The sequence below is a fragment of the Nonomuraea longispora genome (assembly GCF_004348345.1).
Taxonomy (GTDB): domain Bacteria; phylum Actinomycetota; class Actinomycetes; order Streptosporangiales; family Streptosporangiaceae; genus Nonomuraea; species Nonomuraea longispora.
The window spans coordinates 1-43,329 of the sequence record NZ_SMJZ01000060.1; the positions used below are offsets into that span (position 1 = coordinate 1).

Genomic DNA, 43,329 nt, shown 5'->3' on the forward strand with positions numbered 1-43,329 from the left:
GGGTGCGCGTCGGGCGCGGGTCCGGACGGCCGCGGCGCGACTGCACCGTGGCGCTCTCCTCGGGCTCGGGGGCGCGGGCCGTGTCGTCCGGGTCGGCCGGAGCGGCCACCGCGACGCCGCCGCCCTGGGGTGCCTGCTGGTCGGCGTCCTGCTGGCCCTGGTCCCGGCCCTGACCCTGGTCCTGGTTGGGGTCCTGGTTGGGGTCCTGGTTCGGGTTCTGCCGGTCCTGGCCCTGGTTCTGGTCGGGGTCCTGGCGTCTCTGGTTCTGGTTCGGATCCTGCCGGCCGCGATCCTGGCCTTGGTCGCGCCCGTTCCTGTTCCGCTGGTCGGAGTCTCGCCGCTGATTTCGATCCCGCTGTTCCTGGTTCTGCGACGAGGACTCGCCGGGGTCGCAGATTTCGGCGCGTGCCGGGCCTACCCCGATGACAGCCGCGGACACCAGCCCGCTCGCCGTCACGGCCAGGGCGGACACGGCCGCGGCCATGCGTCTGGATCTCCTCATGTGTGTCTCCTCGAATCGACCGCCATCGCGACGGGTGGAGCTGGCGCGGGCGTGGGAGGTTCCGGCAGGGCGTTGTGGTTGACCAGGCCGGTGGACTCCAGCAGCGCCATGTGCCTCATGACGAACCTCATGCAGTCCTCGGAGAACTTCCTGATCTCGGAGTTGCGTGTTCCGGACCGCACCGCCGCGATGACGGTGAAGACCTTGCCGTGTGCGTCACGCAGCAGGTTGGCGTAGTCCTTGTCGAAGGCGGGCCCGCTCTCCGCGGCGAGCTGGGCCATCCAGCTCTGCTGCTGCGGGCTGGGCTCGTCCGGCAGGGCCACGCCCAGTCTCTTCGCGACCTGACGGGTCAGCAGGTCGAGCTTCATGTGATCTTCCATGATCAGCCTGCCGACTTCCTTGACACGTTGGGACTCGGCGCGGGTCTTGGCGTACTCGCCTGCGGGCATCTCCCAGAGACCGGCCTGCCGTACCTTGACCAGCAGGTCGCGGTCGGCAGCCGTGAGTGGCCCGGTGGACGTCTGCGCCCACTGGGCGGCAGCGGGATCGATCACTGGTGGCATGACCAGCAGAATCGTCACCGCGGCCGCCACGACGAAGCCGCCGAGCATGAACACCTCGCCGCGCAAAAGCCTGTGCATGGTCGGAGGTACGCGGGGTTCACGGCACTGGTTCACCTATGGCCGGAGATAGTTAGAAATGACTGGAGTTATCGGAGTGGCTACCGCTTGGATAACGAAGGTGTAAAGATGTGCCCCGTGCTAGGTCACCTCGACGGCAGGTTCGAGAGTGCGGATGCCGAGGCTGAGCACCGCATCGCGGTGCTTTACCAGGAGTTCGGCGGCCCTCTGCTGCGACACGTCCGCAAATCCACAGGTAATGACCTTCAGTGGGCCGAAGACGTGGTGCAGGAGACGCTCGTCCGGGCCTGGCGGAACTCGGCAAGACTGCAATGGGAACCAAGCCTTATATGGGCGTGGCTGCTAACCGTGGCCCGTCGCATAGTCATTGATGGTCGTCGGCGGAAGAGTGTTCGGCCGCAGGAGGTCGAACCACCCGAAGTCGACATGATGGCGGTGCCGGACGGTTCGGATCGGGCTCTGTCGGCGATGGTCGTCGCGGACGCCCTCCGGTCCCTGTCCGCGGAACACCGCGAAGTCATTGAGCAGACCTACCTTCGAGACCGTACGATAAGTGAGGCGGCGGAGATTCTGGGGATCCCGCCGGGCACGGTGAAGTCCCGGCTCTACTACGGGATCCGGGCTCTCCGCGAACTGCTGCGGGACAAGGGGGTAGCCGGCTGATGCATGACGGGGTGGCCGCCTACGTCCTCGGCGTCCTCGATGAAGAGGAGCACGAGGCCTTCGAACGCCACCTCGACACATGTGAGCGATGCCAGGCGGAGCTGCTGGAGCTCGCCGAGCTGCCGGACCAGCTCGACGAGCTCAAGAACGCCTCCTCGACCTCCGACGACGACCCCCCGATGTCGATGTCACGTTGACGTCTATCCCCTTTTCAGGTGGTATCGGGTACGGCAATACGTGCGCCCGGCGGCAACGCCGGGCGATCGGGGGGAGGTGTTCGGTGGCCATCGACGACGATGCGCCCCGTCCCCCGCATCGGCGGTTCGGCGAGGAAGGCGGCCGGCTGTCCTACGGTGGTTACCTCCGCCTGCCCGCGTTGCTCGCGCAGCAGCAGCCGCGGTCGCAGGCCCCTGACGAGCTGCTGTTCATCACCGTCCACCAGGTCTACGAGCTGTGGTTCAAGCTGCTGCTCCACGAGCTGGAGTCGGTCCGCGAGGCCATGTCCTCGGGCGAGCTGTGGCAGGCCAGACACCTGTTCCGGCGGGTGCACGCGGTCGAGCGGGTGCTGGTCGAGCAGGTCGAGGTGCTGGAGACGATGACGCCCCAGGACTTCCTCGCCTTCCGCTCGATGCTGGAGCCCGCCAGCGGCTTCCAGTCCGTGCAGTTCCGGGAGCTCGAGTTCCTGTCCGGGCTGAAGGACGAGCGCTACCTCGGCAGCTTCCGGCACGCCGAGGAGGCCGACCTCGCCAGACTGCGCCGCAGGTTGTCGGAGCCCACGCTGTGGGACGCCTATCTCCGCGCGCTCTCCCTGCGCGGCCTGCCGGTCTCCGACGATGAGATCATGGGCTCGTTGCTGACCGTGGCGAGAGACCGCAGGTCCCACGACGCCCTGTGGCAACTGGCAGAAGACCTGCTGATCCACGACGAGACCACAGCGTTGTGGCGCATGCGTCATGTTCAGATGGTCGAACGCCAGATCGGCACCAAGTCGGGCACCGGCGGCTCGACGGGTGCCCCCTATCTGCGCGGTAGAACGCGCCTGCACTACTTCCCGCTGCTGTGGGAACTAAGGGCCTGGCTATGAACAGCCATGGCGAACCCTCACAAAGGAGTGAGAGCGAAATGCCGCTCGACGAGGCCAAGGATGAGCTGCTCCAGCGAGCCGCCGAGATCTGCGCGACGAGCACGGAGCACATGGGCGCCGACGAGGCGCTGTCCTTCCTCCGGCTCTACTACCGGCACGTCGCGCCGGAAGACCTGCTCGACCGCAACCCCGTTGACGTGTACGGCCCCGCGATGTCGCAGAGGCAACTGGCCGAGGTCCGCCCGCAGGGCAGGCCGGTGGTCCGGGCCTTCAGCCCGACGATCGAGGAGAACGGCTGGGATCCCGGGCACTCGGTCGTCGAGGTGGTCACCGACGACATGCCGTTCCTGGTCGACTCGGTGACGATGGAGCTCGACCGCCACGGCCTGGGCATGCACCTGCTCGTCCATCCGCAGATGCGGGTGCGCCGCGACATGACGGGCCGGATGCTCCGCCCCGACCAGCAGGACGTCACCGGCCAGATGCTGGTCGAGTCGTGGATGCACATCGAGATCGACCGGCAGTCCGACCCGCAGGTGCTCAAGGCTCTGGAGAACGACCTGCTGCGGGTGCTCTCCGACGTGCGGCACGCCGTTGAGGACTTCAGGAAGATGCGGGCGCTGGCCGTCCAGACCGCGGAAGACCTGAGCATGAACCCGCCGCCGCTGGAGCCCGCGGAGGTCGAGGACAGCATCGACCTGCTGCGCTGGCTCGCCGACGGTCATTTCACCTTCCTCGGCTACCGCGAATACCGGCTGGAGCACACCGACGAGGGCGAGACGCTGCGCGCGCTGCCGGGCGCGGCGCTGGGCATCCTGCGCGACGACAGGGTCGGCTCCGGCAGCTTCTCCGCGCTGCCTCCCGAGGTGCGGGCCAGGGCCCGCGAGAAGCACCTCATGATCATCACCAAGGCCAACTCCCGGGCCACCGTGCACCGCGCCACCTACCTCGACTACATCGGCGTCAAGGTCTTCTCGCCGGAGGGCGAGGTGATCGGGGAGCGGCGCTTCCTCGGCCTGTTCACCCACGTGGCCTACAACGAGTCGATCTCCCGGATCCCCGTGCTCAGGCGCAAGCTGGCCGACGTCCTCGAACAGGCCGGGCTGGCGTCCGACAGCCACGACGGCAAGGACCTCATCGAGATCCTCGAGACGTTCCCGCGCGACGAGCTTTTCCAGACCTCGCTGGACGAGCTGCTGCCCATCGCGCTGGGCGTGCTGCGGCTGCGCGAGCGCAAGCAGGTCAAGTTGTTCCTGCGGCGCGACGACTACGGCCGCTACATCTCCTGCCTGATCTACCTGCCGCGCGACCGCTACACCACCAAGGTCCGGCTGAAGATGCAGGAGGTGCTGCTCAAGGCCCTGGGGGGCACGTCGCTCGACTACAGCGCCATGATCGGCGAGTCGGTGCTGGCCCGCCTGCACGTGGTCGTGCGGGGCGAGCGGGGCAAGCAGCTGCCGCCGCCGAGCGTGGACGTGGAGGAGCTGGAGGCGCGGCTGGCCGCCATCACCCGCTCCTGGGAGGACGACCTGGCCTCCGCGCTCATCGAGCTGACCTCGGAGGAGGAGGCGCCCGGCCTCATCCGCAGGTACGCCTCCGCCTTCCCCGAGGGGTACAAAGCGGACTTCCCGCCCAAGGTTGCCGTGGTCGACCTGCAGCGGCTGGAGGAGCTCGTCGACGCGGACGATGAGGAGGAGGTGGGTCTCAACCTCTACGAGCCGTACGACGCGGCCGAGGGGGAGCGGCGGCTCAAGATCTACCGGGTCGGCTCGCCCATCTCGCTGTCGAAGGTGCTGCCGCTCATCCAGCGGCTCGGCGTCGAGGTGGTCGACGAGCGTCCGTACGAGGTCGACCGCGACAACGACCCGAGCACCAAGAACGCCTGGATCTATGATTTCGGGCTGCGCTACACCCCGTCCGACGAGGTCGGCAGGGAGGACTTCAAGCAGCTCTTCCAGGACGGGCTCACCGCCCTGTGGACGGGCCGGGTGCAGGCCGACGACTTCAACTCGCTCATCCTGAGCGCGGGCCTGACCTGGGAAGAGGTCGAGATCCTGCGGGCCTACGCGAAATACCTGCGCCAGGCGGGCAGTACGTTCTCGCAGTCGTACATGGAGCGGGTCCTCATGGGCAACGTGCGGCTGGCGCGGCTGCTCGTCAACCTGTTCGAGGCCCGGCACGATCCGAGGCGGCCCGACGACGTGCGCACCGAACTGGCCGACGCGATCCACGAGGAGATCCTGGGCGCGCTCGACGAGGTGGCCTCGCTGGACGAGGACCGCGTGTTGCGGGCCTACCTGGAGATGATCCAGGCCACGCTGCGGACGAACTACTTCCAGACGGTAGATGGGCAGCGAAAAGAGTACATATCGCTCAAGTTTGACCCGGAGGCCATCAGCGTCCTGCCGCTTCCGCGGCCCAAGTTCGAGATATTCGTGTACTCGCCTCGGGTCGAGGGCGTGCATCTCCGGTTCGGGAAAGTGGCGCGCGGTGGTTTGCGGTGGTCTGACCGAATGGAGGACTTCCGTACGGAAATCCTCGGTTTGGTTAAGGCCCAGATGGTGAAAAATACCGTTATTGTCCCGACCGGGTCCAAGGGCGGGTTTGTCGTTAAACGGCCGCCTTTGTCCGGAAAGCGGGAGGACCTTCAGGCCGAGGGTGTGGCCTGCTACCGCATGTTCATCTCCGGCCTGCTCGACGTCACCGACAACCTTGTGGACGGCCAGGTTGTCCCGCCACCCGACGTGGTCAGGCACGACGGCACCGACACCTACCTCGTCGTGGCCGCCGACAAGGGCACCGCGACGTTCTCCGACATCGCCAACGCCGTCGCCAAGAAGTACGACTTCTGGCTGGGCGACGCCTTCGCCTCCGGCGGCTCCATCGGTTACGACCACAAGGCCATGGGCATCACCGCCCGCGGCGCGTGGGAGTCGGTCAAATACCACTTCCGGACCATGGGCGTGGACGTGCAGACCACCGACTTCACCGTGGTCGGCGTGGGCGACATGTCCGGCGACGTGTTCGGCAACGGCATGCTGCTGTCGCAGCACATCCGGCTGGTGGCCGCGTTCGACCACCGCCACATCTTCGTCGACCCCACCCCCGACGCCGCCCGCTCGTACGGCGAACGCCGGCGCCTCTTCGAGCTGCCGCGCAGCTCCTGGGAGGACTACGACGCCGCGCTGATCTCGGAAGGCGGCGGCGTCTTCTCGCGCACCGCCAAGTCCATCCCGATCACGCCCCAGATGCGCGAGGCGCTCGGCATCCCCGCGGGTGTCACCTCCATGCCCCCGAACGACCTCATCAGCGCCATCCTGCGGGCCCCCGTCGACCTGCTGTGGAACGGCGGCATCGGCACCTACGTCAAGGCGGGCTCCGAGTCCAACGTCGACGTGGGCGACAAGGCCAACGACGCGCTCAGGGTCGACGCCGCCGAACTGCGCTGCAAGGTCGTGGGCGAGGGCGGCAACCTGGGCGTCACCCAACTGGCCCGCATAGAGTTCGCGCTGAACGGCGGCCTCATCAACACCGACTTCATCGACAACTCGGCCGGCGTCGACACCTCCGACCACGAGGTGAACATCAAGATCCTGCTCGACCAGGTCGTCCGCGACGGCGAGCTGACCGACAAGCAGCGCAACCAGGTCTTCACCTCGATGACGGACGAGGTCGCCCGGCTGGTGCTGCGCGACAACCACGCCCAGAACGTGGTTCTCGCCGCCGCCCGCGCCCAGGCCGTCGAGATGCTCCACATCCACGCCCGCTACCTGCGGCGGCTGGAGCGCGAAGGGCTGATCAACCGGGAGCTGGAGTTCCTGCCGTCCGACAAGCAGCTGGCCGAGCGCCGGCAGGCCAGGCTCGGCCTGACCGCTCCCGAGTTCGCCGTGCTGCTGGCCTACACCAAGCTGACCGTCGACGCCGAGGTGCTCGCCTCCGACCTGCCCGACGACCCCTACCTGGCCTCGTGGCTGGTGTCGTACTTCCCGTCGGCGCTGCGCGAGCGGTTCCGCACCTACATGGACGCCCATCCGCTCCGCCGGGAGATCATCACCACCGGCGTGGTGAACGAGCTGGTCAACTCCATGGGCACCACGTTCATGTTCCGCTTCGGCGAGGAGACCGGCGCCTCGGCGCCCGACATCGTGCGCGCCTACCTCGTGGCGCGCGAGGTCTTCGACCTGCCGAGCTTCCACAGGGACGTGGAGGCGCTGGACAAGCAGGTGGACACGGCGACCCAGATCGCCATGCTGCTGGAGGCCCGCAAGCTGGCCGAGCGCGGCACCCGCTGGCTGCTGGTCAACCGCCGGCCGCCGCTGGACCTCGCCGGGTCGGTCGCCTTCTTCATGAAGCCGGTCAACGGCGTGGTCTCCCACATCCCCAAGCTGCTGACCGGCCCCGACCTGGCCGCCTACGAGGACCGGCGCGACTCGTTCCTCGCCAGGGGCGTGCCGCCGGAGCTGGCCGAGCGCACGGCCGCCATGGTGCCCGCGTACTCGATGCTGGACCTGGTCGAGATCTCCTCGTTGACCGACCGCCCGGTTCACGAGGCGGCGGAGGTCTACTTCGACCTGGCCGACCGGCTGCAACTGGCCCGCATCAGGGAACGCATCATCGCGCTGCCCAGGGACAACCGGTGGAACTCGATGGCCCGCTCGGCCCTGCGCGACGACCTCTACGCGGCGCACGCCTCCCTGACCCGTGACGTGCTGGCCCACAGCAAGTCGGGCCTGTCACCGGAGGAACGGCTGGCCAGGTGGACGGAGGCCAACACGGCGGCCGTCTCCCGGGCCCGGCAGACGTTGTCGGAGATCTGGGAGAGCGACACCTTCGACCTGGCCACCCTCTCGGTGGCCCTGCGCGCCATCCGCACGCTGGTGTCCGCGAGCAACCTCCCCTACAGAGAGTCCTGACCTGGAGGGGGCAGGCGCCAGCCTCGCCCGCCCCCTCACAGAACATGTCAACCGGTGGGGAACCCGACAAAGACTCCCGACCGTGGGGAACGGAAAGGCCGACCGGTCGGGAACTACACGAAGAAGGCCGACCGGTCGGCAACTGGACGAAGGACATCGACCCGGTCAAGGATTCGGCGAAGAAGACGGCCCACGTCACGCTCGTCACGGTGAGCAACCCGTGAGCCTTCACGACCGGCCATGACGGCCGGGAGGGTCTACGGGACGTGCGGGTCCGTAGGCGGTGCCGTAAAAGATGGAGGAAGGATCAGGTTCCGGTGGCGCGCGTGAGTGCGCCGTCGTGGGCGATGACGGCGGCGGCCTTGGGCGCGGTGAGGGGAGGCACGGCGGTCGCGTACTGATGGGTTTCGACCAGTCGCAGCGTGCGGCGCAGCACCGGCGTGCTGATCGCCCACCTGGCCGACTTCGGCACGGGGATGTAGTCGTCCTCGGCCGTGCGCGTCGTCGTGGTCGTGGTCCTGGACAGGGAGTATTGGATCAGCGCCCCGCCGTCCTCGGTGCGCAGCGCGTAGACCGGGTAGTTGTCGGCGCTGAAGATCGAGTCGTAGCTGAAGCCCTCGGCCTTGGCGTCCTCGCGGCGGGAGGCGATCTGCTCGGCTATCTCCGTCGTGTACGGCCCCGCGGCGATGAGCCCGGCGGTGACCCCGGCGGTGCCGGTCTCGGCCACGCTGGCGTGCACGGGCCCCATGAACTGCGGGCTGATCGTGACGGTCTTGTCGTCGGAGCCGACCGCGCCGGCGTAGCCGTCGGCGTCGAACTCGATCTCCGGCAGCTTCTGCCCGGGCAGGAGCCGGGCCGCCGAGCTGATGCGCCAGCGGTCGGACCGGGTGAACGTCAGGAGCGTCGGACGGCCGTCGCGGGTCGCCAGCGCGCTGAACCACGGTGACCCTTCGCCCTGCTCGAACCTGGGCACGAACAGGGTCGGCGACCCCCACGTGTAGCGGCGCGGCGCGTAGTCGGTGGACAGGTAGTCGGCCACGGTGATGCGGGTCTGCCCGCCGTCCGTGAGGTCGACGGCCAGCCCGAGCCGCCCCTGCAGGTCGCTCTTCACCCTCAGCACGTCTTCGGAGAGGGTGACCTCGGCGAACACCTCGGCCGCCTCGGTCCGCGTGACCTCGGGCTCGTCGGGCGACGGCGAGGGGGAGGAGGTCGCGGCGGCGGCGGAGCTGGTGGGGGTCGCTCGTGGCTGGGCATCACCGCTGCAGGCGGTCACCGCGGCAAGCAAGCCGGCGGCGAGCGCCAGCGTTGTTCGCCGACCATGTACGCGCACCTGATCCATGGTATTCGCGCCGGGGACGCGCCGAGGCCCCCGACACCGGTCCGCGGGTCGTCAGAGCCGGACAGGGGCCGCTTGGGAGGTGAAGTCCCCGGAGGAGGCTAGTGTAGGGAAGCGTGGCAGGTATGGATCCGGCAGAAGAGATCAACGAGCTCGCGGGCACGCTCCGCAGCATCCAGGACGTGCTCGACCTCGACGCGATGCGTAAGCAGATCGACGAGCTGGAGCAGCAGGTTGCCGCCCCTGACCTGTGGGACGACCCCGACCTGGCGCAGAAGGTGACCAGCAAGCTCTCGCATCTGCAGGGCGAGCTCAACCGCGTCGAAGGCCTGTCGCGCAGGCTCGACGACCTGTCGGTGCTCTACGAGCTCGCGGCCGAGGAGAGCGACGACGACACGCGCGCCGAGGCCGACAAGGAGCTCGAGACGCTGCGGTCCGACATCGGCGCGATGGAGGTCCGCACCCTGCTCTCGGGCGAATACGACGCCCGCGAGGCGCTCGTGACGATCAACTCCCAGGCCGGTGGCGTCGACGCCGCCGACTGGGCCGAGATGTTGCTGCGGATGTATCTCCGGTGGGCCGAGCGCAAGGGCTACGGCACCGAGGTCTACGACACCTCCTACGCGGAGGAGGCCGGCATCAAGTCGGCCACGTTCGCGGTCAAGGCCCCCTACGCCTACGGCACGCTGCGGGGCGAGCACGGCACCCACCGTCTGGTGCGCATCAGCCCGTTCGACAACCAGGGGCGCAGGCAGACCTCGTTCGCCGGGGTCGACGTCGTGCCGGTGGTGGAGCAGACCGACCACATCGACATCAACGAGGACGAGATCCGCGTCGATGTCTACCGTTCGAGCGGTCCGGGAGGCCAGGGCGTCAACACGACCGACTCGGCGGTGCGCATCACGCACATCCCGACCGGCATCGTCGTCTCCTGCCAGAACGAACGTTCGCAGCTGCAGAACCGCGCCACCGCCATGAACGTGCTCCAGGCCAAGCTGCTGGAGCGCAAGCGGCAGGAGGAGGCGGAGAAGATGTCGGAGCTGCGCGGCGCGTCCACCACGTCATGGGGCACGCAGATCCGCAACTACGTGCTGCACCCTTACCAAATCGTGAAGGACCTGCGCACCAACACCGAGGCGGGCAACCCGTCGGCGGTGCTCGACGGAGACCTCGACGCGTTCATCGAGTCGGAGATCCGCTGGATGCGGCGGCAGGAGTCAGACACCGAATAGGTGGTTGAGTACGAGGCTCACGAAGAGCAGCACGACGAGGAGAGCGACGACCGCGGCGGGTGACAGCCCGGCGAAACCGTGCTGGTGCATACGTTCTCTGCTGGCGCGGCAGAGGGGGCAGCGTCCCTCGATGACGGGGTGGGCGCATTGCGCGCATACGAGGTGTTCACAGCTCATGACAGCCCCAAGTCTAGCCGCACAATCGTTTTGTTTCCGTTATGGACGTTCCATGCCAGTCTTCCCTCTAGACTGTCGTCTGGCCAATCGGAACGTCGATCGTCGGTAAAGAAGACGCCCCCGGTCGGCCAGTGGCGGGAAGTGGGCATATGCCACCCTCGCTTCCGTCCTGACCCCTAGACTGGCATGCCGTGATGCTCTCGTGATCCATTTCGATAATGTCATCAAGGTCTACGCGAACCAGAACCGGCCCGCTCTCGACCACGTATCCGTAGACGTGGACAAGGGCGAGTTCGTGTTCCTCGTCGGTCCCTCGGGATCAGGCAAGTCCACGTTCCTGCGTCTGATCCTGAAGGAGGAGCGGCCCAACGGCGGAGCGATCCACGTCGCAGGCAAAGACCTGTCCCGCCTCTCCAACTTCAAGGTGCCGCACCTGCGCCGCCGCATCGGCTGCGTGTTCCAGGACTTCCGGCTGCTCCCGAACAAGAACGTCTACGAGAACGTGGCGTTCGCTCTCGAGGTCATCGGTAAACCCCGGCGTTTCATCCGCAAGGTGGTTCCCGAGGTCATCGAGCTGGTCGGCCTGGAAGGCAAGGCCCACCGCATGCCCGACGAGCTGTCCGGCGGCGAGCAGCAGCGCGTCGCCATGGCCCGAGCGTTCGTCAACCGGCCGATGATCCTGCTGGCCGACGAGCCGACGGGCAACATCGACCCCGCGACGAGCATCGGCATCATGAAGGTGCTCGACCGCATCAACAGGACTGGCACCACGGTCGTCATGGCCACGCACGACGCGGCCATCGTCGACTCCATGCGCAAGCGTGTCGTGGAGCTGGAGGACGGCAAGATCGTCCGTGACCAGTCGCGTGGCGTTTACGGCCAGGCGTACTGACAGGGAGCTGCAGACAGAACATGCGGGCGAATTTCATCTTCTCCGAGGTCTGGATCGGCCTCCGTCGCAACTTGACCATGACGATCGCGGTGATCATCACCGTGGCGGTCGGTATGGCGATGCTGGGCGTCGGCTTGATGATCAACGCCCAAGTCGGCCTGATGAAGGGCTACTGGGACGACAAGGTCGAGGTCTCGGTCTTCCTGTGCGGCAAGGGGACCGCCATGCCGGCGTGCAACGGCAAGGAGGCGACCGGCAACCAGATCAAGGCCCTCGAGACACACATCAAGAGCATTCCTGGGGTCAAGGAGGTGTACTTCGAGAACCAGACGGCGGCGTACAAGAACTTCAAGGACTCCTACTCCGCCAACAAGGCCCTCGTCGACGCCGCCAAGGTCGAGGACATGCCGCAGTCGTTCCGCATCAAGCTGGTCGACCCGGACAACTACCAGCCGATCGTCCAGGCGGTGAAGGGCCAGCCGGGCGTGGCGCAGGTGCTCGACCAGAAGGAGCTGATCGGCCCGTTCTTCGTGATGCTCGACCGGCTCGCCTTCGTCGCGCTGGCGGTGGCGATCATCCTGGTGCTGGCGGCCGCCCTGCTGATCGGCAACACGGTCCGGCTGTCGGCGTTCAACAGACGCAGGGAGACCGGCATCATGCGGCTGGTCGGCGCGTCCAACCTCTACATCCAGCTTCCCTTCGTCATGGAGGGCGTCATCGCCGGCCTGATCGGCGGCGTGTTCTCGGCGATCATCCTGATCATGGCCAAGGTCTTCCTGTTCGAGGAGCTCGGCAGTTTCTTCGGGGACGTCACCTCCCAGCTGGGCTGGAACGACGTGGCCCAGACGATCACGATCACCATGGTCATCGGCGTCGTGATCTGTGTGCTCGCCTCGTTCGTGACGCTCCGCCGTTACCTCAGGGTCTAGTCATGCGCGCGCGGATGGGCCGCCGCCGCTCCGGCCGCCGGTAAAGTCGGAAGCATGCCACGTGAGACCGGGCGGAAGGTCATCGCCCAGAACAAACGTGCTCGGCACGACTACCACGTCGACGAGACCTTCGAGGCGGGGCTCGTGCTGCAGGGCACCGAGGTCAAGTCGCTCCGCGAGGGCCGCGCCTCGCTCGTCGACGGCTACGCCAGCATCGACAACGGCGAAGCGTGGCTGCTCAACGTGCACATCCCCGAATACACGCAGGGCACGTGGACCAACCACACGGCCCGACGCAAGCGCAAGCTGCTGCTGCACCGCAAGGAGATCGACAAGCTCGCCGCCAAGACCAAGGAGGGCGGGCTCACGATCGTGCCGCTGGTGCTCTACTTCAAGGACGGCCGGGCCAAGATCGAGATCGGCCTGGCGCGCGGTAAGAAAGACTGGGACAAACGGCACGCACTGGCGGAGCAGCAGGCCAAACGCGAAATGGCGCGGGCGCTGCGGCACCGCACCCGATGAGGGCGGTGGCACCGCACCCATGACACGCGCCCGCCGCACCCTCGGCGCACCGATGAGGCGCGCCCGTCGCACCGTGACCGCCACCCTCACGCTGGCGGTCGCGAGCACGATGCTGACCGGCTGTTTCGAGGAGCCGTCGCCGCACGACGCGGTGCGCGACTTCCTCGTGGGCTGGCAGTCGGGCGACTACGGGCTGGCGGCCGGCCGCGCCGACGGCGACCTGGCCACTGTGCGCAAGGCGCTGGCCGACGCCAAGCTGGAGCTCGACGCCGCCTCCTTCCGCTTCAGGATCACAAGTGTCACCATGACGGGCGAGGAGTCCAAGGCCGGTTTCCACGCCGAGGTCGATCTCGGGGAGAACAACCCGCTCTGGGAATACGACGGCGTGCTGCCGCTGCACCTGGTCGACGGGGTGTGGAAGGTGCGCTGGTCACCGTCCGTGCTGCATCCGCAGCTCAAGGAGGGCCAGCGCTTCGCCGTCGACACCGACCCGACGCCCCGCCAGCCGGTTCTCGACAGGTCGGGAGACTCGCTGCAGACCGACACCGTCCTCTACGTCGCGGGCGTCTATCCCGCCAGGCTGGGCGGCAAGGCGGAGGAGGTCGTGGCCCAGCTGTCCGAGGCCACGGGTTACGCCCAGGACCGCCTGCTGAGCCGCATCAGGTCGTCGCCGCCCGACAAGTTCGTGCAGCTGGTCACGTTCGGGCGCTCGCGCTATCAGTCGATGCAGCCGAAGCTCGACGCGATCGCCGGGATCGAGATCGAGCCGCAGGACCAGCCGGTCAACCCCGACGCGCCCCGGCAGATCGTCGGCACCGTCAGCGCGCTCACGCCGGAGAGCGAGCAGAAACTCGGCGGTCCGCAGCGGGCCGGCGACTCGGTCGGCAAGAGCGGCCTGCAGCAGGCCTACCAGGAATACCTGACGGGCTCCACGCAGACCAAGGTGATCACCCTCGATCTCAAGACCGGCGAGCAGGTCGCCCTGCTGAAGGAGTGGCCGGGCCGACGCAACCTCTCGGTGAAGACCACGATCGACCGCACCGTCCAGGCGGCGGCCGAGCGGGCGGTGTCCCTCACCGACACCAGCGCGCTGGTGGCCGTCGACCGCAACACCGGCGAGATCCGCGCGGTCGGCACCAAGAACCTGCACCAGGAGAAGCAAGCCCTGGCCGGCAAGTTCCCCGCGGGCACGGCGTTCTCCATCGTGGCCGCCGACGCGCTGCTGAAGTCCGGGGTGAGCCCCAAACAGCGGCTCGCCTGCCCGCAGGAGCGCACCGTCGGGGGCGCGACGTTCGCCAACTCCGGCGGGAGCGCCGGCACGACGCAGTCGGCCACGTTCCGCGAACACTTCGCCAAGGGATGCGTGACCGCGCTGGCCTCGCTCGCCCGCCGGGTCACGGCCGACGACCTCGCCAAGAGCGCCAAGGCCTACGGCATCGGGCAGCCATGGCGGCTGCCGCTCAAGTCGTTCAGCGGCACCCTGCCCGAACTGACCGGTGACGCCGACAAGGCCAAGGCGATCGCGGGCCAGAACGTCGAGGTGAGCCCGCTCAGCATGGCGCTGGTGGCCGCCGCCGTCGCCTCGGGCACCTGGCATCCGCCCGTGCTGGTCACCGAGCCCAAGTCGCCGGATCCCGCGGCCGAGGTCGTCCCGACCGCACAGCCCGCGCCGGTGCCCGTCGATCCCAAGGTCCGCTCGGCGCTGACGGCGATGATGCGGTCCGGCGCGGTCGGCACGCCCGCCCAGGCGGGCAAGGGCAAGGTCTACGGCGTGACGGCGACGGCGGGCGACGAGCACACCTGGTTCGTCGGCTGGCAGGGGGACGTGGCGATCGCGGTGCTGGCGAAGAACCACGACGCCGGCGCGGTGGCGGGCAGCTTCTTCGCGGCCCTGCGCAGTTCGTGAGGGCGGCAGGGCAGGTGCTCGGACACCCATGGTGAGAAATTCGTGACGCCGAGCAACCATGCGGGCTGTCGGCTGCGTCTTACTGAGTGACTGGGCCCGCTCGGGGGGTTGCGGATCCAGTCGCCGTGATGAGATCAGGACTTCATCTCGGGGGAAGTCCTGCCGTCCGGACCGGCTCGACCCTGCCGGTCGGCCCCCGGGAGCGCGTGCCACCGTGCCACGCTCCCGGGGGTTTCGCCATAAGGGAATTAAGTTGGCGCGAAGGGCGTTGTTCCCTGTACATTCGTGTCGCGCAGCTCTTTCGAGAGATGTGTTGACAACTGCACAGGGGGTGACTGGCTTCGACTTTGGCCTTGCAAGCCAGGTGAAGCGGGCCGAGGACTGCGGACATAACCTCGTTAATCCTGTGACCGCAAACAACAAGTGCCAATTCCAAGAGCACTGTGGCGGCCAGGGACTCCCTGGCCCTCGCTGCCTGAGCAGCGAAGCCACTGTCAGCCCGGGAGCGCCTTCGGCCCGGTGTCTGGCATCGCTAGAAGGCTCAACCGGTCGACCCGGCCACGGGGGAGATCGGGAAATCTAACAGTGGCTGAGCCCGTCGGCGACTTGCCTGCGTGATCGCCGGGGCTGAGAAAAACACAGCAGGCTGCGCCCGGAGAAGCCCTGACTTGGGGTTGAAGGACGCGGGTTCGATTCCCGCCACCTCCACCACGTGAAACCGCCTCTTACCTGAGGGAGCACCACAGGTAAGGGGCGGTTTCGTCTGTCCGGCACCCCTGGCGAGGAGCGGCGTCAGAGACCGTCACCGGTGTTGTGCGCGGTGGTGACCGCGAAGAGCCCCACCTTCTCCATGCGGCTGACCACGTCCTCGAAGCCGGCTTCGCGCGCCCAGCCGTGCCGGTAGCCGATGCGGATGCCTTCGCTGAGCCGGCCGAGCGTGCGCAGCAGGAACCGCATGAGGATCCACTTCATGAAATATCTGCTTCGATCAGGTCGTGCGCGCTCTCCAGGTCGTGAACAGGCCGGTTGAAGCGGACGAGCACCTGCCCCCGCCGCACCCGCCCGTGCACGGGCAGCACCTCCGAGGTGCCCTGGATGGTCACGGGCTGGATCGGTACGCCCGCCTTCTCGGCGACGCGCGCTGCCCCGGAGCGGAACGCGCCGACGCGGCCGTCCCGCGAGCGCGTGCCTTCGGGGAAGACGACGACGATGCGTCCCCCTTCCAGGAGCCGTACGGCGTGGGCGAGGTCGGCCGAGCCGCCCCCGCCGCGCCGTACGGGAAATCCGGCGACGAGGGTGCGGCAGACGAGCGACCGCAGCGGGCCCGCGAACCAGTAGTCGGCGGCGGCCGCCACCACGGGACGCCTGCGCGCGGGCAACGCGGCGAGCAGAGCCGCGGTGTCGGCGTGGGAGCTGTGGTTGGCGACGACCACACACGGCCCGTCAGGGACCGTCCCTTCGACCCGCAACCCGCCGTTGCAGGCGAAGGCCGTCCGCCATAGATACCGCCGCAGGAGAGCGCCGTTCATGAGAGCACCACCGCCAGGGCCAGGGCGATCAGGAGGGAGTCGACACGGTCGAGCAGGCCGCCGAAGCCGGGTAGCCAGGTGCCCGCGTCCTTGACGCCCGCGCCGCGCTTGACCATCGACTCCACCAGGTCGCCGAGGGGAGCGCCGACGGCCACGGCCACGGCCAGGGCGGGGGTGAGGGCTCCGAGCAGGGCCAGTACGGCGAGCCCGCCCGCCGCGCCGCCCAGGACGCCGCTCCAGGTCTTGACCGGTGACAGCGGTGACAACCGCGGGCCGCCGACGAGGTTGCCGCCGCACCATGCCGCCACGTCGGCGATGGCGACGGCCAGGCAGAGCGCGAACGCCTGGGCGGGGCCGAGCAGGACGAGCCCGGCCAGGGGCGCGAGCCAGAGCAGCCCGAACATCCCGAAGGCGGCCCTGCGGGCGCCGTCCTCCGCGTCGCCGGACAGGACCGGCGCCAGCACCATGGCCAGTAAGCACCCGGCGACCGACCCGTACATGTCCCCCATCAGCGCGGCGACGGGGAGGAGAGCGGCGTGGGCGATCAGGATGACACGTTCGGGGGTGCGCAGCCGGACCAGGCGGGTGTATTCGACGGCGCAGACGACGCCGAGCAGGACCGCGAGGACGGTGGCGCCCCGGGGGCCGAGCAGGAGGCAGCCGGTCACGAGCGGCGCGGCGACGGCCCAGGTGGTCCAGCGGCGCGCCAGCTCGCGCTGCCTGGACCGCCAGACCGCCAGCCCGCTCACTCCGAGGGCTCCGGCCAGGTAGGGGGCGGTGTCGAGGATCATGACGTGGCCTCCCGCAGCTCGCGGTGGACGCGCGTGATCCGTACGACCGCGGTGAGCAGGGAGCCGGCGGCGAGCACGATCAGCCAGCCCGTCCAGCCCGTGAGGGCGAGCAGCACCAGCAGCGCGCAGCGCTCGGTCTTGCCGGCGGGGCCGCCCTGCGGACGCCGCGCCCCCGCGGCGGCGCCCGCGAGTGCGGCCCACGAGGGGAGGGTGGCGGCCAGCGCGGCGGCGGCCACGAGCGCGGGGTCGGCCAGTGCCAGGCATCCGGCGAGCGCCGCGTACTCGGCGAGCCGGTCGCCCAGTTCGTTGACCACGGCGCCGAACCTGGTGCTCCGGCCGCCGTCGCGTGCGACGCCGCCGTCGAGGTTCGCGCAGGCCAGGCGTCCGGCGAGGGCCGCCGCGACGGCCACCGCCGCCCACGGTCCCGTCTCGCCCAGCCCGAGTACGGCTCCCGCCGCCGCCCCGAACACGATGCCCGCCACGGTGATGGCCGAGGGGTGGACGCCGTGGGTGACCAGGAGGGCCCGCACCCCGCTGAGCCGGGCGGCGTACCAGGGTTTGAGCGCGTACAGACCGTTCATGTCGGCCAATGTCTCGCGCCACGGGGAGCCGATACATGGGGGTTTCTGCGCAATTGCCCATAGGTACTGCTACTCACCGGTAGCGCTCGTCGAGCAAGGGCCATCCGGTATCACCGAGTGGTCAGGCCGGGAGTCGATCACGTGGTCAACCATGCTGCGGACAATTGTCCGGGCAGTCCTCCCGCTGGAGATCAGACCCTTGACAGGCGACCCTGGGCACATCATTCTGAGGCCAGCCCATGATGACCACTGTACGGACGGTTGTCCGCCAAGCGCGCGGCTGCGCGTCCGACTGTGTGGTCGCGTGCCCTCCAGCGCATAGGAACGCCAGATGAGCAGCACCACAGAGCGCCCCCAGGGCGGCGCCTCCCCGCAGGTGACGAAGGCCTCCGTCGCGATCGGCTTCGCGGTCCTGTGCGCGTCGTACATGCTCAACGCGATGGACCGGCAGATCTTCTACCCCCTCCTGCCCGAGATCAGGAACGAGCTCGGTTTCTCTCTGGAGCAGGGCGGACTACTGGCCACCGGCTTCACGCTGGGGCTCGCGCTCGCCGGACCCCCGGCCGGCTACCTGGCCGACCGGCTCTCCCGCAGGACGATCATCGTCATCAGCGTGCTGGTCTACTCACTCGGCACGCTGGCCATCCCGCTGGCCGTCGGGTTCGTCGACATGAGCATCTACCGCCTCGTCTCCGGCGTCGGCGAGGGTGTGCAGGCCACCGCCCTGTACGCGGTGATCGGGGCGTTCTTCTTCCACCGGCGGGCGCTGGCCGCGGGCGTCGTGGGCGTGGCGTTCGGGCTGGGAGTCTTCCTCGGCCCGCTCATCGGCACGGGGCTCGCCGAGAGCTCGGGCACCTGGCGCACACCGTTCTTCCTGTTCGCCGCCGCCGGCCTCGTCATGAGCCTGCTCATCGCGCTCACGGTGTCGCGCAAGATGACCGAGGCGGTCACCGGCACGGCCACCGAGGCCGACGCCACGTCGTACGAGCACGTGCCGGCCTCCCCCTACAACCGCAACACGCTCGCCGTGGGCATCGCCTGTGCCGTGTCAGGCCTGGTGTTCTACGGCTATCTCGGGCTCTACCCCACCTTCCTCCGCGAGGGACTCGGCTTCACCGCCGACCAGGCGGCCTTCGCGGTGTCCATGGGCGGTCTCGGCGCCATGATGGCCCTGCCGGCCGGCTGGCTGGGCGACCGGTTCAACCAGGCCCGCCTCCTGATGTTCGCCATGGTCGCCACCTCGGTCACCGCCTACCTCATGTACCAGGTCGCGACCGGGACCACGGCGCAGTACGTGCTCTCCTTCCTCATGGGCACGTTCGCCAGCGGCTTCCTGTTCACCAACTGCTCCACCGCGATGCAGCGGGCCGTCCGCCCGCACCACGTCGGCCGGGGCGCGGGCCTGTTCATCCTCACCTACTACGTCGCCGCCGCCTTCTCGGGGCTGCTGTTCGCCCGGCTGGTGGGCGCGCTCGGCTGGGACGGCGCCGGTCTCTGGCAGCTCACCCTCCTGCCCGTGCTCGGCGTGGCGGGCCTCCTGCTGGTCGATCCGGCCAGGATGGTCCTGCGGCGGTAGGCCGATCCGGCTCGTGAACGGCGGTGTCCCGACGGGCGCCGCCGTTTTCGCGTGGTGAATCCGCCGCCAAACTCCGAAATGGCGTTCGTTGTTTCAAAGAATGGCCAAGGAAATGTTGCGGAGCGCGGGCGCACTTATGCCCCGACGTTCTCGATCTGGGCGGTCCGTGGAGCTACGATCAAGGCGCTCGCTGCGGGATTGTTCGCGTATTGCATAGCAAAGCCCCTGCTCAACGCCTATGCCGCGGCAGGTTGCCGGAAAGGTGACTAGTGGCTACATAGGTGGACCGGATTGGCTGATCGAAGGTCGGTCCGGTCGAACGAGCTATTTCCGGAGAAGCAGTGGCTGTTAGCGTTGAGGGCGACCGGCGGGCCGCACGGCCGGCGGGCCGTCAAAGCTCACGACTATGGCGGGCGACCCAGCCACTCGCTCTGGCCGGCATCGACCTGCTGTGCATGGCGTTCGCCGCCGCCCAGGTGGGCCGGGGCCTCCCGCCCGTCGCCCTCGCGGCCGTTCTGGTCGTCGTGCTCAACGGCCTCGGGCGGGTGTACGCGCCACGGGTCCTGCCCTCCGGCCTCGACCGTGGCGGCTGGATCGCCGGGTCCGGGTTCGTGGCCGCCTGCGTGGCCTTCCGGGAGTCGGCGTCGTTCGTCACGATCGCGTTGTGCGCGATGCTCTGCACGTTCCTCGCCGTGTGCGGCAGGAGCGTGCTCGCCTTCGCCGTACGCCGAGCGCACCGGTACGGCCGGCCGGCGCCCACGCTGGTGATCGGCGCGGGCCCGCACGGTCACCTGCTGGCGCAGAACCTGCTCGCCCACCCGGAGTACGGACTGCTCCCCTTGGGCTTCCTGGCCGAGACGGGTGGTGACCACCCCGGTCTGCCCCTGCTCGGCCTGCCCGTGCTCGGCCGGCCCGGCGAGATCGCGCACCTCATCCAGGCCTACGAGGTGCGCGCGGTCATCCTCGCGGGACAGTGCCAGCAGCCGGTCGCGCGAACGGCGAGGGCGCTGGGCTGCGACGTGTACCTCGCGCTCGACCTGAGCGAACTCATCGTCGACTTCGTCACGCTGCGCGAGCACGTACGCGGGTTCCCGCTGCTCCGCATGCGCCCCGCGGCGCAGCGCAGCGCGTTCTGGCCGCTGAAGCGGGCGCTCGACATCGCGGTCGCGCTGGCCGGTCTCATCGTGACCGCGCCGGTCCTGGCGGTCTGCGCGCTGGTCATCCGCGCGGAGGTCGGCCAGAGCCCGCTGTTCAGGCAGCGGCGCGTGGGCTGCCAGGGAGAGCCGATCGACGTGATCAAGCTCAGGACGATGAAGCCCGCCGACGCGCACGAGTCGGCGACCCTGTGGAGCATCGCCCACGACAGCCGCGTCGGCCCGGTGGGCAGGCTGCTGCGCAGGACCTCGGTCGACGAGCTCCCTCAGTTGTGGAACGTCCTCAAGGGCGACATGAGCATGGTCGGCCCCCGGCCGGAGCGCCCGCACTTCGTCGACGAGTTCTCCCGGACGATCCCCGGCTACGGCATGCGGCACAGGGCGCCGGCCGGGATCACCGGGTGGGCCCAGATCCACGGCCTGCGCGGCGACACCTCGATCGAGGACCGCGCCCGATTCGACAACCACTACATCGACGGCTGGTCACTCGGCACGGACATCAAGATCATGGTGCGGACCGTGGGGTCCCTGCTGCGGCTGGGCGGGAGCTGACCCTTGGGCGCCCTGCACCGACCGAGCCTCGTGGCGGCCGCGACCGTGCTCCTCACCTGTCTGCCCGCCGGGGCCGGCGGCGTGTTCGGGCAGGCGCGGGTGACGGCCGCCGACCTCGCCACCGTCGCGCTGGCCGCCGTCGCGCTCGCGCTCCTGGTCGCGAGCGGGCGCGCGGCCGAACTGCCCGCCCGCGCGCTGGTCCTCGCCCCCGTCGCGGGCGCGGCCTGCATCGCCGTGCTGGCCTCGCCCGACATGGCGGCGAGCGTGCCCGGCGGCCTCAGGTACGTCCAGGTGTTCGTGATCGTCCCGCTGGCCGTCATGGTGACGGTGCGCGACCGGGCCGACCGGCTGATCGTGGGCGGTGCGGTCGTCGGCGCGGCGGCCGTGCAGGGCGTGGTCGGCTGCGTCCAGACGCTCACCGGCACCGGGGCGTCGTACGCGGGCGAGCGGGTGCGGGCCGTCGGCACGTTCGGCGCGCTCGACGTCATGGGCATGGCCGGCGTGGTCAGCTTCGGCGTGGTCATCCTGCTGGGCGCGGGCCTCGCCGTACGCGGACGGTGGCGCGCGGCCGCGTTCGGGGGCGCGGCCCTGCTCTGCGTCCCCCTCGCCCTGTCGCTCAGCAGGGGAGCCTGGCTGGCCCTGCTCTGCGCGGTCCTGGTCATGGTGTTCCTGCACAGCCGGGTGCTCGCCGCCCGGATGGTCCTCGCCGGCGCCGCCGCCGGGATCGTGCTGCTGGCCGCCGGGCTCGGCACGGGATCGGACGTGCTGGGACGGCGGGCCGCCTCGATCGCCACCGCCGTGACCCAGCCCGACCAGTCGCTGAGCGACCGGTACACCCTCTGGCGCACCGCCGCGGGCATGTGGCTCGACCACCCGCTCACGGGCGTGGGCCCGCGCCGGTTCGCGGAGCTGCGCGACACGTACGCGCCGATCGAGCTGTCGTCGGGCAGCGACACCGACGACCCGGTCCACGGCTTCCAGCGCCGGCCGCTGCTCTCGCCGCACAACATGTACCTGCTGACCCTCAGCGAACAGGGACTGCTCGGCCTGGCCGCGCTCGGGCTCTGCCTGGGGTCGCTGGCGTGGTGGGCGGTCCGAGGGGGCGCGGTCATCGCGGCCGGGCTGCTGACGTGGCAGCTGGCCGACTTCGTCTACGGCGACATCGGCGGGCCTCCGACGCTGGTCATGTCGGTCGTGCTCGGGCTCGTCCTGTCGCGCGTCGCCCGGCCCGCGCCGTCACCGGTGACCGGCGTACCGGCCGGGCACGGCGGGACACGATGACGACGGCCACCTCGCCCGCGGTCAGGGCCGTCAGCGTCACCGCGCTGCTCGTCGGGCTCGGCTCGCTGCTCGGCTTCGTCCGTGACCTGCTGCTGGGCACGACGTTCGGGGCCGACGCCGGCACCGACGCGTTCCTCGTCGCCTGGACGATCCCGGAGACCGCGGCGCCCCTGCTCATCGAGGGCGCCATGGCCTTCGTGCTGGTGCCGCTGTTCAGCCGGGCGGTGGAGGCGGGCGACGACGCGCGGGTCCTGGTGTCGTCGACGTTGCCGTACCTGTGCCTGGGGCTCGCGGCGCTGAGCGCGGTGGCCGCCGCGAGCGCGCCGTGGCTGGTCGGCGTGCTCGCTCCCGGCATTCCGCGGGCGGACCTCGCGGCCGACTGCATGCGTGTCGCCTCGGTCACGATCCTCACGTTCGGGCTGGCCGGATATCTCAGCGCGGCGCTGCGCTCGCATGAGACGTTCGCTCCGCCCGCCGCCATCTACGTCGCCTACAACGTGGGGATCATCGTCTGCCTGTGGTCCCTGCGCGACCAGGGCGCGTACGCCGCCGCGGTGGGCGTGGCCGTGGGCGGCGTCGCCATGGTGCTCGTCCAGGCTCCGGCGTTCGTGCGGCGCTTCGGCCGTCCCCGCCGCCCGACGCGCGGGATGCCGCTGCCCCTGGCGGCGTTCCTGCCGATCGCGGTCTTCACGCTCGCGCGCCAGAGCCAGGTCTTCATCGAGAGGTACGTCGGCTCCTCGCTGCCCGAAGGGTCGATCTCGCACCTCAACTACGCGCAGAAGATCGCGCAGGTGCCGATGGTCCTGTCGCTGATCGTGGCGACGGTGACCTTCCCCGCCCTCGCCCGCGCCGTCGCCGCCGGCGACCGCGAGCGAGCCCGCGAACGGCTGGCCGGCGACGTGGTCGCCGCCTCGGCGATCGTGCTGCCCGCCACGGCGGCGCTGCTGGTCTGCGCTCCCGACGTCGTGGCCGTCCTGTTGCGGTACGGCGCGTTCACCGAGGCGGACACCGTCGCCACCGCGCAGATCGTGCGCGTGTACGCGCTGGGTCTGCTCGGCCAGGCGATCGTGGGGATCGTGTGCCGCGCGTACTTCTGCGGGCCCCGCGCCTCGTGGTACCCGGCACTCGCGATGGCCGCCGGGCTGGCCGTGACGGCTCTGCTGGCCCGGCCGGCGTGGGGTGTCACGGGGCTGGCCGCGGCCAACGCCGCCGGGATCACGCTGACCGGCATGGTACTGGTGGCCGGGCTGCGTCGGCGGGTCATCGCCCTGCCGCTGCGCGACGCCGCCGCGCCCGTCGGCGTGCTGCTCCTCGCCGCCGCGGCCGCCGTCGCCGCGGGCCTGCTGACGCGGCCGCTGCTCGCGGGCCTGCCGCAGCCGGTGGCGCTCGCTCTGACCTGCGCCGCGATCGCCGCCGCCTGCTGCGCCGTCGCGGCGCTGGCGGGGGCCACGACCACGCTGACAGAAATCACCCGCTCGATCAGGACGCGAGGCCGCGCATGACCGCCATGCCGTACGTGCTCATGTACCACTCCGTCGACAAATGTGACGACGATCCCTTCCAGATCACCGTCTCGCCCGACCGCTTCGCCCGGCAGTTGCTCTGGCTGGCCCGGCGCGGCCTGACCGGTGTCTCCATGAGCCGGCTGCTGCGCGCCCACACAGAGGGCGACGCGAAGGGACTGGTCGGGCTCACCTTCGACGACGGGTACGCCGACTTCTGCAGCGAGGTCGTCCCCGCGCTGCTCGAACGCGGGTTCAGCGCCACGGTCTTCGTGGTGTCCGGCCTGGTCGGCGAGCACAACGCCTGGGACGAGGGAGGGCCGCGCAAACGCCTCATGGACGCCGACGGCCTGCGCTGGGCCGCGCGGCACGGCATGGAGGTCGGCTCGCACTCGGCCGGGCACCGCTCGCTGACCGGGCTGAGCGAGGCCGAGCTCCATGACGAGGTGGCGGGCGGCAAGGCGGCGCTGGAGGACCTGCTGGGCGAGCCGGTGAACGGCTTCTGCTACCCGTACGGGCACGCCGGCGCGCGGGAGGTGGACGCCGTTCGCAGGGCCGGCTACGGCTACGGCTGCGCGATCTGGAAGTCGGAGCTCAGCGGCCGGTACGCGCTGCCGCGCACCTATGTCGGCGAGCGGGACGGCGCCCTGCGGCTGCGGGCCAAGCACGCGCGTCACCGGGTCCGGTGGGCCTGGTGAAGGTCCTGCACGTCATCACGGGTCTGGCGGCGGGCGGCGCGGAGCAGCAGTTGCGGTTCCTGCTGCCGCACCTGCGGGCCCGGTGCGACGTCGCGGTCCTCACCGGCAGCGGCGTGGTCGCGGACGCCATCGCGCGTACCGGCGTGCCCGTCCACCAGGTGGGGATGCGCGGCAACCGGGACCTGCGGGCCGTCGGGCGGCTGGCCAGGCTCATGCGCAGGCACCGCTACGAAGTGGTGCACACCCACCTGTATCGCGCCTGCGTGTACGGCAGGCTGGCCGCGCGGCTGGCGAACGTCCCCGCGATCGTGGCGACCGAGCACTCGATCGGCCGCGAGCACATCGAGGGGCGCAGGCTCACCCTCCCCGTCAGGGCGCTGTACCTGGCCAGTGAGCTGCTCGGACACCTGACCGTGGCAGTCTCGCCGACCGTGGCCGACCGGCTGGCCGGCTGGGGCGTGCCGCGCTCGCGCATCGTGGTGATCCCCAACGGCGTCGACGGCCGGGCGTTCGGCTTCGACGCGGCGCTGCGCCGGCGCACCCGGCTGCGGCTGGGCGTGCCCGCGCGCGCCTTCGTGATCGGCGGGGTGGGCCGGCTGGAGCCGGGCAAACGTTTCGACACGCTGATCGAGGCCTTGCCGGCGCTCGGATCCGCGGTCCTGCTCCTGGTCGGCTCCGGTTCGTACGAGCCGCGGCTGCGGCAGTTCGCCGGTTCGGTGGGCGCGGGTCACCGGCTGATCTTCGCCGGCGAGTCGACCGACGTGCGGGCGATGTTGTCGGCGATGGACGTGCTGGCCGCTCCGTCGGCGGAGGAGACGTTCGGGCTGGCGGTCGTCGAGGCGCTCGCCGCGGGCCTGCCCGTCCTGTACGACGCCTGCCCGGCCGTCGACGACCTGCCGCCGGGTTCCGCGCCCGGGGCCAGGCGTGTCCCGCCGGACCGGCTCGCCGCCGAACTGGCCGCGCTCGCCGCCCGCCCGCCCGGACGGCTGCCGCCGCCCGAGGCCGTCCGCCTCTACGACATCCGCCGTCAGGCCGACCGGCTGGAGTCGCTCTACCTGCGCCTGCTGGGCGCCGTACCCACGGAGGATCAACGATGACATGGAACCGGGCCCGCATCATGAGCGTGCTCGCGCGATGGTGGCTGCCGCTGTCCCTGACGCTGGGAGCGACGGGCGGGGCCGTGTACGCCGTGGCGAGCGACGCCGTCTACTCCGCCGACGCCTACGTCGTGGTGGTGGCGGGCGGCGACCCGGCGCAGGCGATCGACTTCGCCTCCGCCTACGCCCGCATCTCCGCCCACCCCGGCCTGCTCACCGGTGACGAGACCGAGTGGGACAGCCTGAGCGTGGCCGCCTCGCCGGACGCGCCGCTGGTGCGGCTCACGTCCGTGGCGCCCACCGCGTGGGTGGCCGCCGACCGCGCCAACCGGGCCGCCACCGCGCTGATCACGTACGCCAACAGGCACGCCACCGACACCCGCGTACGGCTGGCGCCCTTCGCCAGCGCGTCCATCCCGGCTCACCCCTCGGCCCCGGTGCCACTGGTCGGCATCGCCGTCGGCGGCTTCGGCGCGGCCCTGGTCGCCGGGCTGGTCCGCCTGGCCGCGCCGCAGGCGCTCCGGCAGGTGCGGCGCGAAGAGCCCGCGCCGGTGCTGACCGGGGCGAAGGCGTGAGCGCCGCGACGCCGGGCGCGTCCACGTCGCGGACCTCGCCTCCGATCCCGCGCGCCGGGCGGCCCACGCTGCGTCCCACGCTGCGTCCCACGCTGGGGCCCACGCTGCGGGTCGTGCCGCGCAACGCGCTGGCGGGATTGGCGGAGGACTGGGCCGGCCTGTACGCGCGCAGTTCGGCCGCCACGCCGTTCCAGTCGTACAGCTGGCTCTGCTCCTGGTGGCGGGCGTACGGCACTCCGGGGCGGCTGCGGGTGTTCCTGGCCTACCGGGGCGGGCGGCTGGTCGCTGCGGCGCCCCTCAGGCTGGAGTACCGGCTGGGCTGCCGGGTGCTGACGCCCGTCGGCGGCGGGCAGTCCGACTTCACGGACATCATGGTGGACGACGCCGAGGGCGAGGCGGGCCTGCGCGAGCTGCGAGCCGGGCTGCTCGCCCAGCCGGGCTGGGACGTGATCGACCTGCCCGAGGCGCGGCCGGGCGCGGCGATCCTGCGGCTGGCGGGGCTCTGGGGCGGCCGGGCCTGGACTCTGCCCGCCTCCACCTGCCTGCAACTGCCCGGCCGGCCGATCGAGCAGGTGATGGCCGGGCTCAACAGCCGGCGCGCACGGCGGCTGCGTACGGCGATGCGCAAGCTCGACGCGATGGACCTGTCGGTGGACGTGGTCGAGCCGGACCGGGTCGAGCACTCGGTGCGCGAGCTGCTGCGACTGCACGTCCTGCAGTGGGAGAGCCGGGGGATCAACGTCCAGCACACGGAGCCGCGCTTCATGGACCATCTGACGCGGGCCACGCGGTCGCTGGTGGTGGAGGACCGCGCGGTTCTGAAGGAGTTCAGGGTACGGGGACGGCTGCGGGCCTGCGATCTGACGGTGGTCGGCAAGGACTTCGTGGGCGGCTACCTGTACGGCGCGGATCCGGAGCTGCGCGCCGAGGCCGACGTGCTGACGATGTTGTTGCGGGACAACCTGGAGACGGCCCACCGGCTGGCCAAACCGGTGCTGAGCCTGCTGCGCGGCGACGAGCCGCACAAGGCGAAGTTCGGCTGCGAGGCGGTCGTCAACCAGCGGGTGATGCTGGGCCGCGGCGTACGCTCGGCCGCCTACGCCGCGAGCGCCGGCACCCGGGCCGCGGGCCGGGAACTGCTGAAGCGGCGCTGCCCGCGGCTGGTGGAGAGGTTCGCGGCATGGCGGTGAGGCCGCGCGTCCTGCACGTCACCCAGCCGGTGGACGGCGGGGTCGGCGCGTACGTGGCGATGGCCGCCGCCGACCAGGCGCGGCGGGGCTGGCGGGTCGCGGTCGCCTGCCCGCCGGCCGGTCCGCTGGCCGGCGACCTGGCCGGTTCGGGCGTGCCCTGCCTGGCCTGGGAGGCGACCCGCGCGCCGGGTGCCGCCGACGTGGGGCAGGCGGCCCGGCTGGCGCGGATCGTCGGAGAGTTCGGCCCCGACGTGGTGCACCTGCACTCCTCCAAGGCCGGGCTGGCGGGCCGGGCCACGCTGAGGGGACGGGTGCCCACCGTCTTCCAGCCGCACGGCTGGTCCTGGCTGGCCGCCCGCGGCGTGCTCGCCGCCGCCTGCCTGGGCTGGGAACGGCTGGCCGCGCGCTGGGCCGACCTGGTGGTCTGCGTGGGCGAGGGCGAGGCGGCGCTGGCCAGGCGGCACGGCGTGCCCGCCGAGCTCGTGGTGGTCCGCAACGGCGTGGACCTGCGCCGCTTCCGGCCGGCCTCCCCGGCGGAACGTACGGCGGCCCGCGCGGGCCACGGCATCCCCGAGGGAACGCCGCTGGCGGTCTGCGTCGGCCGGGTCACCCGGCAGAAGGGCCAGGACCTGCTGCTGTCGGCGTGGGAACGGGTGGCCGCGCGCGACGGCGCGGCCCGGTTGGTCGTCGTCGGCGACGGCCCGCTGCTGCCCGAGCTGCGGGCGCGGGCCGTGCCGCGCGTTCACTTCACCGGCGACGTGTCCGACGCCAGGCCCTGGTACGTCGCGGCCGACGTGGTGGTGCTGCCCTCCCGCTGGGAGGGGCTGCCGCTCACGGCGCTGGAGGCGCTGGCCACGGGGCGTTGCCTCATCGCCTGCGGCGTGCCTGGGATCTCCGAGCTGGTGTCCGGGGCCGTCGGCGCGCTCGTGCCGCCCGGTGACGCGGCGGCGTTGGCGGAGGCGCTGCTGCTCAGGCTCGGGAGCCCCTCGCTGGCGGCGGCGGAGGGCTCGGCCGCCGTCGAGCTGGCGGCCGGATTCGACGCGGGCGGGTCGATGGACGCGCTCGCCGAGTGCACGCTCGGGCTGCTCGGAGTCGGTACGGGGAACGGCCGCCGGCGCAGCCGCTCGCGGAAGATCTCCGCCGAGCGCGGGTTCGACGAGCACTGCCAGATGCCGTGAGGACAGTAATCGGAGATCGAGTGATAGAGCACGTTGTGACTGTCGATCCAGTCGAGCATCCGGCGGACATAGTCGGGCCGGTCGCCGTTGCGGAACAGCCCCCACTCGGGGAACGAGATGGCCTTGCCGTGCTGGGCCGCGAAGTCGGCGTGCGCCTGCAGCCCGTACGGCTGGGTGACGTAGTCGGAGAAGTCGTCGCCAGGTCCCTGGTCGTAGCTGTCCATGCCGATGATGTCGACCACGTCGTCACCCGGGTAACACTCCGTCCAGGGGATGGCGTCGAGCCCGCGGCTGGGCGCGAAGTCGAAGCGGAATCGCTGGCCCGGCGTCGCGCGCATGGCCGCCACGATGCGCCGCCAGTACTGCTTCCACGCCTGCGGGTCGGGCGCGCAGCGGCTGGAGTAGGTCGTGCCGTTCATCTCCCAGCCGAGCACGATGATCGTGTCACCCGCGCCGGCGGAGACCAGCTTCCTGCCGAGCTCGCCGAAGTGGTGGTCGCGCTCGCCGCGTGCGCCCTCGGCCAGCCGCTGGGCCACCTCGTGGTCCGGCATCCTCGACTCGTTCGGCGCGACCATCGGCACGTTCAGCGCCAGGACCCGGTCCGGCTCGGCGCTTCTCCAGCGGGTCCAGGGGCCGAGCACGAACTCGGCCCCCTCGATCGACTTCCACGTCTCGCCGGGCAGGTAGGTGCGTCCCACCGTCACGCTGCTCTTCAACCAGGACTCGAAGCGCTCCAGGTGCACGGGGCCGCGCGAGTCGGAGCCGAGGAAGACACCCAGCGCCGCGCCGGGACGCTGCCGGTGGTCCGGCGGGTTGTCGCCCCGTGCGCTCAGGCCCAGCCACACCGCCGCCGCAATCGTGACGATCGCCAGCGAACAACGCAGACAGCCCTTTCTCATCACCATCGCATATCCCCCGTCGGAGTTTTCCCTCATTCCCTACACCTCGAATAACGGCCGATCGGATATGCAACCTGGGATTTGCCGGATCAATAGCTATTCGTAAGGAGTAGGACGTACATCATGTTCGATTGCACCGTCCCGGCGCTCCTTCTGCGACTGGACTCCAATGTCTTTCATCACGGGACGCTCGGTGCCATTCGCTCGCTCGGCAGGGCCGGGGTGGAGGTGCACGGGCTCGTCGAGGGCGCGCACGCGCCGACGTACCGCTCCCGGTACCTGGCGCGGATGCACACGTGGTCGCGCGGCCGGGACACCGTCCGGACGCTCACGCGGGTCGCCGAGCGCATCGGACGGCGGGCCGTGCTCCTGACGCTGGACGACGCCGGGGCCATCGCGGTCGCCGAGCACGCGGCCGAACTGCGTCCGTACTACCTCCTCCCCGGCCAGCCGCCCGGCCTGCCGCGCAGGCTGGCGGACAAGCGCCTGCTGCACCGGCTCTGCACCACGCTCGGCGTCGTCCACCCGGAGACCCGCCTGATCAGGGGCGCGGACGACGCGGCGGTGGCCGTCGCCGACTTCGGGCTGCCGCTGGTCGCCAAATGGGCGCAACCCTGGCTGCTGCCCGCGGGGTTGCGCAGGACCGGCCTGGTGCGCGGGACCCAGCAGGTGGCGCGGCTGCTCCAGCACGTGGAGAGGAGCGAGCTGCTGTTCCAGCGTTTCGTACCGGGCGGGCCGGGCTCGGACTGGTTCTTCCACGGCTATTTCGACGAGAACTCCCGCTGCCTGTACGGCGGCGCGGGACGCAAGGAACGCGCCTACCCGCGAGGCGCCGGGCTCACCACCTGGGGGCGGTGGCTGCCCAACCCGGTCGTGGAGGACACGGCGCAAGAGCTGGCGATGACGCTCGGCTACCGCGGGGTCGTCGACATCGACTTCCGCCACGACCCGTCGGCGGACGCCTACCACCTGCTCGACTTCAACCCCCGGCTCGGCGCCCAGTTCCGCCTGTTCACCGACGGCGACGGCCTCGACCTCGTACGCGCCGCCCACCTGCATCTCTCGGGCCGGTGGACGGGCCGGTCGACGGGCCGGTCGACGGTGCCGGGCAGGGCCGGTCACGGCCGGACGTACGTGGTGGAGAACTACGACCTCTTCACGGCCGGCCCGAAAAGCCTGCGCGCCCTGTGCGTGGCCGATGAATTCGCCTGGTTGTCGGCCGACGACCCCCGGCCTTTCGTGGGAATGGCCGGTCAGACCATAAAGCGTGGTATGGCCCGGCTCGCCGGGTCACGGAAACAACGATGGAGGAAATTTGCGCACGCCGGTGATTGACGTGGCGATCGTGGGCGCGGGCCCGTACGGGCTTTCCGCGGCTGCTCACGCGCTGGGCGCGGGACTCGACGCCCGGATATTCGGAAAACCGATGCGGGCGTGGGAATTCCATATGCCCCGCGGAATGCTGCTGAAGTCGGAGGCCGCCGCGTCCCATCTCGCCGACCCCGGGCGGCGCTACGGTCTCGACGCGTTCCACCGCTACGCGTACGGCGAGCCGGTGCCGGTGGAGCGGTTCGTCGCGTACGGCAAGTGGTTCCGCGCGCGCACGGTGGGTCAGGCGCTCGACGAGTCGGAGGTGACGGCCGTCGGCGCCGAGGGGAACCTGTTCGCGCTCACGCTGTCGTCGGGGGCGTCCATGCTGGCCAGGGCCGTGGTGCTGGCGGTGGGGCACCTGCCGTTCGCCTACCGGCCCTGCGTCCTGGCCGGGCTGCCGCCCGAGGCGGCCACGCACAGCTGCGACCATCACGAGCCGGCCGTGTTCGCGGGCCGCGACGTGACCGTGCTGGGGGCGGGGCAGTCGGCGCTGGAGACCGCGACGCTGCTGGCGGAGGCCGGGGCGAGCGTCCGGCTCGTCGCGAGGGCGGGCGCGCTGGCGTGGAACGACGTCCCGCAGGAGCGGCGCTCACTGCCGGCCCGTGTGCGGGCGCCGCGCTCCAAGCTCGGCGGCGGCTGGCCCTCCGTGGCCTGGTCCCGGCTGCCTGGCGCGATCAGGCACCTGCCGGGCGCGGCCCGCGACCACGTCGTACGCACCGCGCTCGGACCCGCCGGCGCCTGGTGGCTGCGCGACCGTTTCGAGGGGGCCGTCAAGGTGACCCTGGGCGCGCGGCTGACCGGTTCCGAGTACGGCGACGGCGTACGGCTGCACCTGAGGGACCTGTCGGGAGCGGCCACCACGCTGGAGACCGAGCACGTGATCGCGGCCACCGGCTACCGGGTGGAGGTGGCGAGGATCACGATGCTCCGTGAGGACCTTCGGCGCGCGGTGGGGTCGCAGGGGCCCGCGCCGCGGCTCAGCGGCACCTTTGAGACGCCCGTCCCCGGGCTGCACCTGGTCGGGCTGGCGGCGGCGGCCACGTTCGGGCCTTCCATGCGGTTCGTGTGCGGGTGCGACTTCGCCGCCCGGCGCGTGACGAGGGGCCTCGTGAGGCGCCTGCGCGGCTCGCGGCGTGCGGCGAAATTGCCGTTGTCTTGACCGTGTCCCGCCGTCGGCGGATCAGGCAGGACGGTTAGATCTGGATCACGAGCTTCGGGGGAGCAAACATGGCTTTTCGCGTGATGGTGGCCTGCACGGCCACGGCGTTCGTCGGCGTCTCGGGGGTCGCTCCCGTCGCGCGTGCCGACAGCGCGCCATCGTCGTTCGCCAACTCGGCCACGGTGGCCTCGGGCCGCACGCCGTCCGGGGTGACGGTGACGGTGCGCAAGCAGATGATCGGGACGGCGCGGGTGACGTCGGCCGAGGCGTCGCCCGCCAACCCGGCGGCGCCCGACGACGAATACCTGACCCCGGCCAACTCCAAGACGTCCGCGGGTTTCGTCGACCTCTACGAGGGGTTCGAGGCCGAGGACGGCAAGTGGAGCGACGTCGCCCAGTTGACGTTCACCTTCTCCCGGCCCGTACGCGACCCGCGGCTGCACGTGTTCGGCACGGGCGGCGCGTCCGGCGAGTCCAGGAAGCGCCGCGACGACTACTGGCCCGCCGTCGAACTGGTCGGCGGAGTGCCCGCCAGGCCCACGTTCTCCTGGGCGGCCGGGTTCCCGGGCTACCGGGTCACGAGCGACGCGATCAACCCGGAAAGGGTCTACTCCACCCGCTCCACGACCTGCGGGGTGGTCTACACCTGCGGGACTGTCAAGGTGAACGGCACGGTCAGCGCGTTCACGGTCCGGCTGAAGGCGCATGACGTGCGCCACGGGAGCGGCGGGTCCGTGTCGCAGATGTGGGCGGCGTTCAAGCTGTCGCTGGCCGAGGACGTCTCCGACGCGCCGGCCTCTTACGGCGTGGCCTCCCACGCGCTCACGGACTCCCACCTCGGGTGGTCCGTGAGCGAGGACCACACCGACGAGGTGAGCATGACCCCGCGCGCCGTGGCCCTGGACACGGGCGACGACGCCATGGAGGCCGGGGAGGGGAACAGTGTGATCAGCGGCGGCAGGTGCAGGATCTCGGTGCCGGTGACCGCCGGATCGCCGTCGAAGGTCGCCGGCTGGATCGACTTCGACCGCGACGGCCGCTTCGACGCCGACGAGCGGGCCACCACGACGGTCGACGAGGGGGCGTCGTCCGCGGAGCTGACGTGGCGGCTTCCCGAGTCGCTGCCCAACGGCCCCGTCTGGATGCGGCTGCGCATGGTCGCGAGGGCGGAGTCCGTGACCTCGCCGACGGGATGGGCCGACAGCGGCGAGGTCGAGGACCACCAGATCCAGTTCGTCGAGTGAGCCGCGCGACCGCCGCCGACAATTAGGCAAGTTGTCACCCCTGTCACAACTTGCACGCGTAACGTGTCACGCATCCCTTACCTCCCATGTCAAGGAGATGCGATGTTGCGTCGAACCCTCGGCGTGCTGGTCGCGGCAGGAACCATGCTGCTGGCGGCCGCTCCCGCGCAGGCCGCCGGCCGCCCCGAGCCGCTTCCCCGCGCCCACGCGCATAACGACTACGAGCACGAGCGGCCGCTCCTTGACGCGCTCGACCACGGGTTCACCAGCGTCGAGGCCGACATCTACCTCGTGGACGGCGAACTGCGCGTCGGGCACGACCCCGAGGACCTGCGGCCAGGCCGCACGCTGCAGTCGCTCTACCTCGACCCGCTGATCCGCCGGGCGCGGCACGGAAGCGTCTTCCCCGGCACCCGTCAGCCGCTGCAACTCCTCGTGGACGTCAAGAACAACGGCGAGGCCACGTACACCGAGCTCGACCGGGTGCTCAAGGCGTACAAGAGGATGCTCACCACCTACCACAAGGGCCACAAGGGCAGGGTCCGGCACGGCGCCGTCACCGTGGTCGTCAGCGGCGAACGGCCGCGCGAGCTCATGGCCGGCCAGGAGCGGCGCTACGCCTTCTACGACGGGCGCATGGACGACCTGGGGCAGGGCGACCCCGGCCTGATCCCGCTGATCAGCGACAACTGGACCAACCACTTCAGCTGGCTGGGCGAGGGGGAGATGCCGGCCGCCGAACGGGCGAAGCTGCGCCGGATCGTGGCGACCGCGCACCGCGACGGGCAGCGGGTACGCTTCTGGGCCACCCCCGACACGGCCGGTCCCGCGCGCGACGCGCTCTGGCGCGAACTCGTCGCGGCCGACGTGGACCACCTCAACACCGACGACCTGGCAGGGCTCCGGGACTTCCTGCGCGAGAACGACCGCGAGCGCGCCGCGGCCTGAGCTCGGCGTGCACAGCCGTCCGGCGGCTCTGTCCCTCGTGTTGTCGCCGGCTCCCAGCGCGCCTCCGGACGCGACCGGGCCGGTCGAGGACCTGGTGCTGCCCGTGGAGGACATCGTCGGCGAGGTCGAGTCGCTGGACGGCACCCAGAGCGAGAGCAAGCGCGGCCGCGAGGTGACGCATGAAGAGGAACCAGGCCGAGAACCGCCGCGTCGAGATCGTCTTCACTGCCAAGCAGGAGTGATCTCCGGGTCACTCGCTCGGGAGCTGCCCCAGCGTCACGGTGACAGTCTCCCGCTTCCCGCTCGCGCGGATGACCCCTACGCGCGCCTTGTCGCCGGGTTTGAGCGCCGTGATGGCCTCGGCCAGCTCGGCCATGGTCGGCGTCTCCTTGTCATTGATCGAGACGATCACGTCCCCCGCCCGGATGCCGGCCTTCTCGGCGCCCCCGCCGCGCTCGACCCTGGCCACGCCCACGCCGGAGGGTTGCCCGTCGTCGCCGATGACCGTGCTGCCCCTGATGCCCAGCGCGGCCCGGTGGGTGTTGGTGACCTTGCCGTCCTTGACGATCTGGGCGGCGATGTCGGTGGCGGTGTTGCTGGGGATCGCGAAGCCGATGCCGGGAGCCGCGCCCCCGCCCAGGTCGGGGTCCGTGGCGGCGAGCGTCGGGATGCCGATCACCTGACCCGACAGGTCCACGAGCGCGCCGCCGCTGTTGCCGGGATTGATCGCGGCCGACGTCTGGATGGCCCCGGCGATCGTGGCGCCGGGCGAGCCGGCGGACTGCGGCTCGGTGACCGTACGGCCGAGTGCCGAGACGATGCCGTTCGTCACGCTGCCCGAGAAGCCCAGCGGGTTGCCCATGGCGAGGACGATCTGGCCGACCCGCAGCTTCGACGAGTCGCCGAACTTCGCCGGTCGCAGGCCGTCGGGCCGGTCCACCTTGATCACCGCCAGGTCTCCGGCGGGGAACGACTCGACCAGCTTGGCCGGGCGCGGCGGGCCGCCGGTGGCTAGGGTGACCTCCATCTCCTGAGCCTGGCCGACCACGTGCGCGTTGGTGACGATGTGCCCGGCCTTGTCGAACACGACGCCGGAGCCGAGGCCCACCTTCGTGGTGATCTGCACGATGGACGGCAGGACGTTCGTGATGACCCGTTCGTACGCCGCCTCGAGCGGTTGCAGCGACGCCGTGGGGGAGGCGGTCGGGGAGGTGGTGCCCGTACTTGTCGGCGTGGCGGCGCCCGGTGACGACGGTGACGACGGGGGCGACCCGCAGCCTGCGAGCAACACGGCAGTGGCCGCCAGTCCTGCGACGAACTCCCTCATACAGGGCTTAGTGCCCAGCTCATCCTGAAAGATACGCTTCTCGGACGTTACGCCTGCTCAGCTTGCCTGTCGGCGTACGCGGCAACGACGCGCGATACTCGATCACCCGCGGATGCTTCATCCGGGCCAGCCGCGGCTCGCAGTGGCGCAGCAACGCGGCGGTGAGCTCCGGGCCGCCGGAGACTCCCGCCGCGGGCTGCACGAGCGCCACGACCCGCTGCCCCCACTCGGCGTCGGGCACACCGATCACCGCGACGTCCGCCACGGAGGGGTGTTCCAGCAGCGCCGCCTCGATCTCGGCCGGATAGACGTTGACCCCGCCGGAGATGATCAGGTCGGTCCGCCGGTCCAGCAGGAACAGGTAGCCCTCGTCGTCGAGATAGCCGATGTCGCCCGGCGTGTACGCCCGGCCGCGCATGGCCGCCGCCGTCTTGCCGGGATCGCGGTGGTACTCGAACCGGTTGATGCCCTCGACGTACACCTGCCCCGGCGAGCCCGGCGGCGCCTCCTCGCCGTCATCGCCGACGATCGTGAACGTCATCCCGTCCAGCGCCCTGCCGACCGTGCCCGGCCTGGCCAGCCACTCCTGGGAGGACACCATGGTCACCACGGCCGCCTCGGTGGAGCCGTAATACTCCCACAGCACCGGCCCCAGCCAGTCGATCATCGCCTTCTTGACGGCCGGCGGGCAGGGCGCGGCGCCGTGGTAGAGGTGGGTGAGGGACGACAGGTCGTACGACTCCCGATCGGGCACCGCGAGCAACCGGTGGAACATGGTGGGCACCATGAAGGCGTTCGTCACCCCGTGCCGTTCGATCAGCCGCAGCGCGCCGGCCGCGTCGAACCGTTCCGGCGCCACGATCGTGTGCCCGAACTGCAGCGCCATCATCGCCTGCCCGTACGGCGCCGAGTGGTAGAGCTGCGAGCACACCAGGTGCACCCCGCCCATCGGCAGCCCGAAGTGCCGCCAGCTCTTGCGCATCAGGATCGGGTACAGCTCCTCGGGCGTCAGGTCCAGCAGCCGCCGCCGCACGCCCTTGGGCCGGCCCGTGGTGCCCGAGGTGTAGAGCATCATCGACCCGGCGCGGCGGTGCTCGGGGGCGTCGGCGGGCCGTCCGGCCACGAGTTCGTCGACCGTGAGCGCGTGCGGCGCGACCACCACGGCGGCGCCGCAGTCGGTCACGATGTAGTCGATCTCCTCGGCCGTGAAATGCCAGTTGACCGGCACCAGGTACGCGCCGATCTGGTACGTCGCCAGCATCATGGTCAGGGCGTCGAGCCCGTTCTTCAGCACGGTGACCACGCAGTCGCCGGGGCCGGTTCCGCGCGCGGTCAGTCCGTTGGAGGCCCGGTTCACCCGGTCGAGCAGAGCGCCGTAGGAAACCTGGTCGTCGCCGAGCAGGGCGGCGCGGTCAGGGTCGTTGGCCGCGATCTCGTAGAAACCCCTCATAGTCGCCGACCTTACAGAATAAGATTCTGCAAGGGGAATAGCGGATTTATGCCTCGCCGGGGTGACGTAATCTCATGGCCATGGCGGACGTCGGCGACCAGAGACCTGAGCATGATCCACCCACCACTCCGTTTCGCAAGATCGTCTTGCCCGCCGAGGAGACGGTCCAGATCGCCCGGCCGCCGGTGCAGGGGGCGTCCACCCCGGTGAAGCCCGCCGGCCAACCCGCGAAGCAGCCCCCGGCCCGGCCCGGAGGCCGGCCACCGGGGCAGTCCGGCAACCCGCCGCAGAACCAGCCGCCGGGCCGTCCGGGGAACCAGCCTCCCGGCACTGCGAACCAGCCTCCAGGCACCGGGAACCAGGCCCCGAACCCCGGGAACCAGCCTCCGAACTCCGGCAGCCGGCCCCCAGACGCCGGATATCGACCGCCGAACGCCGGAGGCCCGCCTCCGGGGGCCGGGAACCCGGCTCAGGTTGGCAACCAGCCGCCGCACCGATTCCCGCAGCAGCCCCCGAATCCGGCCCCGGGTCAGCCGCCGCCCGCGCAGCCGTTCATGCAGCCGCAGGCGCCTCCGGTGCCGCCGCGCACGTCCAAGCCGGAGCCCCGCGGGCTCGGCGACATCCCGATCAAGGTCGTCTACCTGGCCGGGGCCAGCCTCGCGACCGTGCTCGCCGTGCTGCTGGTCTTCGTGGCCTTCTCGGGTGATGTGCCCGTCAACCAGGAGCAGCCCGAGGACGTGGTCGCCGTCGCGCCCGTGCCGAGTTCGGCCACCCCGTCGGCGACGCCCAGCCCGACGGCGTCCGAGAGCCCGATCGTGTTGCCGCCGGTGCCGGAGAGCAAGAAGTTCCCGACGTTGTCCGGCAAGGCGGCCAAGGTCACCGGCACCATCACCGACAAGAACACCGGCATCAAATACCCGCGTCTGGGCTCTCCGTGGAAGGCCAGGGACTTCCCGCCGTTCTCGGTCGCGCAGCGGATCGGCAAGGTGGCGATCCCGCACACGGTGATCGGCTCGGCGAAATACCCCGGTGACGCGCCGGACAAGAAGCCGTCGTCCAACGCCGACTACCGTGCGATCGCCACGGAGGCGGCCCGCTGGACCATCCGCACGCAGTACCCCAAGGGCGCCACGCTCGCGTGGACGGCCTCGCAGAAGAACCCGGTCGGCAAGGGATGGACGCTCGGGTACAAGGTCACCTACACCTTCGACGGCAAGCAGCAGGTCGCCCAGGCCATGGTGACGGTGGTCGAGGTGGGCAGGACGAAGCCGACGCTGCTGATGGCCTCTGTCCCCGAGACGGACAAGGAACGCTGGCGTGACCTGAGCACCATCGTGAAGCAGGTTCGCCCGCTCTAGGCCCAGAAGCATCCTCTAGAATATGGTTCTGGCATGGTGCCGGACCTGGCTGGAGGATGAGCATGGCGATCGGGTTGAGCGAGGAGCACGGGGCGCTCCGCGAGTCGGTGAGCGGCTGGGCGGAGCGGAACATCCCGGCGGAGCTGCTGCGCGCCGAGGCGGACGGCCGCCCGCCGTTCTGGCCGGGCCTAGCCGAGCAGGGGCTGCTCGGCCTGCACCTGCCCGAGGAGTCGGGCGGGTCCGGCTACGGGCTCCTGGAGGCCGCCGTGGCCGTGGAGGCGCTGGCCGAGCGGATGGCGCCGGGGCCATACGTGCCGACCGTGCTGGCCGGCGCGGTCATCGACGCCTCCAAGCGGCACGACCTGCTGGAGGGCCTGGCCGACGGCACGCTCACCGGCGCGGTCGCCCTGACCGGCGCGCTGACCGGCGTCCGTGACGACGACGGCTCCCTGGTCGTCTCCGGCACGGCCGAGCCCGTGCTCGGCGGTCCACTGGCGGACGTGCTGGTGCTGCCGGTGAGCACGTCGCAGGGCGAGGAGTGGGTGGTGGCCGACGCCTCCGCCGTCACGGTCACCGCGCTCCCGTCGCTCGACCTGACCAGGCCCGTCGCCAGGGTGGAGCTCGCGGACGTGGCGGTGCCCGCGGAGCGGGTGCTCGACGGAGTCGAGAGCTCCGACGTACGCAACCTGGCGGCCATCGTGCTCGGCGCGGAGGCCGCGGGGCTGGCCTCGTGGTGCGTCACCGCCGCCGCCGAATACGCCAAGGTACGCGTGCAGTTCGGCCGCCCGATCGGCCAGTTCCAGGGCATCAAGCACAAGCTGTCCCGCATGCTGGTCGCGCTGGAGCAGGCCCGCGCCACCGTCTGGGACGCCACCAGGGCGGCGGAGCGGCGCTCCGGCCCCGAGGAGCAGGTGGAGGCTCCGGAGAGTGCGACCGCCGGCGCGGCCAAGGAGCTGGAGTTCGCCGCCGCCGTCGCCGGGGTGATGGCGCCCGACGCGGCCGTCCAGTGCGCGAAGGACGCGATCCAGACGTTCGGCGGCATCGGTTACACCTTCGAGCACGACGTACACCTCTACTACCGCCGCGCGCTCACCCTGCGGGCGCTGCTCGGCCCGTCGTCCGAGTGGGCCGCCACGGTCGCCGCGCTCGCCCTGCAGGGCGTCTCCCGCCCGATGGAGATCGACCTGCCGGAGGACGCGGGGGTCCTGCGCGAGTCGATCCGCGCCGAGATCGCGGAGATCGCCGGGCTGGAGGGCAAGGAGCAGAAGCGGGCGCTCGCCTCCCGTGGTTTCGTCATGCCCCATCTGTCCTGGCCGTGGGGCCGCGACGCCAAGCCGCTCGAGCAGGTGCTGATCGCGCAGGAGCTCAGGGCCGCGAAGGTCCGGCTGCCCCAGATGATCATCGGTGCCTGGGTGGTGCCGTCCATCGCCGCGTACGGCACCCAGGCGCAGCAGGAACGGTTCCTGCCCAGGACGCTCAGCGGCGAGATGATCTGGTGCCAGCTGTTCTCCGAGCCCGGCGCCGGGTCCGACCTGGCCTCGCTGCAGATGAAGGCGGAGCGGGTCGAGGGCGGCTGGAAGCTCAACGGCCAGAAGATCTGGACCTCGGTCGCGCACGTGGCCGAGTGGGGCATCTGCATCGCCCGTAACTCCAGCGAGGGTTCCAAGCACGAGGGCATCACGTACTTCCTGGTCGACATGAAGGCCCCCGGGGTCACGGTCAGGCCGCTGACGGAGATGACCGGCGAGAACCTGTTCAACGAGGTCTTCCTCGACGACGTGTTCGTCCCTGACGACCTGGTTGTGGGCGAGGTCGGCGAGGGGTGGAAGGTGGCCCGCAACACGCTGTCCAACGAGCGGGTCTCGTTGTCGTCCGGCTCGGGCGGCACCGGCTCCTCCGTGCCCGACCTGCTCGGCCTGGCGGGGCGGCTCGGCCGGGACCTGTCGCCCGTGGAGGCGCAGCGGGTGGCCGGGGTGGTGTGCGAGGGTCATTCGATCAACGCGCTGTCGCTGCGGGTCACGCTCAAGCAGCTGGCCGGCTCCGAGCCGGGCGCGGACGCCTCCGTACGCAAGCTGCTGTCGACCTCCCACGCCCAGCACGTCTCCGAGACCGCCGTGGAACTGCTCGGCACGGCCGCGGTCACGGCCGCCGACATGAAGCTCGGCGACGCCGGCTACTGGAACCGGGCGGTGCTCGCCACCCGCGCCATGACCATCTACGGCGGCACCACCGAGGTGCAGCTCAACATCATCGGCGAGCGCATGCTGGGCCTGCCGAGGGACCCCGAACCCGGTAAGTGACCCGTGCGGCCTGGGCCGCCCGCTCACCGGGTGGCCCAGTGGGTGGCCCAGTGGGTGGCTCAGGCCGGCTCAGCGCGTCACCGGGTCCGGCGGTATCGCCGCGGCGTCCTCCGCGGGGACGGGGACGCCGATCCGGATCTCGCCGACACAGGCCGTCCCGCCGTCCAGCGTGCGCAGGCGCACCTCGCCGCCGCCGCCCCGGACGGGAGCGAAGGTCCAGCCGAATCCGCTGCCGGCCCGGACCGCGGCCGTGCCGTCGCCGAGCCGCACCGACAGCTCGGTGGACTTCGGGTTGAGGTAGCCGACCTGCACCGTCCACTCCCCGGCCCTCACCGGGGCGGGAAGACGCAGGCGCGTCTCCTTGCCCGAGATCCGGGTGCAGCCGTCCCGCTGGGGGATCCTGACTCCGCTGATGACCACCGGCCGCAACCGGCCCTGGCCGTCGAAGGCCAGGGGCCTGGGCACCGGGCCGGTCAGCCGCCGGGTCCAGGTGACCGGCTGCGCCGCCAGCGGGCCGAGGAGCTTGGAGACGCGGGCGTAGTCGTAGAAGAACATCGCGTGGGCGACCTTGCCCGGGACGTGGGCGTCGAGGATGACCGAGCCGGACGGCACCCGCTTGAGCGCCAGCCGGGCCGTCTCGACGTAGCTCCTGACCTGGTCGCCCAGCGGCAGCCGGGCGTACGCGGCGGCGGACCAGAGCGAACCGGCGGCGATCAGCGCCCCGAGCGGGATCCAGGCGTGCCGGAGCCTCGGCAGCGGGCGCAGCCACGGGCGCTCCTCGCCGCGCAGCGGCAGGAAGGCCAGCCCGATCACGAGGGCGAGCACGCTCGCCGTCGAGGAGACGTACCGCAGCTCAAGGCCGCCGAGGTCGGGCCCGAGCTGGACGATCCGCCCGATCGCGACGGGCACCACGTCGGCGAGCAGGAAATACGCCAGCAGCGTCAGCCAGGCCAGCCAGGCCGTCCGCCGGTATCGCACGGACGCCGCGACCACCGCCACCGCGACGGCGAGCCCGGCCCAGACCAGCGCCTGCGGGGTGGCGGCGATGGCGTAGTCGTCGCCGATCGGCTGCCACGCCCACGGCCCGCCCAACGCCGTGGACACCAGGGAGGTCAGCAGCTGCCACGTGAAGCCGGCGGCCGTCGCCGGGTCGGGCAGCGCCGGCCGTACCGCGTCGTTGGTGAGCGTCACCGAGGCGGAGAGCCGCTGGAAGAAGATCGCGGCGTAGATCGCGATCAGGGTGAGGTAGAGCAGCCACGCCGGCCTGCGGTCCGCGCGCGGGAACCAGCCGAGCGTCAGCACGAACGCCAGCAGCAGGATGAACGGCGCCTTGACGAAGAACGCCATGGCCAGCACGGTCCACGCCGCGGCGGCCACCGCGTGCCTGAAACGCCCGCTGCGCACGTAGAGCACGTGCGAGCCGAGCGCCATCGGCAACGCGACCTGGAACGGCAGGGTCTCCACCACCACCGCCCACCACGACAGAGCGGAGAGCGTCATCGGCGTCAGCAGGTAGAACGCCAGCGGCACCAGGATGGCCGGGCGAGGCCCGAACAGCACGTGCAGCAGCCGCAGCAGCGCGAGTCCGGCGGCGGCCAGCAGCCCGATCGTGACGGTGTGGGCGAGCAGGTCGTTGTAGACGCCGAGCCGGCCCATCACCCAGTGGATCGCGAACGGCCCGGGCATCAGATGCCCGAAGTCGACGCGCATCAGGTAGTCCCACGACAGGCCCTGTTCGAGGCCGCGGGCGATGAAGTGGAAGTCGTCCTGACGGAAGTACGTCCGGCGTACCAGGGCGAACTTCCAGATGAGCTGAACGGCGATCATGGCGATCCCCGCGGCCAGCACGGCGTCCTCGCGTCCGGCGGAGCGGGCCCGCGCCGTAGTACCGATCGTCGTCACCCCGTCCTCCTGCTCGGAAGGGTAACGAGGCGGGTGATGTTGGGGAATGCCCGTTGTGCGGTTGTGATGTCATATCGGGATGCCTTGTACCCTTCGCGGTACCTTTCGCGCCGGCCCGGCCGCCGCGCTGCTCGGGCTCGCCCTGGGATGCCTGACTCTCGGTCCCGCGCTGGGCCCGGGGTTCGTCCTGGTGCAGGACATGGTGTTCGTGCCGGATCCGGTGTTCACCCGCTTCACCTTCGGGCTCGCCGGGAGCGCACCCCGGGTGGTGCCGAGCGACGCGGTGGTCACGGCGCTGTCCTGGGTGCTGCCGGCCGAGGTGGTGCAGAAGGTGATCCTGCTGGGCGTGTTCGTGCTGGGGTGCTCGGGCGCGGCGCTGCTCGTGCCGTCGCGACGGCTCACGCCCCGGCTGGTGGCCGGGACGTTCTACGTGTGGAATCCGTACGTGGCCGAGCGGCTGCTGATGGGGCAGTGGGCGCTGCTGCTCGGGTACGCGGCGCTGCCGTGGGTGGTGCGGGCGACCGGCTCGGCCCGCCGGTCGGCGGTGGCGATGACGCCCGCGGCGGCCGGGGGGTTCGCGGCCATGGCGATCACCGCGCTGACGGCGCTTCCGCTGGCCGTGCTCCGGGAGGGCCGCACGCCCTGGACGGCGCGGGTGGCGCGGGTCGCGCCGGTGGTGGCGGTGCTGGCCGGGTTCAGCCTGCCCTGGCTGGTGCCCACGCTGTTGCGGCCAGGCGTGCTGACCGGTGACGCGACGGGGGTGGAGGCGTTCGCCGCCCGTGCGGACGGGCCGTTCGGCGCGGTGGGGAGCCTGCTGTCGCTGGGCGGGATCTGGAACGCGCAGGCCGTGCCGGTGGGATACGACACGGT

General features: G+C 71.0%; 35 protein-coding genes, 1 other RNA gene and 2 pseudogenes. 27 read left to right on the plus strand and 11 right to left on the minus strand.

What is annotated here, in order from left to right; genetic code table 11:
* Positions 1-502 (minus strand): annotated as a pseudogene (locus tag E1267_RS17575) (hypothetical protein); the annotation flags it as partial.
* Positions 499-1,143: a DUF4142 domain-containing protein gene (locus tag E1267_RS17580; RefSeq protein WP_132333654.1), complete on the minus strand. Its 645-nt coding sequence runs from the start codon at positions 1,141-1,143 to the stop codon at positions 499-501. The pseudogene E1267_RS17575 and the gene E1267_RS17580, both read right to left, overlap by 4 nt.
* A 108-nt stretch (positions 1,144-1,251) precedes the next feature.
* Here E1267_RS17580 and E1267_RS17585 point away from each other — a divergent pair, with 108 nt between their 5' ends.
* The 4 genes from E1267_RS17585 (at position 1,252) to E1267_RS17600 (ending at position 7,803) form a co-directional block, all read left to right on the plus strand.
* Positions 1,252-1,806, plus strand: a complete 555-nt coding sequence (locus E1267_RS17585) for a sigma-70 family RNA polymerase sigma factor (protein WP_201761090.1) — start codon at positions 1,252-1,254, stop codon at positions 1,804-1,806.
* Entirely contained in the window at positions 1,806-2,003 is a 198-nt protein-coding gene (locus E1267_RS17590; protein WP_132333655.1) for a zf-HC2 domain-containing protein, read from the plus strand. The genes E1267_RS17585 and E1267_RS17590 overlap by 1 nt, the downstream gene beginning before the upstream one ends.
* Positions 2,004-2,086: 83 nt before the next feature.
* Positions 2,087-2,890 (plus strand): tryptophan 2,3-dioxygenase, encoded by an 804-nt coding sequence (locus E1267_RS17595; RefSeq protein ID WP_165959657.1) that lies wholly within the window; start codon positions 2,087-2,089, stop codon positions 2,888-2,890.
* Between the two features lie 38 nt (positions 2,891-2,928).
* On the plus strand, positions 2,929-7,803 hold the full coding sequence (locus E1267_RS17600; RefSeq protein ID WP_132333657.1) for an NAD-glutamate dehydrogenase: 4,875 nt from the start codon (positions 2,929-2,931) through the stop codon (positions 7,801-7,803).
* Positions 7,804-8,110: 307 nt separating this feature from the next.
* Here E1267_RS17600 and E1267_RS17605 read toward each other — a convergent pair whose 3' ends face one another.
* The gene (locus tag E1267_RS17605) at positions 8,111-9,133 is read right to left on the minus strand and encodes a DUF8094 domain-containing protein (RefSeq protein ID WP_132333658.1); all 1,023 of its coding nucleotides are present in this window, start codon (positions 9,131-9,133) and stop codon (positions 8,111-8,113) included.
* 122 nt (positions 9,134-9,255) lie between these two features.
* On the opposite strand from E1267_RS17605, the gene prfB reads away from it, so the two are divergent.
* The 6 genes from prfB (at position 9,256) to ssrA (ending at position 15,508) form a co-directional block, all read left to right on the plus strand.
* A complete protein-coding gene (gene prfB, locus E1267_RS17610; RefSeq protein WP_132333659.1) occupies positions 9,256-10,371 on the plus strand; it encodes a peptide chain release factor 2 in 1,116 nt (371 codons plus the stop codon).
* Positions 10,372-10,750: 379 nt separating this feature from the next.
* Positions 10,751-11,440, plus strand: a complete 690-nt coding sequence (ftsE, locus tag E1267_RS17620) for a cell division ATP-binding protein FtsE (protein WP_132333661.1) — start codon at positions 10,751-10,753, stop codon at positions 11,438-11,440.
* Between the two features lie 20 nt (positions 11,441-11,460).
* The gene (gene ftsX, locus E1267_RS17625) at positions 11,461-12,369 is read left to right on the plus strand and encodes a permease-like cell division protein FtsX (protein ID WP_132333662.1); all 909 of its coding nucleotides are present in this window, start codon (positions 11,461-11,463) and stop codon (positions 12,367-12,369) included.
* Positions 12,370-12,423: 54 nt separating this feature from the next.
* Positions 12,424-12,891, plus strand: a complete 468-nt coding sequence (gene smpB / locus E1267_RS17630) for an SsrA-binding protein SmpB (RefSeq protein ID WP_132333663.1) — start codon at positions 12,424-12,426, stop codon at positions 12,889-12,891.
* A 52-nt stretch (positions 12,892-12,943) separates the two neighbouring features.
* Positions 12,944-14,797 carry a penicillin-binding transpeptidase domain-containing protein gene (locus tag E1267_RS17635; protein WP_132333664.1) on the plus strand — a complete coding sequence of 618 codons (1,854 nt, stop codon included), beginning with the start codon at positions 12,944-12,946 and terminating at the stop codon, positions 14,795-14,797.
* Between the two features lie 327 nt (positions 14,798-15,124).
* Positions 15,125-15,508, plus strand: a transfer-messenger RNA (tmRNA) gene (gene ssrA, locus E1267_RS17640).
* A gap of 81 nt (positions 15,509-15,589) precedes the next feature.
* On the opposite strand, the gene E1267_RS17645 is transcribed toward ssrA, so the two are convergent.
* Genes E1267_RS17645 through E1267_RS17660 form a run of 4 tightly spaced genes read right to left on the minus strand, consistent with a single transcriptional unit; the run spans position 15,590 to position 17,698 of the window.
* Complete coding sequence (locus tag E1267_RS17645; RefSeq protein ID WP_132333665.1) at positions 15,590-15,769, minus strand: hypothetical protein; 180 nt, start codon at positions 15,767-15,769, stop codon at positions 15,590-15,592.
* A complete protein-coding gene (locus E1267_RS17650; protein ID WP_132333666.1) occupies positions 15,766-16,326 on the minus strand; it encodes a lysophospholipid acyltransferase family protein in 561 nt (186 codons plus the stop codon). Before E1267_RS17650 ends, E1267_RS17645 begins: the two co-directional genes overlap by 4 nt.
* Positions 16,323-17,117 (minus strand): phosphatidate cytidylyltransferase, encoded by a 795-nt coding sequence (locus E1267_RS17655; protein WP_132333667.1) that lies wholly within the window; start codon positions 17,115-17,117, stop codon positions 16,323-16,325. The genes E1267_RS17650 and E1267_RS17655 overlap by 4 nt, the downstream gene beginning before the upstream one ends.
* Entirely contained in the window at positions 17,114-17,698 is a 585-nt protein-coding gene (locus E1267_RS17660) for a CDP-alcohol phosphatidyltransferase family protein (protein WP_132333668.1), read from the minus strand. The genes E1267_RS17655 and E1267_RS17660 overlap by 4 nt, the downstream gene beginning before the upstream one ends.
* A 331-nt stretch (positions 17,699-18,029) precedes the next feature.
* Here E1267_RS17660 and E1267_RS17665 point away from each other — a divergent pair, with 331 nt between their 5' ends.
* The 9 genes from E1267_RS17665 (at position 18,030) to E1267_RS17705 (ending at position 28,501) form a co-directional block, all read left to right on the plus strand.
* On the plus strand, positions 18,030-19,274 hold the full coding sequence (locus E1267_RS17665; protein WP_132333669.1) for an MFS transporter: 1,245 nt from the start codon (positions 18,030-18,032) through the stop codon (positions 19,272-19,274).
* Positions 19,275-19,615: 341 nt separating this feature from the next.
* Positions 19,616-20,980, plus strand: a complete 1,365-nt coding sequence (locus tag E1267_RS17670; RefSeq protein ID WP_132333670.1) for a sugar transferase — start codon at positions 19,616-19,618, stop codon at positions 20,978-20,980.
* A 3-nt stretch (positions 20,981-20,983) separates the two neighbouring features.
* Positions 20,984-22,261 carry an O-antigen ligase family protein gene (locus E1267_RS17675; protein WP_132333671.1) on the plus strand — a complete coding sequence of 426 codons (1,278 nt, stop codon included), beginning with the start codon at positions 20,984-20,986 and terminating at the stop codon, positions 22,259-22,261.
* On the plus strand, positions 22,258-23,763 hold the full coding sequence (locus E1267_RS17680; RefSeq protein ID WP_132333672.1) for a lipid II flippase MurJ: 1,506 nt from the start codon (positions 22,258-22,260) through the stop codon (positions 23,761-23,763). Before E1267_RS17675 ends, E1267_RS17680 begins: the two co-directional genes overlap by 4 nt.
* Positions 23,760-24,461, plus strand: a complete 702-nt coding sequence (locus E1267_RS17685; RefSeq protein WP_246063983.1) for a polysaccharide deacetylase family protein — start codon at positions 23,760-23,762, stop codon at positions 24,459-24,461. Before E1267_RS17680 ends, E1267_RS17685 begins: the two co-directional genes overlap by 4 nt.
* Complete coding sequence (locus E1267_RS17690) at positions 24,458-25,558, plus strand: glycosyltransferase (protein ID WP_132333673.1); 1,101 nt, start codon at positions 24,458-24,460, stop codon at positions 25,556-25,558. The genes E1267_RS17685 and E1267_RS17690 overlap by 4 nt, the downstream gene beginning before the upstream one ends.
* Positions 25,555-26,133, plus strand: a complete 579-nt coding sequence (locus tag E1267_RS17695; RefSeq protein ID WP_132333674.1) for a YveK family protein — start codon at positions 25,555-25,557, stop codon at positions 26,131-26,133. Before E1267_RS17690 ends, E1267_RS17695 begins: the two co-directional genes overlap by 4 nt.
* Entirely contained in the window at positions 26,130-27,323 is a 1,194-nt protein-coding gene (locus tag E1267_RS17700) for a GNAT family N-acetyltransferase (RefSeq protein ID WP_132333675.1), read from the plus strand. The genes E1267_RS17695 and E1267_RS17700 overlap by 4 nt, the downstream gene beginning before the upstream one ends.
* Entirely contained in the window at positions 27,314-28,501 is a 1,188-nt protein-coding gene (locus E1267_RS17705) for a glycosyltransferase (protein WP_132333676.1), read from the plus strand. Before E1267_RS17700 ends, E1267_RS17705 begins: the two co-directional genes overlap by 10 nt.
* Before the next feature lie 251 nt (positions 28,502-28,752).
* Here the strand turns inward: E1267_RS17705 and E1267_RS47915 are convergent.
* Positions 28,753-28,920 (minus strand): annotated as a pseudogene (locus tag E1267_RS47915) (glycosyl hydrolase family 26); the annotation flags it as partial.
* Between E1267_RS47915 and E1267_RS45665 the strand changes: the two are divergent.
* From E1267_RS45665 to E1267_RS17730, 5 genes are all read left to right on the plus strand, one after another.
* Complete coding sequence (locus E1267_RS45665) at positions 28,910-29,188, plus strand: hypothetical protein (protein WP_220449536.1); 279 nt, start codon at positions 28,910-28,912, stop codon at positions 29,186-29,188. The pseudogene E1267_RS47915 and the gene E1267_RS45665 overlap by 11 nt on opposite strands.
* Before the next feature lie 335 nt (positions 29,189-29,523).
* Complete coding sequence (locus tag E1267_RS17715) at positions 29,524-30,735, plus strand: carboxylate--amine ligase (protein ID WP_132333677.1); 1,212 nt, start codon at positions 29,524-29,526, stop codon at positions 30,733-30,735.
* A 10-nt stretch (positions 30,736-30,745) separates the two neighbouring features.
* The gene (locus E1267_RS17720; protein ID WP_246063984.1) at positions 30,746-31,930 is read left to right on the plus strand and encodes an NAD(P)-binding domain-containing protein; all 1,185 of its coding nucleotides are present in this window, start codon (positions 30,746-30,748) and stop codon (positions 31,928-31,930) included.
* 68 nt (positions 31,931-31,998) lie between these two features.
* A complete protein-coding gene (locus tag E1267_RS17725; RefSeq protein WP_132333678.1) occupies positions 31,999-33,174 on the plus strand; it encodes a GEVED domain-containing protein in 1,176 nt (391 codons plus the stop codon).
* A gap of 102 nt (positions 33,175-33,276) precedes the next feature.
* The gene (locus tag E1267_RS17730; RefSeq protein ID WP_132333679.1) at positions 33,277-34,122 is read left to right on the plus strand and encodes a phosphatidylinositol-specific phospholipase C/glycerophosphodiester phosphodiesterase family protein; all 846 of its coding nucleotides are present in this window, start codon (positions 33,277-33,279) and stop codon (positions 34,120-34,122) included.
* 250 nt (positions 34,123-34,372) lie between these two features.
* Here E1267_RS17730 and E1267_RS17740 read toward each other — a convergent pair whose 3' ends face one another.
* Both E1267_RS17740 and E1267_RS17745 read right to left on the minus strand, forming a co-directional pair.
* On the minus strand, positions 34,373-35,449 hold the full coding sequence (locus E1267_RS17740) for a S1C family serine protease (protein ID WP_132333680.1): 1,077 nt from the start codon (positions 35,447-35,449) through the stop codon (positions 34,373-34,375).
* Between the two features lie 19 nt (positions 35,450-35,468).
* A complete protein-coding gene (locus E1267_RS17745; protein WP_132333681.1) occupies positions 35,469-36,899 on the minus strand; it encodes an AMP-binding protein in 1,431 nt (476 codons plus the stop codon).
* 554 nt (positions 36,900-37,453) lie between these two features.
* Here E1267_RS17745 and E1267_RS17750 point away from each other — a divergent pair.
* Together E1267_RS17750 and E1267_RS17755 are read left to right on the plus strand one after the other, a co-directional pair.
* Positions 37,454-38,257, plus strand: a complete 804-nt coding sequence (locus E1267_RS17750) for a hypothetical protein (RefSeq protein ID WP_132333682.1) — start codon at positions 37,454-37,456, stop codon at positions 38,255-38,257.
* A gap of 62 nt (positions 38,258-38,319) precedes the next feature.
* Positions 38,320-40,557, plus strand: coding sequence for an acyl-CoA dehydrogenase family protein (locus tag E1267_RS17755; protein ID WP_132333683.1), 2,238 nt, complete (start codon positions 38,320-38,322; stop codon positions 40,555-40,557).
* Between the two features lie 69 nt (positions 40,558-40,626).
* Here E1267_RS17755 and E1267_RS17760 read toward each other — a convergent pair whose 3' ends face one another.
* A complete protein-coding gene (locus tag E1267_RS17760; RefSeq protein WP_132333684.1) occupies positions 40,627-42,459 on the minus strand; it encodes a hypothetical protein in 1,833 nt (610 codons plus the stop codon).
* 79 nt (positions 42,460-42,538) lie between these two features.
* Between E1267_RS17760 and E1267_RS17765 the strand changes: the two genes are divergently transcribed.
* Positions 42,539-43,329 (plus strand): MmpA family trehalose lipid delivery protein (locus tag E1267_RS17765; protein WP_484213940.1); only part of this gene is annotated, 791 nt, incomplete at its 3' end.

Bases quoted from the DNA above. Each gene is read 5' to 3' on its own strand.
- E1267_RS17680 (WP_132333672.1), top strand. From the start codon at position 22,258: ATGACGACGGCCACCTCGCCCGCGGTCAGGGCCGTCAGCGTCACCGCG.
- E1267_RS17705 (WP_132333676.1), top strand. From the start codon at position 27,314: ATGGCGGTGAGGCCGCGCGTCCTGCACGTCACCCAGCCGGTGGACGGC.
- E1267_RS17730 (WP_132333679.1), top strand. From the start codon at position 33,277: ATGTTGCGTCGAACCCTCGGCGTGCTGGTCGCGGCAGGAACCATGCTG.
- E1267_RS17715 (WP_132333677.1), top strand. From the start codon at position 29,524: ATGTTCGATTGCACCGTCCCGGCGCTCCTTCTGCGACTGGACTCCAAT.
- E1267_RS17660 (WP_132333668.1), bottom strand. From the start codon at position 17,698: ATGAACGGTCTGTACGCGCTCAAACCCTGGTACGCCGCCCGGCTCAGC.
- E1267_RS17635 (WP_132333664.1), top strand. From the start codon at position 12,944: ATGAGGCGCGCCCGTCGCACCGTGACCGCCACCCTCACGCTGGCGGTC.
- E1267_RS17755 (WP_132333683.1), top strand. From the start codon at position 38,320: ATGGCGATCGGGTTGAGCGAGGAGCACGGGGCGCTCCGCGAGTCGGTG.
- E1267_RS17645 (WP_132333665.1), bottom strand. From the start codon at position 15,769: ATGAAGTGGATCCTCATGCGGTTCCTGCTGCGCACGCTCGGCCGGCTC.
- E1267_RS17665 (WP_132333669.1), top strand. From the start codon at position 18,030: ATGAGCAGCACCACAGAGCGCCCCCAGGGCGGCGCCTCCCCGCAGGTG.
- E1267_RS17745 (WP_132333681.1), bottom strand. From the start codon at position 36,899: ATGAGGGGTTTCTACGAGATCGCGGCCAACGACCCTGACCGCGCCGCC.
- smpB (WP_132333663.1), top strand. From the start codon at position 12,424: ATGCCACGTGAGACCGGGCGGAAGGTCATCGCCCAGAACAAACGTGCT.
- E1267_RS17655 (WP_132333667.1), bottom strand. From the start codon at position 17,117: ATGATCCTCGACACCGCCCCCTACCTGGCCGGAGCCCTCGGAGTGAGC.
- E1267_RS17580 (WP_132333654.1), bottom strand. From the start codon at position 1,143: ATGCACAGGCTTTTGCGCGGCGAGGTGTTCATGCTCGGCGGCTTCGTC.
- E1267_RS17585 (WP_201761090.1), top strand. From the start codon at position 1,252: ATGTGCCCCGTGCTAGGTCACCTCGACGGCAGGTTCGAGAGTGCGGAT.
- E1267_RS17685 (WP_246063983.1), top strand. From the start codon at position 23,760: ATGACCGCCATGCCGTACGTGCTCATGTACCACTCCGTCGACAAATGT.
- E1267_RS17650 (WP_132333666.1), bottom strand. From the start codon at position 16,326: ATGAACGGCGCTCTCCTGCGGCGGTATCTATGGCGGACGGCCTTCGCC.
- E1267_RS17750 (WP_132333682.1), top strand. From the start codon at position 37,454: ATGCAGCCGCAGGCGCCTCCGGTGCCGCCGCGCACGTCCAAGCCGGAG.
- E1267_RS17695 (WP_132333674.1), top strand. From the start codon at position 25,555: ATGACATGGAACCGGGCCCGCATCATGAGCGTGCTCGCGCGATGGTGG.
- ftsX (WP_132333662.1), top strand. From the start codon at position 11,461: ATGCGGGCGAATTTCATCTTCTCCGAGGTCTGGATCGGCCTCCGTCGC.
- E1267_RS17590 (WP_132333655.1), top strand. From the start codon at position 1,806: ATGCATGACGGGGTGGCCGCCTACGTCCTCGGCGTCCTCGATGAAGAG.
- E1267_RS17725 (WP_132333678.1), top strand. From the start codon at position 31,999: ATGGCTTTTCGCGTGATGGTGGCCTGCACGGCCACGGCGTTCGTCGGC.
- E1267_RS17740 (WP_132333680.1), bottom strand. From the start codon at position 35,449: ATGAGGGAGTTCGTCGCAGGACTGGCGGCCACTGCCGTGTTGCTCGCA.
- E1267_RS17600 (WP_132333657.1), top strand. From the start codon at position 2,929: ATGCCGCTCGACGAGGCCAAGGATGAGCTGCTCCAGCGAGCCGCCGAG.